Origin of the sequence: Rhodococcus sp. IC4_135 (genome assembly GCF_011602025.1) — a bacterium.
Taxonomy (GTDB): Bacteria; Actinomycetota; Actinomycetes; order Mycobacteriales; family Mycobacteriaceae; genus Rhodococcus_F; species Rhodococcus_F baikonurensis.
Window position 1 is genome coordinate 172,226 of the sequence record NZ_JAAOLG010000009.1, and the last position, 55,785, is coordinate 228,010.

Annotated in this window: 58 protein-coding genes (2 of these 58 only partly in view); 27 read left to right on the forward strand and 31 right to left on the reverse strand. The window is 63.2% G+C overall.

The genetic code is table 11. The features are described from left to right. The 5 genes in view from G8767_RS18235 to yhjD are tightly spaced (at most 51 nt apart) and all read left to right on the forward strand, a layout consistent with a single transcriptional unit that may run on beyond the window. A protein-coding gene (locus G8767_RS18235; protein WP_346843009.1) for an exodeoxyribonuclease III crosses the window boundary here: on the forward strand, positions 1 to 574 show its 3' portion. Its footprint begins 272 nt before the window's first position; the window shows 574 of its 846 coding nt (coding positions 273–846); the start codon falls outside the window, past its left edge; the stop codon is at positions 572 to 574. A gap of 26 nt (positions 575 to 600) precedes the next feature. Continuing rightward, on the forward strand, positions 601 to 1,134 hold the full coding sequence (locus tag G8767_RS18240; protein WP_095969267.1) for a ribonuclease domain-containing protein: 534 nt from the start codon (positions 601 to 603) through the stop codon (positions 1,132 to 1,134). After that, positions 1,134 to 1,628: a barstar family protein gene (locus G8767_RS18245; protein ID WP_124566483.1), complete on the forward strand. Its 495-nt coding sequence runs from the start codon at positions 1,134 to 1,136 to the stop codon at positions 1,626 to 1,628. The genes G8767_RS18240 and G8767_RS18245 overlap by 1 nt, the downstream gene beginning before the upstream one ends. A 26-nt stretch (positions 1,629 to 1,654) precedes the next feature. Next, entirely contained in the window at positions 1,655 to 2,689 is a 1,035-nt protein-coding gene (trpS, locus tag G8767_RS18250; protein ID WP_166810988.1) for a tryptophan--tRNA ligase, read from the forward strand. A 51-nt stretch (positions 2,690 to 2,740) separates the two neighbouring features. Continuing rightward, positions 2,741 to 3,775: an inner membrane protein YhjD gene (yhjD, locus tag G8767_RS18255; protein WP_166810992.1), complete on the forward strand. Its 1,035-nt coding sequence runs from the start codon at positions 2,741 to 2,743 to the stop codon at positions 3,773 to 3,775. Here the strand turns inward: yhjD and G8767_RS18260 are convergent. After that, on the reverse strand, positions 3,772 to 5,082 hold the full coding sequence (locus G8767_RS18260; RefSeq protein ID WP_206029479.1) for a D-alanyl-D-alanine carboxypeptidase family protein: 1,311 nt from the start codon (positions 5,080 to 5,082) through the stop codon (positions 3,772 to 3,774). The genes yhjD and G8767_RS18260 overlap by 4 nt on opposite strands. Positions 5,083 to 5,185: 103 nt before the next feature. On the opposite strand from G8767_RS18260, the gene G8767_RS18265 reads away from it, so the two are divergent. Beyond that, a complete protein-coding gene (locus G8767_RS18265; RefSeq protein WP_166810996.1) occupies positions 5,186 to 5,584 on the forward strand; it encodes a hypothetical protein in 399 nt (132 codons plus the stop codon). Between the two features lie 119 nt (positions 5,585 to 5,703). Next, on the forward strand, positions 5,704 to 6,276 hold the full coding sequence (locus G8767_RS18270) for a dihydrofolate reductase family protein (RefSeq protein ID WP_124566481.1): 573 nt from the start codon (positions 5,704 to 5,706) through the stop codon (positions 6,274 to 6,276). A gap of 62 nt (positions 6,277 to 6,338) precedes the next feature. Here G8767_RS18270 and G8767_RS18275 read toward each other — a convergent pair whose 3' ends face one another. The 8 genes from G8767_RS18275 to iolC are packed head-to-tail and all read right to left on the reverse strand — an operon-like array spanning position 6,339 to position 15,526. Continuing rightward, positions 6,339 to 7,844, reverse strand: a complete 1,506-nt coding sequence (locus tag G8767_RS18275) for a CoA-acylating methylmalonate-semialdehyde dehydrogenase (RefSeq protein ID WP_166811000.1) — start codon at positions 7,842 to 7,844, stop codon at positions 6,339 to 6,341. A 24-nt stretch (positions 7,845 to 7,868) separates the two neighbouring features. After that, positions 7,869 to 8,753 (reverse strand): sugar phosphate isomerase/epimerase, encoded by an 885-nt coding sequence (locus G8767_RS18280; protein ID WP_166811003.1) that lies wholly within the window; start codon positions 8,751 to 8,753, stop codon positions 7,869 to 7,871. Between the two features lie 2 nt (positions 8,754 to 8,755). Beyond that, the gene (locus G8767_RS18285; RefSeq protein WP_166811006.1) at positions 8,756 to 9,796 is read right to left on the reverse strand and encodes a Gfo/Idh/MocA family oxidoreductase; all 1,041 of its coding nucleotides are present in this window, start codon (positions 9,794 to 9,796) and stop codon (positions 8,756 to 8,758) included. A 26-nt stretch (positions 9,797 to 9,822) separates the two neighbouring features. After that, entirely contained in the window at positions 9,823 to 10,728 is a 906-nt protein-coding gene (locus G8767_RS18290; RefSeq protein WP_166811008.1) for a sugar phosphate isomerase/epimerase, read from the reverse strand. Between the two features lie 37 nt (positions 10,729 to 10,765). Then, positions 10,766 to 12,721 carry a 3D-(3,5/4)-trihydroxycyclohexane-1,2-dione acylhydrolase (decyclizing) gene (iolD, locus tag G8767_RS18295; protein ID WP_166811010.1) on the reverse strand — a complete coding sequence of 652 codons (1,956 nt, stop codon included), beginning with the start codon at positions 12,719 to 12,721 and terminating at the stop codon, positions 10,766 to 10,768. 14 nt (positions 12,722 to 12,735) lie between these two features. Further along, the gene (gene iolB / locus G8767_RS18300; protein WP_166811012.1) at positions 12,736 to 13,608 is read right to left on the reverse strand and encodes a 5-deoxy-glucuronate isomerase; all 873 of its coding nucleotides are present in this window, start codon (positions 13,606 to 13,608) and stop codon (positions 12,736 to 12,738) included. A 21-nt stretch (positions 13,609 to 13,629) separates the two neighbouring features. Further along, entirely contained in the window at positions 13,630 to 14,529 is a 900-nt protein-coding gene (locus tag G8767_RS18305; RefSeq protein WP_020969139.1) for a hypothetical protein, read from the reverse strand. Then, on the reverse strand, positions 14,522 to 15,526 hold the full coding sequence (gene iolC / locus G8767_RS18310) for a 5-dehydro-2-deoxygluconokinase (protein ID WP_206029480.1): 1,005 nt from the start codon (positions 15,524 to 15,526) through the stop codon (positions 14,522 to 14,524). Before iolC ends, G8767_RS18305 begins: the two co-directional genes overlap by 8 nt. Before the next feature lie 199 nt (positions 15,527 to 15,725). On the opposite strand from iolC, the gene G8767_RS18315 reads away from it, so the two are divergent. The 5 genes from G8767_RS18315 (at position 15,726) to G8767_RS18335 (ending at position 21,176) form a co-directional block, all read left to right on the forward strand. Beyond that, the gene (locus G8767_RS18315; protein ID WP_166811014.1) at positions 15,726 to 16,463 is read left to right on the forward strand and encodes a GntR family transcriptional regulator; all 738 of its coding nucleotides are present in this window, start codon (positions 15,726 to 15,728) and stop codon (positions 16,461 to 16,463) included. Positions 16,464 to 16,569: 106 nt separating this feature from the next. After that, positions 16,570 to 17,718 carry a Gfo/Idh/MocA family oxidoreductase gene (locus G8767_RS18320; RefSeq protein ID WP_166811016.1) on the forward strand — a complete coding sequence of 383 codons (1,149 nt, stop codon included), beginning with the start codon at positions 16,570 to 16,572 and terminating at the stop codon, positions 17,716 to 17,718. 30 nt (positions 17,719 to 17,748) lie between these two features. After that, positions 17,749 to 19,134, forward strand: coding sequence for an MFS transporter (locus G8767_RS18325; protein ID WP_166811018.1), 1,386 nt, complete (start codon positions 17,749 to 17,751; stop codon positions 19,132 to 19,134). Between the two features lie 120 nt (positions 19,135 to 19,254). Beyond that, the gene (gene iri, locus G8767_RS18330) at positions 19,255 to 20,745 is read left to right on the forward strand and encodes a rifampin monooxygenase Iri (RefSeq protein ID WP_166811020.1); all 1,491 of its coding nucleotides are present in this window, start codon (positions 19,255 to 19,257) and stop codon (positions 20,743 to 20,745) included. Positions 20,746 to 20,750: 5 nt separating this feature from the next. Then, positions 20,751 to 21,176, forward strand: coding sequence for a hypothetical protein (locus G8767_RS18335; RefSeq protein WP_240952392.1), 426 nt, complete (start codon positions 20,751 to 20,753; stop codon positions 21,174 to 21,176). A gap of 39 nt (positions 21,177 to 21,215) precedes the next feature. Here the strand turns inward: G8767_RS18335 and G8767_RS18340 are convergent, their stop codons facing one another. The 4 genes from G8767_RS18340 to G8767_RS18355 all read right to left on the reverse strand — a co-directional run bounded on the left by G8767_RS18340 (position 21,216) and on the right by G8767_RS18355 (position 24,750). After that, positions 21,216 to 21,533 (reverse strand): hypothetical protein, encoded by a 318-nt coding sequence (locus G8767_RS18340; protein ID WP_240952394.1) that lies wholly within the window; start codon positions 21,531 to 21,533, stop codon positions 21,216 to 21,218. Between the two features lie 61 nt (positions 21,534 to 21,594). Further along, positions 21,595 to 22,779 (reverse strand): phytanoyl-CoA dioxygenase family protein, encoded by a 1,185-nt coding sequence (locus G8767_RS18345; protein WP_166811024.1) that lies wholly within the window; start codon positions 22,777 to 22,779, stop codon positions 21,595 to 21,597. 172 nt (positions 22,780 to 22,951) lie between these two features. Beyond that, entirely contained in the window at positions 22,952 to 23,728 is a 777-nt protein-coding gene (locus tag G8767_RS18350; protein WP_166811026.1) for a TIM barrel protein, read from the reverse strand. After that, positions 23,725 to 24,750, reverse strand: a complete 1,026-nt coding sequence (locus G8767_RS18355; RefSeq protein ID WP_166811029.1) for a Gfo/Idh/MocA family oxidoreductase — start codon at positions 24,748 to 24,750, stop codon at positions 23,725 to 23,727. The genes G8767_RS18350 and G8767_RS18355 overlap by 4 nt, the downstream gene beginning before the upstream one ends. Positions 24,751 to 24,865: 115 nt before the next feature. Between G8767_RS18355 and G8767_RS18360 the strand changes: the two genes are divergently transcribed. The 4 genes from G8767_RS18360 to G8767_RS18375 all read left to right on the forward strand — a co-directional run bounded on the left by G8767_RS18360 (position 24,866) and on the right by G8767_RS18375 (position 28,968). Further along, positions 24,866 to 25,867 carry a LacI family DNA-binding transcriptional regulator gene (locus tag G8767_RS18360; protein ID WP_166811031.1) on the forward strand — a complete coding sequence of 334 codons (1,002 nt, stop codon included), beginning with the start codon at positions 24,866 to 24,868 and terminating at the stop codon, positions 25,865 to 25,867. Positions 25,868 to 26,027: 160 nt separating this feature from the next. After that, on the forward strand, positions 26,028 to 27,029 hold the full coding sequence (locus G8767_RS18365; RefSeq protein ID WP_007727338.1) for a substrate-binding domain-containing protein: 1,002 nt from the start codon (positions 26,028 to 26,030) through the stop codon (positions 27,027 to 27,029). 64 nt (positions 27,030 to 27,093) lie between these two features. After that, positions 27,094 to 28,152, forward strand: coding sequence for an ABC transporter permease (locus G8767_RS18370; RefSeq protein WP_003940759.1), 1,059 nt, complete (start codon positions 27,094 to 27,096; stop codon positions 28,150 to 28,152). 3 nt (positions 28,153 to 28,155) lie between these two features. Next, positions 28,156 to 28,968, forward strand: coding sequence for an ATP-binding cassette domain-containing protein (locus G8767_RS18375; protein ID WP_007727336.1), 813 nt, complete (start codon positions 28,156 to 28,158; stop codon positions 28,966 to 28,968). A gap of 58 nt (positions 28,969 to 29,026) precedes the next feature. Here G8767_RS18375 and G8767_RS18380 read toward each other — a convergent pair whose 3' ends face one another. From G8767_RS18380 to G8767_RS18395, 4 genes are read right to left on the reverse strand one after another with little or no spacing between them, the layout of a single operon-like run. Then, the gene (locus tag G8767_RS18380; protein WP_166811033.1) at positions 29,027 to 30,028 is read right to left on the reverse strand and encodes a Gfo/Idh/MocA family oxidoreductase; all 1,002 of its coding nucleotides are present in this window, start codon (positions 30,026 to 30,028) and stop codon (positions 29,027 to 29,029) included. Continuing rightward, positions 30,025 to 30,891, reverse strand: coding sequence for a TIM barrel protein (locus G8767_RS18385; protein WP_166811035.1), 867 nt, complete (start codon positions 30,889 to 30,891; stop codon positions 30,025 to 30,027). The genes G8767_RS18380 and G8767_RS18385 overlap by 4 nt, the downstream gene beginning before the upstream one ends. Beyond that, positions 30,888 to 31,928: a Gfo/Idh/MocA family oxidoreductase gene (locus tag G8767_RS18390; protein ID WP_166811037.1), complete on the reverse strand. Its 1,041-nt coding sequence runs from the start codon at positions 31,926 to 31,928 to the stop codon at positions 30,888 to 30,890. The genes G8767_RS18385 and G8767_RS18390 overlap by 4 nt, the downstream gene beginning before the upstream one ends. After that, positions 31,928 to 32,719: an SDR family oxidoreductase gene (locus tag G8767_RS18395; protein WP_095969013.1), complete on the reverse strand. Its 792-nt coding sequence runs from the start codon at positions 32,717 to 32,719 to the stop codon at positions 31,928 to 31,930. The genes G8767_RS18390 and G8767_RS18395 overlap by 1 nt, the downstream gene beginning before the upstream one ends. Before the next feature lie 75 nt (positions 32,720 to 32,794). On the opposite strand from G8767_RS18395, the gene G8767_RS18400 reads away from it, so the two are divergent. Continuing rightward, positions 32,795 to 33,817, forward strand: a complete 1,023-nt coding sequence (locus G8767_RS18400) for a LacI family DNA-binding transcriptional regulator (RefSeq protein ID WP_124566465.1) — start codon at positions 32,795 to 32,797, stop codon at positions 33,815 to 33,817. Between the two features lie 58 nt (positions 33,818 to 33,875). On the opposite strand, the gene G8767_RS18405 is transcribed toward G8767_RS18400, so the two are convergent. The 4 genes from G8767_RS18405 to sdhC are packed head-to-tail and all read right to left on the reverse strand — an operon-like array spanning position 33,876 to position 37,271. Beyond that, a complete protein-coding gene (locus tag G8767_RS18405; RefSeq protein ID WP_003940925.1) occupies positions 33,876 to 34,643 on the reverse strand; it encodes a succinate dehydrogenase iron-sulfur subunit in 768 nt (255 codons plus the stop codon). Next, on the reverse strand, positions 34,643 to 36,394 hold the full coding sequence (gene sdhA, locus G8767_RS18410; protein ID WP_003941011.1) for a succinate dehydrogenase flavoprotein subunit: 1,752 nt from the start codon (positions 36,392 to 36,394) through the stop codon (positions 34,643 to 34,645). Before sdhA ends, G8767_RS18405 begins: the two co-directional genes overlap by 1 nt. 15 nt (positions 36,395 to 36,409) lie before the next feature. Continuing rightward, positions 36,410 to 36,865, reverse strand: a complete 456-nt coding sequence (locus G8767_RS18415) for a succinate dehydrogenase hydrophobic membrane anchor subunit (RefSeq protein ID WP_003940699.1) — start codon at positions 36,863 to 36,865, stop codon at positions 36,410 to 36,412. A gap of 1 nt (position 36,866) precedes the next feature. After that, positions 36,867 to 37,271 (reverse strand): succinate dehydrogenase, cytochrome b556 subunit, encoded by a 405-nt coding sequence (gene sdhC / locus G8767_RS18420; RefSeq protein ID WP_185564407.1) that lies wholly within the window; start codon positions 37,269 to 37,271, stop codon positions 36,867 to 36,869. A 253-nt stretch (positions 37,272 to 37,524) separates the two neighbouring features. Here sdhC and G8767_RS18425 point away from each other — a divergent pair, with 253 nt between their 5' ends. From G8767_RS18425 to G8767_RS18435, 3 genes are read left to right on the forward strand one after another with little or no spacing between them, the layout of a single operon-like run. Next, on the forward strand, positions 37,525 to 37,929 hold the full coding sequence (locus G8767_RS18425) for a cytidine deaminase (RefSeq protein ID WP_095969016.1): 405 nt from the start codon (positions 37,525 to 37,527) through the stop codon (positions 37,927 to 37,929). After that, positions 37,922 to 39,217: a thymidine phosphorylase gene (locus tag G8767_RS18430; RefSeq protein WP_095969017.1), complete on the forward strand. Its 1,296-nt coding sequence runs from the start codon at positions 37,922 to 37,924 to the stop codon at positions 39,215 to 39,217. The genes G8767_RS18425 and G8767_RS18430 overlap by 8 nt, the downstream gene beginning before the upstream one ends. A 9-nt stretch (positions 39,218 to 39,226) precedes the next feature. Next, positions 39,227 to 40,309 (forward strand): adenosine deaminase, encoded by a 1,083-nt coding sequence (locus G8767_RS18435; protein ID WP_166811039.1) that lies wholly within the window; start codon positions 39,227 to 39,229, stop codon positions 40,307 to 40,309. Between the two features lie 15 nt (positions 40,310 to 40,324). Here the strand turns inward: G8767_RS18435 and G8767_RS18440 are convergent, their stop codons facing one another. From G8767_RS18440 to G8767_RS18460, 5 genes are read right to left on the reverse strand one after another with little or no spacing between them, the layout of a single operon-like run. Beyond that, on the reverse strand, positions 40,325 to 41,563 hold the full coding sequence (locus G8767_RS18440) for a primosomal protein (protein WP_095969019.1): 1,239 nt from the start codon (positions 41,561 to 41,563) through the stop codon (positions 40,325 to 40,327). A gap of 47 nt (positions 41,564 to 41,610) precedes the next feature. Then, a complete protein-coding gene (locus G8767_RS18445) occupies positions 41,611 to 41,889 on the reverse strand; it encodes a YbaB/EbfC family nucleoid-associated protein (RefSeq protein WP_206029481.1) in 279 nt (92 codons plus the stop codon). A 17-nt stretch (positions 41,890 to 41,906) separates the two neighbouring features. Next, complete coding sequence (locus G8767_RS18450) at positions 41,907 to 42,248, reverse strand: hypothetical protein (protein WP_124566584.1); 342 nt, start codon at positions 42,246 to 42,248, stop codon at positions 41,907 to 41,909. An 8-nt stretch (positions 42,249 to 42,256) separates the two neighbouring features. Further along, a complete protein-coding gene (locus G8767_RS18455) occupies positions 42,257 to 43,249 on the reverse strand; it encodes a C40 family peptidase (RefSeq protein ID WP_166811043.1) in 993 nt (330 codons plus the stop codon). After that, the gene (locus tag G8767_RS18460; protein ID WP_124566460.1) at positions 43,246 to 43,560 is read right to left on the reverse strand and encodes a type VII secretion target; all 315 of its coding nucleotides are present in this window, start codon (positions 43,558 to 43,560) and stop codon (positions 43,246 to 43,248) included. The genes G8767_RS18455 and G8767_RS18460 overlap by 4 nt, the downstream gene beginning before the upstream one ends. An 81-nt stretch (positions 43,561 to 43,641) precedes the next feature. On the opposite strand from G8767_RS18460, the gene upp reads away from it, so the two are divergent. Beyond that, complete coding sequence (gene upp, locus G8767_RS18465; RefSeq protein WP_007727319.1) at positions 43,642 to 44,265, forward strand: uracil phosphoribosyltransferase; 624 nt, start codon at positions 43,642 to 43,644, stop codon at positions 44,263 to 44,265. On the opposite strand, the gene G8767_RS18470 is transcribed toward upp, so the two are convergent. Then, on the reverse strand, positions 44,262 to 45,854 hold the full coding sequence (locus tag G8767_RS18470) for a phospho-sugar mutase (protein ID WP_166811045.1): 1,593 nt from the start codon (positions 45,852 to 45,854) through the stop codon (positions 44,262 to 44,264). The genes upp and G8767_RS18470 overlap by 4 nt on opposite strands. Next, on the reverse strand, positions 45,851 to 46,648 hold the full coding sequence (locus tag G8767_RS18475; protein WP_095969024.1) for a purine-nucleoside phosphorylase: 798 nt from the start codon (positions 46,646 to 46,648) through the stop codon (positions 45,851 to 45,853). Before G8767_RS18475 ends, G8767_RS18470 begins: the two co-directional genes overlap by 4 nt. A 67-nt stretch (positions 46,649 to 46,715) precedes the next feature. Between G8767_RS18475 and G8767_RS18480 the strand changes: the two genes are divergently transcribed. The 4 genes from G8767_RS18480 to G8767_RS18495 are packed head-to-tail and all read left to right on the forward strand — an operon-like array spanning position 46,716 to position 50,864. Further along, positions 46,716 to 47,414, forward strand: coding sequence for an enoyl-CoA hydratase-related protein (locus G8767_RS18480; protein ID WP_095969025.1), 699 nt, complete (start codon positions 46,716 to 46,718; stop codon positions 47,412 to 47,414). A 12-nt stretch (positions 47,415 to 47,426) separates the two neighbouring features. Continuing rightward, a complete protein-coding gene (locus G8767_RS18485) occupies positions 47,427 to 48,587 on the forward strand; it encodes a M20 family metallopeptidase (protein ID WP_124566457.1) in 1,161 nt (386 codons plus the stop codon). Further along, positions 48,584 to 49,732 carry a M20 family metallopeptidase gene (locus G8767_RS18490; RefSeq protein WP_124566456.1) on the forward strand — a complete coding sequence of 383 codons (1,149 nt, stop codon included), beginning with the start codon at positions 48,584 to 48,586 and terminating at the stop codon, positions 49,730 to 49,732. The genes G8767_RS18485 and G8767_RS18490 overlap by 4 nt, the downstream gene beginning before the upstream one ends. Before the next feature lie 55 nt (positions 49,733 to 49,787). Then, a complete protein-coding gene (locus tag G8767_RS18495) occupies positions 49,788 to 50,864 on the forward strand; it encodes a hypothetical protein (protein ID WP_206029482.1) in 1,077 nt (358 codons plus the stop codon). Between the two features lie 13 nt (positions 50,865 to 50,877). On the opposite strand, the gene G8767_RS18500 is transcribed toward G8767_RS18495, so the two are convergent. Beyond that, positions 50,878 to 51,348 (reverse strand): gamma-glutamylcyclotransferase, encoded by a 471-nt coding sequence (locus tag G8767_RS18500; RefSeq protein WP_003940753.1) that lies wholly within the window; start codon positions 51,346 to 51,348, stop codon positions 50,878 to 50,880. Positions 51,349 to 51,502: 154 nt separating this feature from the next. On the opposite strand from G8767_RS18500, the gene G8767_RS18505 reads away from it, so the two are divergent. Both G8767_RS18505 and G8767_RS18510 read left to right on the forward strand, forming a co-directional pair. Next, positions 51,503 to 52,906: an NAD(P)H-quinone dehydrogenase gene (locus G8767_RS18505; RefSeq protein ID WP_003940987.1), complete on the forward strand. Its 1,404-nt coding sequence runs from the start codon at positions 51,503 to 51,505 to the stop codon at positions 52,904 to 52,906. A gap of 182 nt (positions 52,907 to 53,088) precedes the next feature. Continuing rightward, on the forward strand, positions 53,089 to 54,270 hold the full coding sequence (locus tag G8767_RS18510; RefSeq protein WP_166811047.1) for a PLP-dependent aminotransferase family protein: 1,182 nt from the start codon (positions 53,089 to 53,091) through the stop codon (positions 54,268 to 54,270). Here G8767_RS18510 and G8767_RS18515 read toward each other — a convergent pair. Together G8767_RS18515 and G8767_RS18520 are read right to left on the reverse strand one after the other, a co-directional pair. Next, positions 54,251 to 55,036: a CoA-transferase gene (locus G8767_RS18515; protein WP_166811049.1), complete on the reverse strand. Its 786-nt coding sequence runs from the start codon at positions 55,034 to 55,036 to the stop codon at positions 54,251 to 54,253. The two genes, G8767_RS18510 and G8767_RS18515, sit on opposite strands and share 20 nt — an antisense overlap. Then, a protein-coding gene (locus tag G8767_RS18520) for a CoA-transferase (protein ID WP_124566453.1) crosses the window boundary here: on the reverse strand, positions 55,033 to 55,785 show its 3' portion. It continues 162 nt past the right edge of the window; 753 of the gene's 915 nt are visible here — the last part of the coding sequence; its start codon lies beyond the right edge, outside the window; it ends in the stop codon at positions 55,033 to 55,035. The genes G8767_RS18515 and G8767_RS18520 overlap by 4 nt, the downstream gene beginning before the upstream one ends.

Here is a 55,785-nt window from a genome sequence, read left to right on the forward strand (position 1 = left end):
CGAGCCTGACGCGGTGCGGATCGGCCACGGGGACGACGAGTTTCTCGACGCCGGCCGATACATCGAAGCCGACTTCGCGGATCTGACCGTCGCGAGCCTGTACCTGCCGTCCGGTGAGGCGCTCACGCCGAAGCAGGAGGAGAAGGAGCGGTTCATGGCGTCCTTCGCAGTTCACCTCGCTACCACCGCTGCGGCGGCCGAGGCTGCCGATCGTCACGTGGTGGTCAGTGGCGATTGGAACATCGCGCACACCGAACTCGACCTCAAGAACTGGAAGACCAACAAGAAGTCTTCGGGATTCCTTCCCGAGGAGCGCGCCTGGATGGATCTGCTGTTCGCCGAAGATTCCGCGTGGGTCGATGTCTTCCGCACCCTCCATCCGGGTGTCGACGGTCCGTACTCGTGGTGGTCGTACCGCGGCAAGGCCTTCGACAACGATTCGGGTTGGCGTATCGACTACCAGGTTGCCACCCGCGGATACGCCGAGCGGGCCAAGGTCGCGGTCGTCGAACGCGCTGAGTCCTACGACCTCCGATGGTCGGATCACGCACCTGTCACCGTCTCGTACCGGTAGGGACGCGCATGCCTGAAGGTCTGAAAATGCCGAGCGCAAAGACGCGCAACGCCATCATCACGGTTGTTGTGGCGGTGGTGGCACTCGTGCTGGCGGTCACCCTGTCTTCGCGGGATTCCGACAGTTCGGCATCTTCGGCGTCATCGTCGTCGGTTACGAAGTCCGCGAGTGTCCAGCCTTCGAGTGCTCGAGCCAAACCGGGTGCAACTACCAAGGCTGCGCCGTCGAGTTCCGAGCCGTCGAGTTCCGCTGCAAAGACAACGCAGCAGGCAAGCACTGATGCGCCGGCGCGGGTTCTCGCCACGCTGGTGGAGATCGACGCCGGGCGGTGGCCGGATTCCGCCAATGCGCCGGGCACGAAGGGCGGCATCACCTTCCGCAACAGCGAAGGGCGTCTACCCGCGGTCGGTGCCGGTGGCGGACGTGTCGTCTACCAGGAATGGGACGTCAACGCGAAGAAGAACGGCCAAGGTCGCGATGCCGAGCGGATCGTCACCGGCAACGACGGTTCGGCGTGGTACACCCTCGATCACTACGACACGTTTGTGAGGATTCGCTGATGTCCGACTCGTCCACGGTCAGCGTGGTGCAGTGGCTGGATCCGTCTTCGGATGTGGCTTCGGTGGCGCTGCAGGGCGACCCGGCCGTTGCGGATGATCTTGCACGGGAACTCCGTGGCGAGAATTTTGTCGTTCGGGTGGTTCGCGGAGAGAACATGCGAACAACGGCGCAGCTCTTCGACGAGTTCGCGGCGGCCTTCCAGTTTCCGTCCCACTTCGGGCGCAACAAAGACGCTTTCGACGATGTCATGCGCGATCTCGACGACGTACTCGGACTCGGCGCCGGATATGTAGTTGTGGTCCGCGGTGCGGGTTCTCTACTGTCCGAGCAACAGGATCAGTTGGAGTGGTTCCGCGAAACGATGGACTTCTACGCCGAAGAATGGGAACCCGTCGTTTTCCGGACCGTCTACCAATTCGGCGCGGACGACCTCACTGCCCGCGGTGACGACCTCGTCGAACTCACCTACCCGGGCACCACGCCACTGCACTGATTTCCACTCGTGAAAAGATCGGAACCATGTCGACCCCTGCAGAACAGAAGCCCACCGCAAAGCCTCGCGTGCTTTCCGGAATCCAGCCGACGTCGGATTCTTTCCACCTCGGCAACTACCTGGGCGCGCTGCAGCAGTGGGTTCCGTTGCAGGACGATTTCGACGCTTTCTACTTCATTCCGGATCTTCACGCCATCACGGTGACGCAGGACCCGAAGGAACTGCGTCGTCGCACCAAGGTGGCGATCGCTCAGTTGCTTGCAGTGGGTATCGATCCCGATCGGGCGACGCTGTTCGTGCAGAGTCAGGTTCCCGAGCATGCGCAGTTGGCGTGGGTCCTGAACTGCATCACCGGTTTCGGTGAAGCCAGCCGTATGACGCAGTTCAAGGACAAGTCCGCCAAACAAGGCAGCGACAACGCCAGTGTCGGTTTGTTCACGTATCCGGTTCTGATGGCCGCGGACATTCTTCTGTACCGCCCGCAGCGAGTTCCGGTCGGTGAGGATCAGCGTCAGCACCTCGAACTCGCACGCGATCTGGCCGGCCGGTTCAATACGCGCTACGGCAAGGCGTTCGTTGTTCCCGAACCGCAGATCATCAAGGGCACGGCAAAGATCTACGACCTGCAGGATCCGACCGCGAAGATGAGCAAGTCCGCTGCCAGTGCAGCCGGACTGATCAATCTGCTCGACGATCCCAAGGTGTCGGCGAAGAAGATCAAGTCGGCGGTCACCGACAACGAGCGCGAGATTCGCTTCGATCCGCAGGCCAAACCGGGCGTGAGCAACCTGCTCACCATTCAGTCGGCTCTCTCGGGAGTACCGATCGAGACTCTGGTGGCCGGCTACGAGGGCAAGGGGTACGGCGACCTCAAGACCGATACCGCTGATGTGCTGACCGAGTTCGTCACCCCGCTCAAGGCGAAGGTCGACGGTTACCTTGCCGACGAGGCGGAGCTGGATCGCATCATCGCGGCCGGAGCGCACCGCGCCCGTGAGGTGTCTTCACGCACTCTCGCTGCTGTCTATGACAAGGTCGGATTCCTGGCACCGAAGGGCTGACCGACGCGAATTCGGACTCACGACGCCTGACCGAACATGAGGGGGACGGCAATGGCTGACACGGACGACGACGCACCGAGCTTTCTCGAGAAGCAACGGGCAGCGCGACCATGGCTCGATCATCTGGTTCGCGCGGCTGGACGGTTCCAAGAGCAAAAAGGCGATTACTACGCTGCAGGAATCACGTACTTCAGTGTTCTCGCACTGATTCCGATCATGATGGTCGCGTTTGCCGTGGCCGGCTTCGTATTGGCCGGGCATCCCGAGTACTTGGAGTCGATTCAGGAGCAGATCACCAAGAGCATTCCGGGCAGCTTGGGTGACACCATCAACACGCTGATCGATTCGGCCATCGACTCGCGCGCGAGCGTCGGAATCTTCGGTCTCCTGGGTGCCGCGTACGCGGGTCTCGGTTGGATGGCCAATGTTCGTGACGCACTGACGGCGATGTGGGAGAGCAAGCGCGAGCCGAAGGGTTTCCTGCGTACCAAGCTCGGTGACGCTGGTGCCCTGATCGGTCTGGCTCTCGCCATGGTCGTCTCGCTGGGCATGTCGGCCTTGAGTAGCGGGCCGGTTGCGACTCAGATCCTCAAATGGCTCAACCTCGAGAACATCACCGGTGTCGGAGTCGGGCTCAGAGTCGTTTCACTGGTGCTCTCACTCCTGGCGACGTGGGCGGTGTTCCTGTGGGTGATTGCCCGGCTACCGCGCGAGCCTGTCACGCTGCGTAGCGCCGCGCAGGCAGCGCTTATCGCCGCGGTCGTGTTCGAGATCTTCAAGCAGGTAGGTGCGATCTACCTCGCGGCCGTCACCAGCGGCCCGGCGGGCGTGGCATTCGGCCCGATCATCGGTTTGCTCGTGTTCGTCTTCACGGCGTCGAGGATGCTGCTGTTCTGCACGGCGTGGGCGGCGACGACCAAGGAAAGCATGGCTCTGGCGTTCGTTCCACCGCCGGACCCGGCCGTGATCTCGCCCCGAATCGTTGTCAGTGACGGGGCTTCACCATCGCGCGTGGCTGCGTTGATCGCCACGGGTGCGGTTGCAGGTCTGGGACTTTCGGGCTTCATGCGTCGTCGGCCGCGCTAGCGCCTTCGACGGTTGAGAGCAACTGCTCCCGCCACCAACGCGATCACCACTACTGCGCCGACAGCACCGACGAGGATGCGGTCAGTGGTGTCCGACTCGGCGTCGGTAGCGGTGGGTGCTGCCGAGATCGATCCTGGTGCGGCGGCAGACGGTGTGCGAGTGACGTCGGGCGTGGCGTCGTCGGTGGATCGGTCCGTCAACGAGCCGACGGTTGTGCTCGCGGGGAGCGCATAGCCGTAATCGAGAAGACGGGCAGCCTGTTCCCACGGACGGATCGGCTTGGCTTCGCCGCCCATCAATGTCACCAGTAGTTTCCGGCCGTTGCGCTCCGCAGCACCCACGTACGTGTGGCGGGCGTCGTCGGTGAAGCCGGTCTTGCCGCCCAAAGCGCCGTCGTAGTTGTAGAGCAACTGGTTGTCGTTCGCCAGTGTGAATCCAGGGCGGTCCTGATCGTCAGGAATCGTCGGATCCTTGGGGAAGCCGGGAAACTCGACGGTTTCGGTATGGATCAGACCGGCAAACGTCGGATTCTGCAGGGCGGTATGGAAGATCACGGCCAGGTCGTACGGCGAGCTGCTCATGCCCGGGCCGTCGAGTCCGGATGGAGTTGCCGTGCGGGTGTCGAGGGCGCCGAGGTCGGCGGCGAGGGCGTTCATCTTCGACACGGCCGCAGCGTCACCGCCGAGTTGGCGGGCAAGAGCATGTGCGGCATCGTTTCCCGACGCCATGACCAGACCCTGCATCAGTTGCCGGTTGGTGTACTTGCCGCCCTTGCCGATGCCGACAGCGCTACCTTCAGCGTCCGCGTCTTCGGCGGTTGCGGTGATTTCGGTGTCGAGATCGAGTTCGTCGAGTGCGACGAGAGCCAACAGCATCTTGATGGTGCTGGCCGGTCGGTAGCGACCGTGCGGATCTTTGGCGGCGAGGACTTCACCGGTCTCGGCATCCGCGAGTACCCATCCGGATGCCGCGATATCGGCCGGGAGCGGGGGAGCGCCGTCTGGAAGTACGACGCCGCACTCGCCGAGTTTGTCTCCACCGACGGGGCTTTCCGGAATCGGGACAGCGGTGGGTGCCGTGGATCCGGGCGCGGGTGCTTCGGAGAGATCGATCGCCGGCGCCGGGAGACTGGTGAACGGGCAGCTGTCGGTGTTGGGTGTGGTGAACGGAGCCTCGGTGGTGGTGGGCGGCGGCGGGGCCGGTTGGGCGCCGGCGATTCCCGAGGTCCCTACGACACCGGTGAACGCAATGCTTCCTGAGAGCACTGTTCCGGCAACTGCCACTGCACACTTTCGACGCCACATCATCGATATACGAGGGTATGCGAACCGGAGGGAACGTCCGAATCGCCACGCTAGCGCGGAGATCGAAAACAGACGATTCGGTTTGTAGATCGGGCATAGTGGACGGATGAACCTCGCAGGTATACGCGGACGCCGGACGCTCGCGGCAATGACAGTCCTCGGAGCGTTGGCCGCTGCGGTGGGGTGCTCCGGCGAGTCGGAGCCGTCGGCCGAGAGTCAAATTTCGGCAGTCGTCGGTAAGAGTTTCGAATTCATGGCGGCAAGGGACTGGGAGGCAGTGGACAGCACTCAGTGCAGTTCGATGCGCAGTGAGAGTCCGCGGGTCGACGAGTCGCCATTCGACGACACACTTGCCAGTCTGAGGCTGGACGGTGTGGAGAACATCGTGGTGAACGGGGATTCGGCGACGGCTGACACTCGCCACTACAGCACCGAGGATCCGTCCCGGATGATGCGCGAGGACATCACGTTGATCAAAGAGAACGGCGCCTGGGTTGTGTGCTGACTCTTCGGGTGCTGACGCTGCCGATTGCCGTCGATGAGTTCCCCGACCAACCAGAGTCTGTAACAGTGGGGTAGTCGACTACTCGCACGGTGCAGGAACACTGACGACAGGGGATCGGTATGGGCAAGATCGTGGTGACGGAATTCGTGTCTCTGGACATGGTCATGGAAGCGCCCGGTGGTGAACCGGGCTATGCGCATTCTGGATGGGTCTTTCCATACCAGGAGGGCGATCAGATGAAGTTCAAACTCGACGAAACCCTCGCCGCGGACGTGCTTCTACTCGGTCGGCGGACCTACGAGAGCTTTGCCGGTGCCTGGCCTGACCGCGAGGACGACCAAGGCTTCGCGGACAAGATGAACGAGATGCCCAAGTACGTCGTCACGAGTTCGACGGAGCCGCTCGAATGGAACAACTCGACCGCCCTCGACGGTCCCATCGAGGAATCCGTTCCGAAGCTGAAGGAGCAGATCGACGGCGAAATCCTGGTCGCGGGAAGTCGGACGCTCGTCCACGCGTTGTTGCTGGCCGGTCTGGTCGACGAGCTGCGCCTGATGGTCTTTCCGGTCATTCTCGGGTCCGGCGGGAGAGTGTTCCCCGAATCGGCCGACAAGATCGTCCTCGAGTTGAAGGACGATCGTCGGTACGAATCCGGAGTTCAGGTACTGACGTACCACCCCACGGTCGTGTAGACCTCTCGAAAACATCTGTGGCCGAGCCTCTTCGAGACTCTCGGCCACAGATGTCTTGCCGATTAGCTGTTCTCGGGGAAGCCGAGGTTGATACCGCCGTGGCTGGGGTCGAGCCAGCGACTGGTGACGGCTTTACCTCGCGTGAAGAAATGAACACCTTCGGTCCCGTGAGCGTGGGTGTCACCGAAGAGGCTGTTCTTCCAGCCGCCGAAGCTGTAGTAGGCCATGGGAACCGGGATGGGGACATTGATGCCGATCATGCCGACCTCCACCTCGTTCTGGAAGCGTCTGGCAGCGCCACCGTCGTTGGTGAAGATGGCGGTGCCGTTGCCGTACGGGTTGTCGTTGATCAGTTCGAGGGCTTGGTCGTAGGTATCGACGCGCACGACGGAGAGGACAGGTCCGAAGATTTCGTCGGTGTAGATCGACATGTCGGTAGTGACATTGTCGATGAGGGTGGGCCCCAGCCAGAAGCCGTCCGGTCCACCATCGGCCTGGACTGTGCGTCCGTCGACCACGATGGTGGCGCCGTCCTTCTCGCCGGCATCGACGTAGGAGGCGACCTTGTCGCGGTGGGCCTTGGTGACGAGCGGACCCATGTCGGAGTTCTTGGTGCCGTCACCGGTGACGAGGGGAGTGGTGCGCTCGACGATCTTGGCGACCAGTTCGTCGGCGATGTCGCCGACTGCGACCAGGGCGGAGATCGCCATGCACCGTTCGCCCGCGGAGCCGAATCCGGCGTTGACCATTGCGTCGGCGGCAAGGTCGAGGTCGGCGTCCGGCAGAACGATGGCGTGATTCTTGGCGCCGCCGAGTGCTTGCACGCGTTTGCCGTTGGCGGTGCCGGTGGCATAGACGTACTGGGCGATGGGGGTGGATCCGACAAACGAAATCGCTTTGACTGCTTTGTTTTCCAGGAGTTCGTCGACGGCGAGCTTGTCACCTTGGAGGACGTTGAAGACGCCGGGAGGCAGACCGGCTTCGGCCCAGAGTTCGGCGAGCCAGACCGCCGCGGTGGGGTCCTTCTCCGAGGGCTTGAGAATCACGGTGTTCCCGGCGGCGATGGCGACCGGGAAGAACCACATGGGGACCATCGCGGGAAAGTTGAAGGGCGAGATGATGCCGACGGGGCCGAGGGGTTGGCGGATGGAGTACACGTCGACCTTGGTCGATGCATTCTCGGTGTATCCGCCCTTGAGGAGATGCGGTATTCCGCAGGCGAATTCGACTACCTCTTGTCCGCGGCTGATTTCGCCGAGAGCGTCGGAGAGGACCTTGCCGTGCTCGGCTGTGATGATCTCGGCGAGTTCGCCTTTGCGAGCGTTGAGGAGTTCGCGGAAGTTGAACAGTATCTGTGTGCGCCGAGCCAGGGAGGTGTCGCGCCAGGCGGGGAAGGCCGCCGCAGCAGCGTCGATGACAGCGCGGGCGTCCTCGAGGTTCGCCAGGGCGAGTCGGCCGGTGATCTGTCCGGTGGCGGGGTTGGTGACGGGGGCGGTGTTCTCGGATGTTCCGGCGAACGACTTGCCGTCCAACCAGTGCGCGATGACACGAGTATCAGTGCTGGTCATGGTATTTCCTAGTGGTCTGGTGGCTCAGGAGTTCGGGGAGGTGTACTTGGCGACATAGTCGTTCATCGTCTCGCGCTGGTACCGGGAAACCTCGTGTGCGTTTTCGTTCTCGGCGAAGACGCTCGACACCATCACGGTGTTGTCACGATCGTAGAAGCCGAGTTTGCCGAGGCCGCCGAAGAATTCGTCCCAGTTGACGTCTCCGTCCCCCATTTTGAGGTGTTGATGCACTCGAACGGCATAGCCTGGCGGATTGGTGATGTAGCGAAGTCCGTGGGAACGGTGATGATCCATGGTGTCTGCCACATGTACGAGACGGACCATGTCGCCGGCGGCCTCCATGATGGCGGGAAGGTCCCCACCCATGTGGAATTGGTGGCACGCCACGATCACCATGCCGAGGTTCTTGGAGTTCACGCCACGGATCGTGCGGATCGCGGCAAGTCCGTCTTCGACGAAATCGTCCGGGTGCGGGTCGATCAGGACGTCGATCCCCTCGCGTTCGATGATCGGAAGCAGTTCCTCCATCGAACGATAGAACGCACGCTCGGACTCTTCGGCCTTCTCGGGGCGGCCGGAGAATTCGGTGTTCATGACGTTGACACCGAGATCGACCGTGATCTGGATGGCCCGCTTCCAGTAACGCACTGCTGCTTCGCGAGCGTCCTCGTCCGGGCCGGACCACCGAAGGACCGGGAGCACCGACGCGATGCCGACTCCCGCACTCGCGCAGGCCTTCCGGAACTCGGCGACGAGCGCGTCGTCGGCTTTCGGGTGATTGAAGAACGGGATCATGTCGACGTGCGGTGTGAGCTGCAGGTACTCGTACCCGAGATCGGCAACAACTCGGGGAAGCTCCAGCAGCGAGTAATCGTGATGGAACGGTGTCGGATCGAGTGCGACCTTCATCGCTACGCTCCGGCCACAGAGTCGCGCGCAACCATGTCCACGACGACGCGTTGACCCGTCTCCAGAGACTTCACGCCAGCGGCGCAGACAGCGGCCGCGGCGTACCCGTCCCAGGCACCTGGTCCGTCGATGTAGTTGCCGGTGCCGGCGCCCGTCTTCACTGCCTTGATCCACCGGGCGAACTCGGTGTCGTATGCCTGCCCGAAGCGTTCGCGGAATCCTGGGGTGATCTGCCCACCCCAGTTTCCGGGCTTGGTCTTTCGGATCAGTCCCACGTCGAGTCCGATCATCGCGCTTCCGAGTTCGCCGACAACTTCGGTGCGCACCTCGTAGGCAACTCCGGTGGTGACAAACACCTCGGCGTCGACGTGTCTACCGGACTCGGTCTCGAATATCGCGATCTGTGGGTCTTGAATGCCCTCGGGAGCAAGCGAATTCGCAGACGGCCGAATTATCTGCACCGAGGTGATCTCTTCGTCGAGCAGGAATCGCGTCACGTCGACCTCGTGGACGAGTGAGTCCTTGACGATCATCGCGCTGTCGAAGCCGTTCGGAACCGCAGGATTGCGGTGCGCGCAGTGCACAACGAGAGGGCGACCGAGATCGCCGCTGTCGATCAAATCCTTGAGCTGGGTGTATTCGTGGTCGAACCGGCGCATGAAACCAACCTGGATCAGTCTCTTTCCCAGCGCTGCTTCGGCTTTGACGATCGCCAGCGAACTGTCCGCGTCGGTGGTCAGCGGCTTCTCGCAGAGAACCGGCTTGCCTGCTTCGAGGCAGGCAAGTACCTGCTTCTCATGGGTCGGGCCCGGGGTTGCGAGCACAACGGCGTCGACGTCGTCGGCTGCGATGGCATCGAACGGATCGACGACGACGCGTGACCCCGGCGTCAATGCTGCGATTTCCTCGGCGCGGGCAAGAGAGTAGTCGTTGACGACAGTGACTCGGGCACCGCCGATTTTGTTGGTGATGCGGTCGACGTGATCGGCCCCCATGATGCCGACGCCGAGCACTGCGATCCGGAGATCCTGGTTGTCAGACATGCGGTGGTACTCCTCGATTGTGTTGCTCAGCTGAAACGGACGGCGGGGACGCCACAGGTGGACAGGTATTTCTGAGTGCGCTGTGCGATGGGCAGCGGTGTGTCGGGATGGCAGGGATACATGTCCTGCTCGACGATCGCGAACACGTCGATGCCGAGCTTCTCGATGGCCTCCAGAAGCGGCGGCATGTCCGGGATTCCACGCGGTGGTTCGATCATCGCGCCGAGTTTGACGGCTTCGCCGAACGGCAGGTCCTCCGCCTCCACCTTGGCGACGATCGCCGCATCCACCTGCTTGAGGTGCAGGTACCCGATGCGCTCCGGATGCTTGTTGATGATGGCGAGATTGTCGCCGCCGCAGTAGCTGATGTGGCCGGTATCGAGGCACAGGTTCACGAAACGCCCGTCTGTACCTTCGAGGAACTTGTAGACGTTGTCCTCGATATCGACATGGCTGTCGGCATGAGGGTGGTACTGCGCCATGACGCCGTACTCCTCGAGCATCGCCTTGCCGAGAGCGTTCATGCCGTCGGTCTTCTTGCGCCACTGCTCGGGAGTCAGATTTCGATCCTCGAGTACCACTCCGGTGGAAGGATCGCGCCACATCTCGGGTATGACCACTACGTGCTTGCCGCCGACGGCTGCGGTCAACTTGGCGACGTCCTTGATCTGATTCCAGACGGCATCCCAGGAATCGTCCTGGTGCAGGTGTTCGAAAACGGTACCGGCCGAAAGCTTGAGGCCGCGTGCTCCGAGTTCGTCAGTCAGCTTGGCTGGATCGGTCGGAAGGTATCCGAACGGACCGAGTTCGATCCATTCATATCCCGACGCGGACACCTCGTCGAGGAATCGCGTGTACGGGGTCTGCTGAGGGTCGTCCGGAAACCACACGCCCCAGGAGTCGGGGGCTGATCCGACGCGAATCGCGCTCATGTCTAGATTCCTTTCGCGGGCAAAGTCTGGGGTGTGGTCAGTCGGATGGACGTAGATACGGTCGCTGGATCTTCTTCCAGGACTCGTAGGTTGTCCGAGCGTTCTTGGTCGATTCCAGTTCGGAGGTGGCCGATACCGGTACATCCCACCAGGATTCGCTGTCGGGGGCGCCGATCAGCGGATCGGTTTCGACGTGGATGACAGTGCTGGTTTCACTGGCTTTCGCGACCTTGATCGCATCGGCGAACTCGGCAGCGGTGTTGGCGCGGATGACGTCGACGCCGAGGCTGGCGGCGTTTGCGGCCAGATCGACCGGGAGCACCCCTCCGTCGAGCCGTCCGTCATTCGAGCGGTAGCGATACTGCGTGCCGAAGCGCTGGGAACCGAGCGACTCGGACAGTGAACCGATGGAGGCGAATCCGTGATTCTGCACCAGGACGACGATGACCTTGAGGCGTTCCTGCACGGCGGTGACCAATTCGGTGGCCATCATCAGATAGGAACCGTCGCCGACCATGACGAACACGTCGCGATCGGGACAAGCCATCCGGACGCCCAGACCGCCGGCAACTTCGTATCCCATGCAGGAGTATCCGTATTCGACGTGATATCCCTTCGAATCGCGAGTACGCCACAGCTTGTGGAGGTCACCCGGCATGGACCCGGCAGCGCACACCACGACGTCACGTGCATCGGACAACGTGTTGACCAGGCCGATGACCTGATTCTGATTCAGTGAGCCGTCAGCCGCGGGTTCGGCTGGGTTGTAGACGGATTCGACGATCGCATCCCAATTGCGGGCGAGTTCACCGATCCTGGCCGCGTACTCGTCCTCCACCCGGTAGTCGTTCAGTGCGATCGCCAGAGCGTCGAGTGCCTCACGAGCGTCGGCGACAACACTGACACCGCCCTGCTTCACCGAGTCGAGAGACGCAACGTTGATGTTGACGAAGCGAACGTCGGGATTGGTGAAGGCGGTGCGGGACGCGCTCGTGAAATCGCTGTACCGCGTGCCGATTCCGATGACGACGTCCGCCTCGGTGGCCAACGCGTTTGCAGCCGTGGTGCCGGTGGACCCTACCGCCCCGACGGATTGTGGATGGTCGTAGACCAACGAACCCTTGCCGGCCTGGCTCTGCCCCACGGGGATTCCGGTCTGCGCGCAGAACGCTGCCAGTGAGGCCGTGGCCTGGCTGTAGATCACGCCGCCGCCGGCGACGATCAGCGGCTTGCGAGCCGAACGGATGATCGCGGCGGCGCGTTCGATCACCGATCGCTCGGGGAGCGGGCGGGCCACGTGCCAGACTCGTTCGGCGAAGAACGACTCGGGCCAGTCGAAAGCCTCGGCCTGTACGTCCTGCGGGATGGCGATGGTGACTGCGCCGGTTTCGACGGGGTCGGTGAGAACGCGCATCCCGGCCAGTAGAGCGCTCGGCAACTGTTCCGGGCGCCATACTCGATCGAAGTATCGTGAGACCGGTTTGAAAGCGTCGTTGACTGTGACGTCACCGCTCGACGGGAGTTCGAGTTCCTGCAAGACCGGGGCACTGGCTCGGGTCGCGAAAGTGTCTGCGGGCAGAAGTAATACAGGGAGACGATTGATGGTGGCCAGGGCAGCGCCGGTGATCATGTTGGTGGCGCCCGGGCCGACGCTGGACGAGACCGCCCACGTCTGCAGGCGGTCCTTCATGCGGGCGTGGGCGACCGCCGAGTGCACCATCGCCTGTTCGTTGCGGCCGAGCACGTAGGGGAGCGTCGGCTCACGGCCGGCGTCGAGATCTTGGATCTCGGCCTGCAGAAGTGCCTGCCCCAACCCGGCGACGTTGCCGTGCCCGAAGATCCCGAAGCATCCGGCAAACAGTTTGGTGCGCTGGCCGTCGCGTTCGGTGTACTGGTTGGCAAGGAAGCGTACGACAGCTTGAGAAACGGTGAGGTGTACGGTCGGCTCGTCGCGAGGTAGACGATTGCCGGTTGCGTTGTCGGTGGGTGCCACAGCTTTCACTTCCGTCAGTTGTGGGACTGCAACGGCAGTCGAGGGTCGATGTCCTGGTGATCCCAGCTTCCACGCAGCCAGGTGTGTTGCGGATCGTCACAGATGTTCCACGCCCGGATCTCGCCCGAACCTGCCATGACGTTGAGGTAGTACATGTGGTGGCCCGGCGCTGCGATGGACGGGCCGTGATAGCCGTGCGGTACGAGGACGACGTCGCCGGAGCGAACTTCCTCGAGCACCTCGATTGGTCGCTCGGCGGTTCCGTACACGCGGTGGTAGCCGAACCCTTCGGTGCCGGTGGGGCTTCGGTCGATCTCGAAGTAGTAGATCTCTTCCAGAGCCGATTCGACATCGCTGTTCTCGTCGTGCTTGTGGCTGGGATAGGACGACCAGTTCCCGCCGGGGGTGATGACCTCACACGCGATGATGGAGTCTGCCTCGAAAGTGTCTGCGGTGGCGAAGTTGTGGACCTGTCGGCTGCAGTTTCCGGCGCCGCGAAGTTCGACCGCGACTCCGGACGCGGGACCGTATCGATGGGGAAGCTTGGCGCGGGCGCGCGCTCCGCACAGGGCGAAGCGGCCTCCGCCCGTGCTGCTGACCGAGTAGTCGGCGTCGCGTCCTATGTACGCGAAATCGCTGGGACCGTCGAAAACCGATGCGCGGCCAGTCAGGGGAATCTCCGTCCCCTCGGCAACAACCACGGCTGAACCCGCCAGTGGAACGACGATTATCTCGTTCTCACCGGACTGCAGGTGGACGTCAGTGCCAGGGGCGAGTTCGAGTGTCCACAAGCTGGATTCGGTCCACCCGGCGGACTCCGGTGTGACCACTGTCGTGAAATCACCGTCGGCGGAAGAGCCGGCGGGGACGTAGTACTTGCTGAACATCTTGCTCCTGCCAGGTCGGTTCTAGTGGACGAGCTTGACGGCGGTGTCGACGGCAGCCGTCACGTCGCCGTCGGGTGGGTAGAGCAGCGCGCGCCCGACTATCAATCCGCGCACGGACGGCAGCTGAAGGGCAGCGTCCCACTTCGCATACGTCTCTTCCGGCGCGATCTGCGGATCGCCGCCCAAGAGGAGCGTCGGCAGGGTGGTCGCATCCATGACCCGTTCCATCTCGTCGACTACCGGCAGTTTCATCCACGTGTACGCCGAGGTGGAGCCGAGACCTTGGGAGATGTGGATTGATTTGATGACGGCGTCGGGGCTGAGATCGTTGACGACCTTGCCGTTGACGCGGCTGGAGAGGAACGGCTCGAGCATCGCGATCAGTCCGGCTGCGGCCAGTTCGTCCACGGCTTCGGCACATGCCGTCATCGTGGGCAGGGTGCCTGCGTCGTCGAGGGCGATGCGCAGCAGCATCTTTCCGCCGTTCATGCCGAACTTTGCGGTGCCGGCCGCGGTGTATCCGGTCATGCGGTCGTCGAGTTCGAAGCTCGCGCCCGCCAGGCCGCCGCGATTCATCGACGAGAAGACGACCTTGTCCTCGAGGGCGCCGAGGAGGAGCAGATCGTCGAGAATATCCGCGGTACCGAGAACGCCGTCGACTCCGGGATTGTCGAGAGCAGTGCGCAAGCGGTCCAGCAGATCGGTACGACTGTTCATCGCTGTCGGCTTGCCGCCGACAGACAGTGCCCCACGCGCCGGATGATCGGCAGCGACGATCATGAGCCGGCCGTTGCCTCGAACAGTGGCGCGAGGAGTTCGTGCTGCCCAGGCCTTTTCGATGATCTGCGGATCGCTCGCACGCAGTTCCGTCACGTCGGCGTAGGTGGTGGCGAGGGGGCGGGCGGCGAGCTTGTCAGACATTGACTGCCTCCGTGGCTGTGGCTTCGGCGAGATCGTGGACTTCTTCAGCGGTCGGCATCGCCGTGGAGCATTCGAGCCGAGACGCGACTATCGCACCGGCCGCGTTGGCGTAGCGCAGTATCTTCTCCAGCGGCCATCCGGCCAACAGTCCGTGGCAGAGTGATCCGCCGAAGCTGTCGCCCGCGCCCAGCCCGTTGACCACGTCGACGGCGTTGGGCGGCACGGTGATCGACTGCTTTCGCGTTTTGCCGAGTACACCCTTGGGGCCCTGCTTCACGATGGCGAGTTCGACTCCGAGGTCGAGAAGCGCATCGGCGGCCTTGTTGGGGTTGGTCTCACCGACCGCGATCTCGCACTCTTCACGGTTTCCCACGGCTACCGTCACGTGTGCGAGGGCTCGCTGCACCTGAGCGGTCGCTTCCTGGGGCGTCGACCAGAACATCGGGCGGTAGTCGAGATCGAGAACCGTCAGCGGGCGGCGTTCACGAGCTTCCCAGGCGGCGAAGTGTGCGCTGCGGCTCGGTTCTTCGGACAGCCCAGTCACCGTCGACCAGTACAGCGATGCTGTTCGAACGGCGTCGAGGTCGATGTCTTGCGGGGTGATCCGAAGGTCGGGCGCATGCGGCTTGCGGTAGAAGTACAGCGGGAAGTCGTCAGGGGGGAAGATCTCGCAGAACGTCACGGGTGTCGGGTACTCGGAATTGGTGACGACAAACCTGTTGTCGACGCCCAGACGTGCCAACTCGCGTGTGACGAACCTTCCGAAGGGATCGTTTCCGACCCCGGAGATCAACGCTGCTCGTCGTCCGAGGCGGGCGGCCGCTACCGAGACATTGGCTGCGCTGCCGCCGAGGAATTTGCCGAACGTCTCGACGTCTTCGAGTCCGACACCGGTCTGAAGTGGGTAGATGTCCACCCCCGATCGGCCGATGGCAAGCACGTCGAATGGTGCGTCAGGGATGTGTGACCCGCTCTGGTGAGTGTTGATGCTTGTCAAGACTGACTCCCGAGAGTTCGTGGTGGGTTGCCCACGCAGGGCACCGATGTATGACTGAAACTGTGCGCCGCGACACAGCGATTGTCAATAGTTTGTCTGGACATTATGACTTGCGGTCAAGTGAATGTTAGTGTTCGCATACACTGCCGAGAGAAGTAGCGTCGATGCGGCGCCTTCCCAAGACAGATCGGAGTTGACCGTGGTCGCAGCACTCGCCGTCGAGTTGGACCGCTCGAGCCCGGTACCGCTGTATTTTCAGCTGGCCCAGGCAATCGAGGGAGCTATTCTCGGTGGCGACCTTGCCCCAGGTGATCGCTTCGAGAACGAACTGGCGTTGGCCAAACGGCTCAATCTCTCGCGTCCGACCACGCGACGCGCGATCCAGGAACTGGTGGACAAGGGCCTACTAGTTCGTAAGCGGGGAGTCGGAACTCAGGTGGTGCAGAGTCCGGTGCACCGCCCGGTCGAGCTCACCAGCCTGTTCGACGACCTCGCGAGGGCAGGCCAGGCGCCGACGACCAAGCTGCTCGAGTTCACGGTGGGAGTTCCCGCCGAGGACGTTGCCGCGGAACTCAACCTCGAACCCGACGCCGAAGTGGCCACCATCAGGCGTCTGCGCAGCACCAACGGCGAACCGCTTGCAGTGATGACCAATTACATTCCGGTGGACATCGCACCCGATCCCGAGGAGTTGGAGACGCAGGGGCTCTACCAAACCTTGCGAACTCGCGGCGTTCACATCCGAGTGGCACGGCAGCGAATCGGCGCTCGGGCGGCGACTCGCGAAGAAGCAGGATTGCTCGACGAGAAAGTGGGTGCTGCCCTCTTGACCATGAGCCGCACTGCATTTGACGATTCAGGTAGTGCCGTCGAGTACGGCAGCCACTGCTACCGAGCGTCGCGTTACTACTTCGACACCACCGTGGTCGACCGCTAGATCTCGATCCCGGTGACACGAGTACCCGCCTGACCGAGTCAGTGGGGGTGATTTGTGGTCCCGACATTTCTGCGATCCTTCGATCATTTGACCCGAACGGAGCCTCATGACAGGCATTTCAGTAGCAGTTGCCGGATTCGGATGGATGGGCCGCGTCCACACGCAGGCGTATCTGCGTCTGCGGCAGCACTATCCCCAGCTCCCCGTGATCCGCCTGGCCGCCGTCGCCGACGAGGTGCCAGGCCGAGGGCAGGAAGCGGCGGACCAATTCGGTTTCGAGGCTTTCACCCAGGATTGGCGTGACATCGCGGCCGATCCGACCATCGACGCGGTGAGCATCACGGCCCCGAACTTCTTGCACCGTGACATCGGCATCGCAATGGCAGAGGCCGGCAAACACATCTGGATCGAAAAGCCCGTCGGATTGTCGACGGATGATGCGAAAGCTGTTGCAGCAGCTGTCTCGAAGGCCGGTGTGCAGTCGACCGTCGGTTTCAACTATCGAAATGCGCCGGCAGTCGCCCTGGCAAAAACCCTGATCGACTCGGGGGAGTTGGGCACGATCACGCATTCGCGTTTTCGCTTCCTGAGTGACTACGCGGCGCATCCCGAAGGTGCTTTGAGTTGGCGATACGAGCGTGAGCGCGGCGGCGCGGGCGTCCTCGGCGACTTGGCTTCACACGGTATCGATCTGATCAGGCATCTCCTCGGCGACATCGACGCTCTCGTTGCGGATACTGCGATCTTCATTCCGGAGCGCGCGCGTCCGTCCGCCGCTACCAGTGGACATGCCCGGGCCAGCGGCGGGGAGATGGGAGCTGTCGAGAACGAAGACTTCGTCAGCGCACTGCTGCGGCTCGGCTCGGGCGGCCGCTGCACACTCGAAGCGTGCCGCGTCGCCGTGGGAGAGCAGAACAACTACGGATTCGAGATTCACGGTACGAAGGGTGCCGTGTTCTGGGATTACCGCCGGATGGGTGAACTGGGCACCAGCCTCGGCTCGAAGTATCAGGACCAATCCGTCACGACGGTTTTGGTCGGCCCCGAGTCGGGAGAGTTCGGCCGCTTCCAACCCGGCGCGGCCAACGCCATGGGTTATGACGACCTGAAGGTCATCGAGGCTCGCAATTTCGTCTCCTCGATCGTGGACGGAGCGCCGCAGGGCGCGACCATCGCTGATGCTGTCGCGTCGGCGCAGGCTCTGGACGCGATGGTTGCCTCGGTCTCCTCCGGTGGCTGGATTTCTCTCGGCTGATCGAGAATTGCTCCGAAAGGCTCTGGCGCAGTGACATTTCCCCGCGGACTGGCGTTGCTGGTGGCAGCAGCACTGTTCATGGAGATGCTCGATGCGACGATTCTCGCAACCGCACTGCCGTCGATCGCCCAATCCTTCGGAGTTGACGCCGTCGACGTCAATGTCGCCGTTTCTTCGTATCTCCTGGTGTTGGCCGTCCTGATCCCGGCGAGCGGATGGATGGCCGACAGGTTCGGAACGCGACGTGTCTTCATCTCTGCCATAGCCGTTTTCACGGTGGCGTCGGTGGGATGTGCACTGAGCACGTCCCTGCCGATGCTGGTGGGAATGCGCGCACTACAAGGGGTAGGCGGCGCCATGATGGTGCCGGTAGGGCGGCTCGCAGTATTGCGGGTGACGTCGAAGGCGGAACTCGTACGGGCTATCGCTTACTTGACGTGGCCGGCGCTCACAGCGCCGGTTCTTGCGCCCGCTGTGGGTGGAGCCATCGTGTCGATCGCGTCGTGGCGCTGGATCTTTCTGATCAACATCCCGATCGGGATCGTCGGGTTTCTCCTTGCATTGCGCATGGTGCCCGATCTTCGGAAAGTGCAAAAACGAAGCCTCGACTGGCTGGGCCTGGTGGTGATCGGAGCAGGCGTCGCCGTGCTCGTTGTGGCACTCGACAGCGTGCACAGTTCCGGGACCGATTGGATTCGAGTGGGCCTCGGGATCGTTGTGTCTCTGATCTTGTTGACCTTGGCCGTCATTCACCTCCTCCGGTCGGATCACCCGCTCATTGCGCTCGGGGTCCTCCGGCTCCGATCGTTTCGGATCGTCGCGTCGAGCGGCTCGCTGTACCGGCTCGTGATCACGGGTGTGCCGTTTGTGCTGCCACTGTTGTTCCAAGTGGGATTTGGAATGTCGGCGTTCAAGGCCGGTCTGTTGGCGATGGCCCTGTTTGCGGGCAATATCGCGATCAAACCGCTCACCACGCCGCTCATGCGCAGGTTCGGGATCAGACGAGTTCTGGTGGGAAACGGAGTTCTGTCGGTGGTGTGCTTCGGTGCGCTGGCTCTGATTTCTTCGACGACACCGGACGTCGTCATAGCCGTCGCACTGTTTGTCAGTGGCGCGCTGCGATCCATCGGGTTCACCGCGTACAACAGCGTGGCGTTCGCCGAAGTCGACTCGGGGGAACTGACCGATGCCAACACCCTGCATGCAACTCTGCAAGAGTTGGCGTCCGGTCTGGGTATTGCGCTGTCCGCGTTGGTGATCACGCTCTGCACACCGTTGTCGGAGTCGGGCGATGTCGGCGACGGAGCGCCGTTTTCGCTGACTCTGGGTGTCCTCGGAATCTTGCTGGTGCCGACGGTGATCGAAAGTTGGCGGCTCCCACGCGATACAGGTGCTGTGGTGTTGGCGCGCCGATGAGAAGTGCCTCCCGCCACTTTCATCATAACGCGGGACCCGGGGCTTGCGGCAAGGCCCGGGTGATGGTGCACACTCGTCTGCTGCGAGCAAGCAAATGCCTTGCCCGAAGGAGGGGATCGCATGAGTGACGTCATCATTGTCGGTGCTGGACCAACTGGATTGATGTTGGCAGGTGAGCTCCGGCTACAGGGCGTCGATGTCGTCGTCGTGGACAAGGACGAGGAGCCGACTCAGTTCGTCCGTGCCCTCGGTATCCATGTGCGCAGCATCGAAATCATGGAGCAGCGCGGGTTGCTGGATACGTTCCTCGCGCACGGCCGCAAGTACCCGCTCGGTGGATTCTTTGCCGGGATCAGCAAACCAGCACCCGCTCACCTCGATACTGCCCACGGATACGTACTGGGGATACCTCAGCCCGAGATCGACAGGATTCTTGCCGAACACGCCATCGACGTCGGCGCGGACATTCGGCGCGGAAAGCGCGTCGTCGCGATCCGTCAAGACGCCGACAATGTCACAGCGGAATTGTCGGACGGCACAACACTTCATGCGCGTTACCTCGTAGGCTGCGACGGCGGCCGCAGCACTGTACGGAAGCTGATCGACGTCGGGTTTCCCGGCGAGCCGTCGAGCGCCGACACCCTGATCGGCGAAATGGACGTGACCATGCCGGCTGACGAACTGGCAGCAGTTGTCGCCGAAATTCGCGAAACGCACAAACGATTCGGAGTCGGTCCCGCCGGCAATGGTGCTTTTCGCGTCGTGGTGCCCGCGGCCGAAGTTGCCGACGGTCGCGCGGTTCCCACCACCCTCGACGACATCAAGCAACAGCTACTGGCCATCGCGGGCACCGACTTCGGTGTGCACTCGCCGCGGTGGCTCTCGCGCTTCGGTGACGCCACCCGTCTGGCTGAGCACTACCGGCGTGACCGGATCTTTCTCGCCGGCGATGCCGCCCACATCCACCCGCCGATGGGCGGTCAAGGCCTCAATCTCGGTGTCCAGGATGCCTTCAACCTCGGCTGGAAGCTTGCCGCCGAGATCAACGGCTGGGCACCGGATGGTCTGCTCGACACGTACGAATCGGAACGGCGTCCGGTCGCTGCCGACGTACTGGACAACACGCGTGCGCAGGCAGAGTTGATCTCCACCGCGGCCGGTCCGCAAGCAGTCCGTCGCTTGGTCTCCGAGTTGATGGAATTCGAAGACGTCAAGCGCTATCTGACCGAGAAGATCACTGCGATCTCGATTCGCTACGACTTCGGCGCAGGCGACGACCTACTCGGTCGGAGGCTGAGGGACATCGCGTTGACGCGCGGCAACCTGTACGACCTGATGCGCTCCGGCCGTGGACTTCTGCTCGACCAGGGCGGCAAACTGTCGGTCGATGGTTGGAACGACCGCGTCGATCACGTCATCGACACCAGCGCTGAACTGGACGCTCCGGCTGTCCTGCTTCGACCGGATGGTCATGTGGTGTGGCTGGGGGATACGCAGGCGGAGTTGGACACTCAGCTGTCCACGTGGTTCGGTCGGCCGGCGAGGGACCGCGCGCGACCCTTCGACTTCGACAACCGAGACCCCGAGACGTCTCGGACGCACTACCGTTGACGACTATGAGGCGAAGGTCAGCACAGGTTGCGGCTGCGGCGGCGGGCTCTGTGGGAGCGCTGATGCTGACAAGCTGCGCAACCAATGTCGATGTGCCGAAAACCTTTGCCGCCACGATAACGGTGACCGGTCAGGCAGAGCAGGCCGAGGCGGGCTCCGGAGAGTGCGTGATCGACATGATCCGTGTTGCTCCGAACGACCAGATTCAGATTTTCGGGGGTAGTGGCGCAGCATCTACAAGGTCGCCAATCGAGGTCGAGGCAATCGATCAACTTCCCGACGGAACGAGCACCTGCTCCTACACCGCACACTTTGATGCCGTCCCCGCAAACCAGAGAAACTACGAGGTGAGCTTGGGGCACTTCTCTCCGGAGTCCTTCAGCTCGGACGAGTTGGAGAACGGTGTCACCTATCAACTGCGCGGGTCCTGACCGAACCAATTCTCCCTCGAGTTGTATCCGGTCCGACTGTCACTCGGCTCGCCTGGCGGTCCCGTCGCCCCCACGCTGTCGAGCCCTACCTGGGTTGATGTGGAGCCGAACACCCTCATAGGCGACTGTGTACGGCACATCGTCGTCGTTGTCCGGATCGCCGGAGTCCGCAGGATCCGGTAGTTCCGCGATCTGTTCGACGACCGTCTGTGCTCGCGCAGCACCGGGATCGAACATCTCCTGAAACGGCCCCACGAACGAGCCACCGAGTCCGCGGCGCTTCGCCCGGACAGCCGCCCACCCGAACATCGCCAACGGGCCGACCATGGCGAACAGCACTAACAAATCCCACCCCATGCTCCGAGCGTACCGACTGACCGGCATTAAGTGGTCCAAGTCTGTTCAGCGCTGCCGTCCCTCAGGCCATTCGTCTCTCGGACTGTGCCTTCAGTAGATTTGCCAGTCGATCAGGTGAGATCCGCTCACGAACCGCCTCCGTCACGAGTTCGGCCTGCGTCTGAGGCGCGAGGCCCTCGATCGGTTGGTCTCGGTCCAGATTGGTCGGGAAGGCGTAGCCCTCGGCAGAGGCGGCGACGGCGCACCGAACTGCGTCGTCGGACCCCGCCTCGCCGAGGGCGAGCAGTGCCGGATAGATCGCGTTGACGAGTGCTTCCCGGTCGATGGTTCCGAGGGCTCGACCGAAGGCCGACGACACCTGGAGAAGATTTGCCATACGCAGAACGTCGGCGGATTTGTTGTGGCCGGCGGCGTGGAACAGTGCAGGGTTGAAGAAGACGGCATCTCCCTTCTTCAAAGGTAATTGGACGTAGTTGGCTTCGAAGAACTCCTTGAACTCGGGACGCTCGAACGCGAGGTATCCGGATTCGAATTGCTGTGAGTACGGCAGATACTTCGTCGGCCCCGTCTCGGCCGGCATGTCCACATGGGCGACGGCACCTTGCAAGGTGAGGGCAGGGGTCAAGCGGTGAACATGCGCCCGAAACTTCGCGGCTACGTCGCTCGACATGAAACCGAGGTGGTAGTCGCGATGTGGGTTCTGCGCGGCGCCACCGGGATTGACGACGTTGACGTCCGACGTCACCTGATACATGGGGCCCAGCCAGGCTTCCGACACCAAATCGACAATGCTGTTCGCGTAGTAGTCCACGTAGGTCCGGGGATCTTCGAGCGCCAACTTCAGTTGTGCACCCCAGATCCTATCGTTGGCGCCAGGCTTGGCGAAGTGATCTCCGGACGCTGCGCCGGATTCGTGTTGGCGCGCAATGAGTTCACGAAAAACCGCGCTGGCGCGATCCAGTATCTCCGCGTCGAACGCGCCTTGAAAGACTGTGATGCCGGGGCCTGTGAGTAACGCCCGGGCGATCTCGTCCTGGATCTCGGCACGGATGTCAGAATTCGCCGATTGCTCGACCAGTGAGTCCGAGCGGTACAGAAGAACGCCGTCGGCCACCGAATCGGCGTACGGGTAATCGGCAAGGTCTGTCTCGTGCGTGACCAGAGCCGCGAAGGCGTCGATGTTGCAATCTTTTCGGTGCAACCTACCCGCGAACGGCACGGTGTGGTCGGTCAGTGGGGGAGTCATTCGGGACCTTTCCTGCGGTGTTCACGATGAGCTGGTCCTCAAAGACTGCCAAGGTGAAGCCATCGAAACTACCCCTGAAATCCATCAAAAAGCCCTCAGCAAGCGGCCCCGTGGACTGGACCGGTGACGGAAGATCCGCGCGCTGCGACGGGATCACGTTCCCGGGTGAGAGCTAGAGAGTGAAGGCCCTCCGGAAAGCATCGAGTGCGGTGTCACTGTCTCCCGATGCCCACCCCTCCAAACCGATTGTGCCGGTGTATCCCTGCTCGGCGAGAACGCGTGCGATAGCGGGGTAGTTGATCTCGCCCGTGCCGGGTTCACAGCGCCCCGGAACGTCTGCCACTTGAATCTCGCCGATGTTGTCACCACAGCGCCGCACGAGTTCGATGAGATTTCCTTCGCCGATCTGAGCGTGGTAGAGGTCGAGCATCATCTTGAGGTTTGGATGTGAGACGGATTCCACCAGTGCCAGAGTGTCTTTGGCGCGGGCCATCGGTACTCCGGGGTGATCGACGATCGTATTGAGGTTTTCGAGACAGAAGACGACTCCGGCGTCTTCGCCCAGTTGCGCGATCTTCTCCAGAGCGCGTTGGGCCGTCAGCCACATCGCTCCCCTAGTTCGATATTGCGGGCGCGCAGCCTGTCCGTCGACCAGCTCGCCGGTATGGAAGTTCAGCCGGGGAACACCGAGTTTCGCTGCTGGAGCGAGGCACAGCTGCGCCGTGCGGACCAGTTCGGCGCTGCCCGCTTCGTCGAACAAATCGCCGTGGAGGTAGCCGGTCATCGAGGAGAACCGAGCCCCGGTGGCGACCAGAGCATCGAGGTCCTTGTCTTGCCAACTCCAGATCTCGACTGCAAATCCCGCCTCCGAGATCCGCTGGACACGCTCGACGAAGGCGAGTTCGGTGAACGTCATCTCGGCGGAGACCGCCAGGTCGAAGGGGCTCATCGCCGCACCGACAGCAGCGAAACGGGCAGTCCGGTCTCCACGGATTCTTTTGCCGCCAGGGCGATTTCCAGCGCATTGCGGGCATCGAGACCGTCGACTGACGGCGCAGCACCGGAGCGGATGCAGTCGGCGAAATGTGCCAACTGGGCGACATATGCGTCATGGAACAGTTCGATGTTCACCCGAGGTGTGTCGGCCAGAATGCCCGGTGAGCTGTAATGGCGCATCGCGGTCCGCGTGACCTCGCCTGCGCTGACCATTCCACCGGAACCGAAAACCTCGCCGCGCACGTCGTAACCGTAGGTGGCCTGGAAGTTGGCCTCGGCCGACGCGAGGGCGCCGTTGTCGAAGCGCAACTGAACCATCGACGTATCGAGGTAACCCTGTTCCTTGTACTGCGGGTGGATGAGAGCATCGGCCTGTGCGAACACCTCGACGACGCGTGCGCCGGGGTTGAGCCAGAGCAGAGCGTCGAAGTCGTGAATCAGTGTCTCGTTGAAGATGGTCCTCGGTTTGACCCGGGCGGCGACGTCGGCAGTGATGCCAGGATCACGCGTCAGGGAACGCAGTAGCTGTGGGGTTCCGATTCCGCCGGAGGTGATCACGTCGTGGGCCGCCGCGAAATCGGCGGCGAAACGGCGATTGAAACCGACTTGCAGCGCGACGTTGTTCGTGGCGCACGCGTCGATTGCTCGATCGGCGTCCGCGAGTGTCAAAGCCATCGGCTTCTCGCAGAAGACATGTTTGCCGGCCTCCGCAGCCGCGACCACGAGATCGGTATGTGTCGGGGCGGGCGTACTGATGAGCACCGCCTCGACGTTCGGATCGGCAATCAACGCGAGGGCATCGGTGTACGCGCGAGCGTCGGGACTGACGCGCTCGATCAATGACGCTGCAGCGCCGGGCACCGGGTCGGCGACGGCGACCAGACGTGTGCCAGGGATGCGCAGTGCGACGGATTCGCCGTGGAAGCGGCCGATCCATCCGGCGCCGATGAGACCGACTGCAACAGGGGCAGACATTGGGGCTCCGTTCGGAGTGAGAGTGAGGAACTAGATCGTTCTAGTGCTGTCAGTAAAGCGCCGGTTGCTCCTCGCGTCAACGTTTCGGTGCATTTTTGCTGGAACGATCTAGTCTGTGGAGGTGAACAGTCGACGTCCCACCTTGCAAGACGTAGCAGACCTGGCCGGTGTGTCACGCGCACTGGTGTCCATCGTCATTCGTGACGCCCCGGGTGCCAGCGATGCGACGCGCGTTCGGGTCAAGGCGGCCGCTGATCAACTCGGCTATCGACCCGATACCGCGGCGCGACTGTTGCGTCAACATCGCAGTCGCTTGATCGGCGTGAGCTACGTTGCAGCGCAGACATTTCACGCGGAGTTGCTCGACGAGATCTACGACGCGGCGGAAAGGTTGCGCTACGACGTCGTCCTCAGTGCCGTCTCGGATCGCAGGCCTGGCTCGCGCGCCGTGCGTACCCTTCTCGACGACCGATGCGAGGCGATCTTGCTGTTGGGTTCACAGGCACCGGAATCGGAGATCGTCGACCTGGCCGCCAAGGTTCCCGTCGTCGTGCTCGCCCGGAAGATGCCCTCAGCACATGTGGACGTTGTCCGCACGGACGACGAGGCGGGCGCCGTGATGGCCGTGAATCATCTCGTCGAACTCGGGCACCGCTCGATCGTCCACGTCGACGGTGGACGCGGTCCCGGCGCTCAGGAGAGGCGTCAGGGCTATCGCAAGGCCATGCGGGCGGCAGGTCTGGAGTCGAGGATTCTTCCGGGTGGTCTCACGGAGGAGTTCGGCGCAGATGCCGCGCAGTCGATGGTCGAGGGGGGACTACCCGGGGCGGTCTTCGCTTTCAACGATCGCTGCGCACTCGGAGTTCTCGACGTCTTTCTGCGAGCCGGAATCTCGGTGCCGGGCGAGGTGTCCGTGATCGGATTCGACAACAGCGCATTGGCCGGTTTGGCGCACATCGATCTGACCAGCGTCGGGCAGGACACGGCGTTTCTGGGTGGCGCTGCGGTCGAGCGGATCTCCGAACGTCTCGACGGCGGAAGTGGGCCATTGGGAAAGGACATTGTCGTGCAGCCGCAACTTGTGGTTCGAGGTTCAACTGGACCCGCGGGGCGTTGACCAGCTGTTTCGACTCCAACCAGTTTGTCCGGTCTTTGATAAGCAGTCCTAATGTCAGAACAAACTATTGACATTCGACTGTGACGGGTATTACATCTTTCACATACAACCGAGCACCATCCGTTCGCGGGCCGTTGGTTGATGTCGAGAGGGAGTTCACATGTCGTTTCTCACGGGACGCAAGAGCGTTGCCGTACTGGCCGGAGCCTCAGTCGTGGTCTTGGGTCTGGCCGCCTGTTCGAGTACCGGTGGAAAGCCGGATTCCTCAGGATCCGGAATGGGTGCGGGTACGGCGGACACGCCCCGCGCCACCATCGCGATGATCACCCACGAAGTTCCCGGTGACACATTCTGGGATCTGGTGCGCAAGGGCGCCGAAACCGCAGCGGCGAAGGACAACATCGAACTTCGGTACTCTGCCGATCCCGAGGCGCCGAACCAGGCGAACCTGGTTCAGAGCGCGATCGACAGCAAGGTCGACGGGATCGCCGTCACCCTCGCGAAGCCTGACGCCATGGTTGCCGCGGTCCAAAGTGCGACTGCCGCAGGCATTCCGGTGGTCGCCCTCAATTCGGGCCTCGAAACCTGGAAGGACATGGGCGTCAAGGAGTACTTCGGTCAGGACGAGTCGATTGCCGGTGAAGCTGCCGGCGAACGACTCAACACCGAAGGCGCCACCAAGGTGCTGTGCGTCATTCAGGAGCAGGGCAACGTGAGCCTCGAATCACGTTGTGCCGGTGTGAAGAAGTCGTTCAAGGGAACGACGGAGATTCTCAACGTCAACGGCAAGGACATGCCGTCGGTGGAGTCGACGATCACCGCGAAACTTCAACAGGACCCGGCAATCGATCGAGTTCTCGCGCTCGGTGCGCCGTTTGCCTTGACGTCCGTGACGTCGGTCGGCAATGCGGGCAGCAAGGCGAAGGTCGTCACCTTCGACACCAACGCGGCGCTCGTCGACGCCATCAAATCGGGTGACGTGCAGTGGGCAGTGGACCAGCAACCCTTCCTGCAGGGCTATCTCGCCATCGATTCGCTGTGGCTTTACCTCAACAACGGCAACGTGATCGGTGGCGGCTTGCCGACCCTGACCGGACCCGCGTTCATCGACAACACCAACATCGACTCGGTCGCCGAGTACGCCAAGAACGGAACTCGCTGATCCGGGCGCACGGAGGGCTGAGACACCACCCCTCCGTGCGCCTGTCCAGCACGGAAGGGAAATCATGTCCACTCAGGCAGATCTCGACCTTGCCGCCCACAAGGTCGTCACCGATGAACGGGTGAAGGAGCAGAAGCGCATTCAGCGTCTGTTGCTCCGCCCGGAGATGGGTTCACTTGTCGGCGCCATCGCCATCTTCATCTTCTTCTGTATCGTCGCGGCACCGTTCCGTACGCCGGAAGCGCTTGCGACAGTGCTCTACTCCAGCTCTACGATCGGTATCATGGCTTGTGCCGTCGCCCTGCTCATGATCGGCGGCGAGTTCGACCTCTCCGCCGGCGTCGCAGTCACCACGTCCTCGCTCGCCGCGTCGATGATCGCCTACAACCTGCACCTCAATCTGTGGGTGGGCGCGATTCTGGCGCTGGTCGTCTCGCTCGCGGTCGGATTCTTCAACGGCTACCTCGTCATGAAGACGAAGATTCCCAGCTTCCTCATCACCTTGAGTTCGTTCTTGATGTTGACCGGTATCAACCTGGCCGTTACCAAGCTCGTGAGTGGTCAGGTTGCAACACCCAGCGTCTCCGACATGGCCGGATTCGATTCCGCCAAAAAGGTATTCGCATCGTCGTTCTCGGTTTTCGGGGTGTCGGTCAAGATCACGGTGGTGTGGTGGCTGCTGTTCACCGCCATCGCCACGTTTGTTCTGTTCAAGACCAAGATCGGCAACTGGATCTTCGCGGTCGGCGGCAATCAGGACAGCGCACGCGCGATCGGTGTCCCGGTGACCGCAGTCAAGATCGGTCTGTTCATGACCGTCGGTTTTGCCGCCTGGTTCGTCGGCATGCATCTGCTGTTCTCGTTCAACACCGTTCAGTCCGGACAGGGCGTAGGTAACGAGTTCCTGTACATCATTGCCGCAGTCATCGGCGGTTGCTTGCTCACCGGTGGTTACGGAACCGCGATCGGCGCTGCGATCGGCGCATTCATCTTCGGTATGACCAACCAGGGCATCGTCTACGCAGGCTGGAACCCGGACTGGTTCAAGTTCTTCCTCGGCGCCATGCTGCTGTTCGCGGTCATCGCCAACAACGCATTCCGCAACTACGCTGCGAAAAGGTGACACATGAGTACCACAGCTGAAGTTCCCGCTCTCTCGAACTCGGGCGGCAACGTGCCACTGATCGAGCTCAAGGACGTCGGTAAGCAATACGGAAACATCATCGCGCTCAAGGGCATCAACCTGCGCGTCGGCGCGGGTGAAGTGACCGGCGTGCTCGGTGACAACGGTGCCGGCAAGTCCACGCTGATCAAGATCATCGCCGGACTGCACCAGCAGAGCGAAGGTGAACTGCTCGTCGACGGCGAGCCGACCACGTTCCACTCTCCGAAAGAAGCCCTCGGCAAAGGCATTGCGACGGTCTATCAGGATCTTGCCGTCGTCGCGCTGATGCCGGTGTGGCGCAACTTCTTCCTCGGCCAGGAACTTCGTAAGGGCGGCCTCATCAAGTCGCTCGACGCCAACGCCATGCGCGCGACAACGCTCTCGGAACTGTCGAAGATGGGCATCGAACTGCCCGACGTCGACGCACCGATCGGCAGCCTCTCGGGCGGACAGCGTCAGTGCGTTGCCATCGCCCGCGCCATCTTCTTCGGCGCGCGTGTGCTGATTCTCGACGAGCCGACCGCAGCACTCGGCGTCAAGCAGTCAGGAATGGTGTTGCGCTACATCACCGCTGCCAAGGAACAGGGATTCGGCGTCATCTTCATCACGCACAACCCGCACCACGCCTACATGGTCGGAGATCACTTCGTACTCCTCAACCGAGGACGTCAGAAACTCGACGCCAAATACGACGACATCTCGCTCGAAGAACTCACCAAGGAGATGGCGGGCGGTGACGAGCTCGAGACACTGACCCACGAGCTTCGCCGCTAGATCTAAACCTTACGACTGCAGCCTCGGTTCGACTCGAATCGAGGCCGCAGTCGTTTCGTCAGAGGATGGTCGTCGGCCGAGCCCCGAGGCCGGAATGCACGTACGCCTCGTCGATCAACGTCATATTGGCTACGGCGTCGGCCGGCCCGATGGGTAGCGTTGAGACCCCGGACAGATGATCGGCCAACGCCTCGAGTTGGTAGGTGTACGACGACTTCATACCCAGATGCTCGACGCTCGTGCGCCCACTCGCCGTGACAGAGACACGGTCGTCGACGTCCGGCTGGAGGAAGTTGTGCACCAGGACGTCTCCGTTGGTTCCGAAGACCCGGAAGGTGAAGTGGTACTGCTCGTCCAACATCGTTGTCACAACGGATGCCGTGGCGCCGCCGGGATACTCGAGTTCGATGTCGAACCACGAATCGACCCCCGGGGCATATTCCTCGTGCCGAGTCTCGGTGACACTCGGCGCACCGCCGCAGGCGTCACCCAGCGTCCGGGACGCATGTAATCCGTAGCAGCCCAAGTCCATCAGTGACCCACCTGCCAAAGCGAGTTGCCACCGCGGGTCGTTCTCGGATGGCCTGGGCATCCGCAGTACGGTTTCCACCCGAGTGACCGCGCCGACTGTGCCGCTCCGAACCACATCCAACAGGCGCCGGTTCACCGGATGAAAGAGGTAGTGGAATCCCTCGAGCAGCGTCACTCCGCTCACGCATGCTGCGTCGGCTACAGCACGCGCTTCCGCCGCGTTGCTCGAAAACGGTTTCTCCGTCAGCACGTGCTTGCCGGCCTGAATGGCGGCGAGATTCCACGGCCCGTGCAGGCTGTTGGGCAGCGCGTTGTAGACGACGTCCACCTCCGGATCCGAGATCAGCTCGGCGTACGAACCGACAACCCGTTCGATTCCATGTTGTTCCGCATAGGCTTCGGCCCGCTCGGGGCTGCGTGCGGCAACGGCCACCAGGCGGTGCCCAGTGGCCGTTGCAGGTTTGATCATCGCGTTCTCGGCGATGCGTGACGCTCCCAGAATGCCGATTCGCAGCGGAGTGACCGTCACAGAACCGACCGCAGATACTCGACGCTGGCTCGCACATCGCGCACCGGTCCCTCGTCGGACGGGGCCTCGGTCAAAATGGTGTCCTGCTCGAGCACGTACCACCCGTCGAAACCGTGGCGCTGCAATATGGCTGTGACGCCGGCGATGTCGACGTCGCCGCCACCGAGCGGGCGGTACATTCCCGCCTTGACTCCGTCGGTGTAGGTGAGCTCACCGCTGCGAACGCGTGATGCGAGGGCATCGTCGACGTCCTTGAGATGTACGTGGGTGACGCGCTCGGGAGCCTGACGTGCCAGGTCGACGGGATCGGTGCCCCCGATCAACAGATGGCCGGTGTCGAGGCACAGTGGGATGGCCGAGCCGTCGAGCACTCGAAGGACCTCGTCGCGTTGCTCGATCATCGTTCCGACGTGAGGGTGGACGACCGCCCGAATGCCACGTTCGGCCGCGGCGTCAGCGAGGCGATCGAGATTGTGCAGCAGGGTTTTCCAACTCTGCTCGTCCAGTTCCGGACGTGAATCGTAGCCGTCGGAGCCCGTCGCGGCGGCCAGGACCAGAACTTCGGCGCCTGAGGCGACAAAACCGTCGAGGATGGGGGAGATGCCGGGCACCGGATCGTGATCGTCATCGTGCAGTAGTACCGGTGCGAACCCGCCGACTGCGCTCAGATCGTGATCCGCGAGCACCTTGGCCATTTCGGCGGGTGCTGTCGGCAGAAAGCCCTCCGGTCCGATTTCCGTTGCCGCCAGACCGACTTCGCGCATTTCGCGGAGAACCTGCGCTGGGTCGAGTTGGTAGCCCCAGCCCGGGACTTCGCACACGCCCCAGGAGATCGGTGCGCCGGCGATGCGGGGAGTGCTCATGTGTGTGCCTCATTCTTGTCGTGAAGGAACAGATCTTTGACTTCGGTGATCGTGACGGGCCGACCCTGGCGCAGAGAATGCGTTGCAGCTTCGGAGATCCAGGCAGACTCGACCGCATCTGCGGGGGTACAGGGCGATTCCCGCCGCCCGGCGATTACGTCGAGGAATGCTTCTAGTTCCGCACGGTAGGCGGAGGTGAAGCGGTCCATGAAGAACGTGTACGGCGACTTCGCGGGGAACGAGATTCCGGGGTCGAGCGAGCGGAGCGGCAAGCGGTCGTCCAGCCCCGCAGCAACCGAATCCACCGAACCGAGCACTTCGAGCCTGCAGTCGTGGCCGCGACCGTTGTAGCGAGTATTCGACACGACCGCGATGGTTCCGCCTTCGAAAGTGAGAACCGTTGCGGCGGTATCGACGTCACCGGTCTCGGCGATCGCCCGGTCGCCCTGATTCGAGCCGGTGGCAAAAACCGTGGTGACTTCGCGGCCGCTGACCCACCGGACGATGTCGAAATCGTGGATCGAGCAGTCGCGGAAGATGCCGCCGGAGTGTTCGATGTACGAGATCGGCGGGGGAGCGGGATCGAGGGTCGTCGATCGGAGAGTGTGTATCCAACCGAGTTCGCCGGATCGAACTGCGTCGTACGCCGCCACGAATGACGGGTCGAACCGGCGCTGAAATCCGATCTGGACCGGTACCGACGTCAGCTCGACGGCTTCGAGTACACGAACAGAAGATTCGATGGAATCGGCGACGGGCTTTTCGCAGAACGTCGGGATTCCCCGGCGGACAGCGGCTTCGATCAGCTCGGCGTGCGAACTCGACGATGCGGCCACCAGGACGCCGTCGACTCCCGAGGCGAAAAGCGCGTCGGGATCGGCAGCGGACTCCACGTCGAGTTCGGTTGCCACGTCCGAGGTTCGACGTGCGTCGACGTCCGTGACAACCAGTGAGTCGACGCCGTCCATCGCGAGCAAGTTTCGGGCGTGGTAGCTGCCGATTCTTCCGAGTCCGACGACTCCGATGCGAGCGCCCATCAGTCCAGCCCTCCGAAGACGTTCTGGTCCCAGTCGATGATCGAACCCGTCACGACTCCGCTGCGATCGGAGAGCAGGAACACGACGAAGTCGGCGATTTCGTCGACCTGTCCGAGCTTGCCCATGGGAAGGGTGCTGCCCGCGCGTTCCTGCCAGTCGTCACCCGCGTCGTGAAAAGCCCTCTGTGTGAGGTCTTCTCCCTCGGTCTGTGTCCACCCGATGTCGAGACCGTTGATCCGGATCCGATCCCAGCGATGCGCATGGGCGGCGTTGCGCGTCAGTCCCGCCAGCCCGGCCTTCGCTGCCACGTACGGAGCGAGATACGGCTGGCCGCCGAGTTCGGACGTGGAGATGATGTTGACGATGGACCCCGCAACCGCACGCTCACGCATGTCCTTGACGGCGGCCTGCATCGTGAAGAACGGACCGCGAAGGTTCACCGCGATGTGCTGGTCGAAGAGTTCCTCGGTGGTGTCGAGCAGAGTTCCGCGGGAGGTGAGCCCGGCGGAATTGACCAGAGCATCCACACGGCCGAAGTGAGAGATCGTCTCGGCCACGCTGGCGAGTGCGGAATCCGTCTGTGCCACATCGGCTTCGATGAAGTGGGTTCCCGGTAGTTCTGCCTCGAGCGCTTTTCCGACGTCCGGGCGTCGGCCGGTGAAAGCCACCTGAGCGCCCTCACGGACTGCGGCGCGCACGACGCCGGCGCCGACGCCTTGGGAGCCGCCACTGACCAGCAGGACGGTGTCGGTCAGGAGTGCGGGCCTGGTTACGCCCGGCGGTGAAGTCATGGGTTTAGTCTGGCTGTGACGAAGACCTCGAGCAACAGCGAAAAACCATCAAATATCCATCATTGTGAGGTAGTTGTGGCGCATCGATTCAAAGTGCGGGAGATTGCCCAGCAGTCTGGCCTGAGTGAGGCCACCGTCGACCGGGTGCTCAACGACCGTCCTGGAGTTCGTGAGGGCACACGATCGGAGGTTCGCCAGGCGATCACGGACCTGGAACGCCAACGCTCGCAATTGAAATTGGTCGGCCGCACGTTCATCGTCGACGTCGTGTTGCAAACTCCCGCACGGTTTTCCGACGCCGTCCGTGACGCGCTCGAGGCCGAACTGCCGACCCTTGCGCCCGCAGTGGTGCGGTCTCGGTTCCACTTTCGTGAAACCGGTTCGGTAGAAGCGATGACGTCGACGCTCGACAAGATTCGCCGGCGCGGCTCCCACGGAGTCATCGTCAAGGCTCCCGACACTCCGGAAGTCGTGGCGGCGATCGACCGGTTGGTGGCGGCAAAGATTCCGGTCGTCACGTTGGTGACCGACGTTGCCGGCAGCAGGCGAGCCGCCTACATCGGCATCGACAACCGGGCCGCCGGAGCCACTGCGGCGTACTTGATAGATCAGTGGCTGGGGGATCGGGACGGCAACGTGCTGGTGAGCATGAGTAGCGGATTCTTCCGCGGGGAGGAAGAACGGGAGATGGGATTCCGCTCCGCCATGCGCGTCTCGGCTCCGCATCGACGGCTGATCGACATTCCGAACAGCGACGGACTGGATCAGACGAGTAGGAAACTGGTGCGAGCGGCACTCGAATCCGATCCACAGATCCGGGCTGTCTATTCGATCGGTGGCGGCAACGTGGCCACGGTCGACGCGTTCGAAGAACTGAACCGGGAGTGCAGTGTCTTCGTCGCCCACGATCTCGACGGAGACAACCGAAAGCTGCTGGGGGAGAGGCGAATATCGGCGGTGCTCCACCACGATCTGCGGGCGGATGTTCGCACTGCCTGTCAGGTGGTCATGAACGAACACGGCGCCATGGGCGCTCACTTCGGCTTTACGACGTCGCCGGTTCAGGTCGTGACACCGCTCAACATGCCCCCGACATAGCTGTGCGCGGTTAAGGAGTCCGGAGACTCCCTAACCGCGCACAGGGCCGAAGGCCCGACTATCGAGCGAAGAGCAGCGCTCGCTTGACTTCCTGAATTGCCTTCGTCACCTGGATGCCGCGGGGGCACGCGTCGGTGCAGTTGAACGTGGTGCGGCAACGCCACACGCCGTCCTTGTCGTTCAGGATGTCGAGACGCTCGGAAGCGGCCTCGTCACGGCTGTCGAAGATGAACCGGTGTGCGTTCACGATGGCAGCGGGACCGAAGTAGCTGCCGTCGCTCCAGTACACGGGGCACGACGTGGTGCAGCATGCGCAGAGGATGCACTTCGTCGTGTCGTCGAAACGAGCACGGTCGTGCTGGCTCTGGATGCGCTCACGAGTGGGCTCGTTGCCACTGGTGATGAGGAACGGCTTCACGGCGCGGAATGCGTCGAAGAAGGGCTCCATGTCGACAACCAGGTCCTTCTCGACGGGCAGGCCCTTGATGGGCTCGACCGTGATGGTGACCGGCTTGCCGTCCTTGGGCAGCATGTCCTTCATCAGCAGCTTGCAGGCCAGACGGTTCACACCGTTGATCCGCATCGCGTCCGATCCACAGACACCGTGTGCGCAGCTGCGACGGAACGTGAGGGTGCCGTCGAGGTAGCCCTTCACGTACAGCAGCAGGTTGAGCAGACGGTCGGTGGGCAGTGCCGGGACCTGGAAACTGTCCCAGTGCTGGCCCTCGCCCGATTCAGGGTTCATCCGCGCGATCTTGAGAGTGACCATGACGGCCCCCTCGGGAACAGCGGGGAGTTTGGGTGCATCTACAGCAGGCGCAGACATCAGTACTTACGCTCCATCGGCTCGTAGCGGGTCTGGATCACCGGCTTGTAGTCCAGACGGATGTCGGAGAGCAGGCCGTCACCCTCCTTGTACGCCATCGTGTGCTTCATGTACTCGGCGTCGTTGCGATCCGGGAAGTCCTCGCGAGCGTGGCCGCCGCGCGATTCCTTGCGGTTGAGGGCGCCGACGACGGTGACCTCTGCCATTTCGAGGAGGAAGCCCAGCTCGATGGCCTCGAGCAGGTCGCTGTTGTAGCGCTTGCCCTTGTCCTGGACCGTGATGTGGTTGTAGCGCTCCTTGAGAGCACGCACATCCTTGAGTGCCTGGGTGAGGCGCTCTTCGGTGCGGAAGACGGAAGCGTTGTTGTCCATCGACTGCTGCAGCTCGGTGCGGATGTCCGCAACGCGCTCGTGGCCGTGATCGGACAGGATGACGCCGACCCAGTCTTCGACCATCGCAGCCGGGGTTTCCGGCATGTCGACGAACTCGGTGGAGTTCGCGTACTCGGCGGCAGCGATGCCGGCGCGACGACCGAACACGTTGATGTCGAGGAGCGAGTTGGTACCGAGACGGTTTGCACCGTGTACGGAGACGCAGGCGCATTCGCCGGCGGCGTACAAGCCCTTGACGATCTCGTCGTTGTTGCGCAGCACCTCACCGTTGATCTTGGTGGGGATACCGCCCATGACGTAGTGGCACGTCGGGTAGACGGGCACGGGCTCCTTGACGGGGTCCACGCCGAGGTAGGTGCGCGAGAACTCCATGATGTCGGGGAGCTTCTCGTCGAGAACTTCCTCGGGGATGTGGGTCACGTCGATGTAGACGTAGTCCTTGTTCGGGCCGGCACCGCGGCCTTCGAGAACCTCGAGGACCATCGAGCGCGCCACGATGTCACGGGGAGCGAGGTCCTTGATGGTGGGGGCGTAACGCTCCATGAAGCGTTCACCGTCGGCATTACGGAGAATGCCACCTTCACCACGGACGGCTTCCGAGATCAGGATGCCGAGGCCGGCGAGTCCTGTCGGGTGGAACTGGTGGAACTCCATGTCCTCGAGCGGCAGGCCCTTGCGGAAGATGATGCCCATGCCGTCACCGGTGAGGGTGTGCGCGTTGGACGTCGTCTTGTACATGCGTCCCGAGCCGCCGGTCGCGAAGACGATCGACTTGGCGTGGAAGATGTGCAGCTCGCCGGTCGAGAGCTCGTAGCAGATGACGCCGGTGGCAACCGGGCCGTCCTCGGTCTCGGTGATGGCGATGTCGAGCGCGTAGAACTCGTTGAAGAACTCGACGTCGTGCTTGACGCAGTTCTGGTAGAGCGTCTGCAGGATCATGTGACCGGTGCGGTCGGCTGCGTAACACGCACGGCGCACGGGTGCCTTGCCGTGGTCACGGGTGTGGCCACCGAATCGACGCTGGTCGATCTTGCCTTCGGGCGTGCGGTTGAACGGCAGGCCCATCTTCTCGAGGTCGAGCACCGCGTCGATGGCCTCTTTGGCCATGATCTCGACGGCGTCCTGGTCGGCGAGGTAGTCGCCGCCCTTGACGGTGTCGAAGGTGTGCCACTCCCAGTTGTCTTCCTCCACGTTCGCCAGTGCGGCACACATGCCGCCCTGGGCCGCGCCGGTGTGGCTGCGGGTGGGGTAGAGCTTGGTCAGTACGGCCGTGCGGGCACGGGGGCCGGCTTCGATCGCCGCACGCATGCCTGCGCCACCGGCGCCGACGATGACCACGTCATAACGATGTTCCTGCATGAAGTCTGTGCTCCCCTAGCTCGCCGAGATATTGGGGTCGAAGGTGAAGATGACGTACGTGCCCAGGCCCATGATCAGGATCATCGAGAGAACGAGGATCGTGGTCAGCCAGAAGCGCGTGGAGTCCTTGCGGGAGTAGTCCGCGATGACCGTGCGCAGACCGTTACCGCCGTGCAGCTGTGCCAGCCACAACATCGTCAGATCCCAGAACTGCCAGAACGGGCTGGACCAGCGACCTGCGACGAATGCGAAGTTCAAACGGTGAACGCCACCGTCGAGCATCAGCATGATGAACATGTGGCCCAGGACCAGAACGATCAGGGCGACGCCGGAGAAGCGCATGAACAGCCATGCGTACAACTCGAAGTTGTTCCGAGCCTTCGCGCGCGGGGACCGCGGGTTGTCCAGGCTTGCGGGACGGTCGTATGAGGTGCCCAAGCTCTTGGCTTCGGGTCCGTGAGTAGTCGCCATGTCAGTGCTCCGCAAACATGTTGATGAGGATGCGTCCGGCGCCCGGGATCATCACCAGGAACCAGATCGTCAGAATGGTCCAGAGCATGACGCGCTGGTACTTCGGGCCCTTCGACCAGAAGTCCACCAACATCACGCGCACGCCGTTGAGGGCGTGGTAGAGGACTACGCCGACGAGGCCGATCTCCATGAGGCCGACGACGGGGTTCTTGTACGTGTCGATGACGGCGTCGTACGTATCGGGATTGACCCGGACGAGTGCCGTATCGAGAACGTGTACGAATAGGAAGAAGAAAGTAGCGACGCCTGTGATCCGGTGTAGAACCCAGGACCACATTCCGGGGTCGCCCCGGTAAAGCGACCTCGTGCGCTCCTTCTGAGGAGCGGCTTCAGTCGTAGTACTCATCGAGTGCTGTGCCTCCAACGTCATTGGTGGACGCGTCGAGCCTGCAGAGAGCTTCGATGTACCTCAGCCCGGGCTCGACGGGATCCTGAACCGACTTGACTCAGACTCTAAACCTATGTGAAACCGGGAACTAATCAGATGCGGGATTCGTACGCGTACCAAACTCTTTGTAAGGTTTGCCTTTCCAATCTCTGCGAGACGGTTACGGCGTGGTTTCTGCATCCATTCAGTCAGCGTGATTGGATAACGAACCATGGGTGACATCGACTGGAAGTTGTTGCGGCACAACGCGCAAGTGGTCATGCGGAGGGCATACGCACCGTACTCGGGGTATGCGGTGGGTGCAGCTGCCCTGGTAGACGATGGCCGAATCGTCTCAGGATGCAATGTGGAAAATGTCTCATACGGTTTGAGCCTGTGCGCCGAGTGTGGACTCGTCGGTAACTTGGCGGCCTCCGGGGGTGGGCGGCTGGTGGCCTTCACGTGCTGCGACGCGAAGGGGTCGATTCTGATGCCCTGCGGCCGGTGTAGACAGCTTCTTCTCGAACATGGCGGGGGTGAGATGCTGGTCGACACGAGCAGTGGTTTCAGGCCGCTGAGCGAACTGTTGCCCGATGCTTTCGGGCCGGAACAAGCAGAAGGGCTCCGCCATGTTTGACGCAGTTTCCATCATCGGCGCCAAGCGTGACGGTCGCGAGCTGTCGGGAACCGAGATCGACTGGATAGTTCAGGCGTTCACGCAGGGGGTCGTCGGCGACGAACAGATGTCGGCGCTCGCGATGGCGATCTATTTCCGCGGAATGTCGCGGGCGGAGACCGGTCGATGGACCGAGGCGATGATCGAATCCGGCGGGAGGATGGACTTTTCGGACTTGCCGCTGCCCACCGTCGACAAGCATTCGACCGGTGGCGTGGGGGACAAGATCACCCTTCCGCTCGCGCCCCTCGTCGCTGCGTGTGGTCTTGCAGTCCCGCAGTTGTCGGGACGCGGACTCGGTCATACCGGTGGAACTCTCGACAAGCTCGAATCCATTCCGGGTTGGCGAGCCGACCTCACGGCGACGGAGATGGTCGACATTCTCGCGGACCCGAAAATCGGCGCCGTGATCTGTGCTGCCGGAGCGAACCTGGCCCCCGCCGACAAGAAGCTCTACGCGCTGCGCGACGTGACGGGAACGGTGGAATCCATTCCGCTGATCGCAAGTTCGATCATGAGCAAGAAGATTGCCGAGGGAACCGGCGCCCTGGTGCTCGACGTCAAAGTCGGTTCCGGAGCGTTCATGAAGGACCTCGGCGACGCGCGAGAGTTGGCACGCACGATGGTCGAGCTGGGCAACGACGCCGGCGTGCGTACCAGTGCTCTCATCACCGGGATGGACACCCCGCTGGGATTGACAGCGGGCAACGCTCTCGAGGTACGTGAATCCGTCGAGGTGCTGGCCGGCGGCGGGCCCTCGGACGTCGTCGAGCTGACCCTGGTCCTGGCTCGGGAGATGCTGTCCGCGGCTGGGATCGACGGGATCGACCCAGCAGACAAACTGGCCGACGGCACGGCCATGGACCGATGGCGCGCGATGATCGCCGCCCAAGGTGGGGACCCGCACGCAGCACTGCCGGTGGCCAGGCACAGCGACGTCGTCACCGCGGACCGAGACGGCGTCCTGACTCGACTCGACGCCATGGCGGTGGGCGTCGCAGCCTGGAAACTGGGAGCCGGACGCGAACGGCAGGGTGAAGCCGTGCAGGCCGGTGCCGGCGTCGAGCTGCACGCAAAGCCTGGCGACGCGGTCCGCGCCGGACAGAAGCTGATGACACTGCATACCGACACACCTGAGAGATTCGACGCTGCGCGTCGAAGCCTCGGCGGTGGCTGGTCGATCGGGACGGAATCCGACACCGTTGCGCGCCCGCTGCTCATCGAGCGAATTGTGGGTGATTCGCGTTAGCGTTGGCGAATGAACGCACCGGAGTTGACCACCATCCGCAGCGCACCCAAAGTTCTACTCCACGACCACCTCGACGGAGGACTCCGGCCCGAGACCGTTCTCGAACTGGCCGAGCAGTGTGGTTACGACGGGCTGCCGGCGAATTCGGCATCCGAACTGGCGCAATGGTTCCGAACTGCCGCCGACAGCGGATCGCTCGAGCTCTACCTCGAGACTTTCGCGCATACCGTCGCCGTGATGCAGACCCCGGAAGGGCTTGCACGGGTAGCGCGTGAATGTGCCGAGGACCTGGCCGACGACAACGTCGTCTACGCCGAAATCCGTTTTGCGCCCGAGCAGCACCTGGAACAGGGCCTGACCTTGGACGAAGTCGTCGAGCACGTGCTCGAAGGTTTCCGAGCCGAATCCGCGGCCAGGGTCGCGGGACGGGAGATCCGAATCGGGTGTCTCCTGACGGCGATGAGGCATGCCGCCCGGTCACGAGAGATCGCCGAACTCGCCGTACGATTCCGGGACCGCGGGGTGGTCGGTTTCGACATCGCCGGTGCCGAGGCCGGAAACCCGCCGAGCCGGCACCTCGACGCATTCGAATACATGCGTGATGCAAACGCTCACTTCACGATCCACGCGGGCGAGGCCTTCGGATTGCCGTCGATCCACGAAGCCATCGCCTTCTGCGGAGCGGACCGGTTGGGCCACGGCGTGCGGATCGTCGACGACATCGACGTGAACGGCCGAGATGGGGCAGAGTTGGGTCGACTCGCGAACTACGTCCGCGACATGCGCATTCCCCTCGAACTGTGCCCGAGTTCGAACGTGCAGACCGGAGCCGTGGCTGCGCTGGCCGACCATCCGTTCGGACTGTTGGCGGACTTGCGCTTCCGCGTGACCGTCAACACCGACAACAGACTGATGAGCGACACCACCATGAGTCGGGAAATGGCAGCGCTGGTCGAGACCTTCGGTTACGGCTGGACCGATCTGGAACGCTTCACCATCAACGCGATGAAGTCGGCCTTCATCCCGTTCGACGAGCGCCTAGCGTTGATCGACGACGTGATCAAGCCGGGCTACGCCGTGCTCATCGGCTAGAGGCCGGTCACCGGTCTACTCGGGCCGCAACCGAGCCTCGAACTCACGCTCGAGTTCGCGCCAGGTCTCGGATTCCTTCGTGAACGGTGCGCTCGGAGCCATCCGCGACGGATCGGGGTTGAGGAGGTACGAGACGTACCAGCCCAGCTCGTTCGATGCGGACAGAATTTCCTCGGTGGAGTCGTCGTCGGCGAAATCAGCTGCATCGGTGAACAATTCGACGGCGAGTTCCAGTTGCTCGGCGTCGACGACGTCGGGGCCCTGGGCGAGGTCGTCGGCGATGCCGGGCAGAACGTAGACGTTCTCGTCCGTGACTTCGATTTCGAGAGAACCGTCGACGGCAGCATTCTGAATTTCGCCGTACGTGCTGACCTGCGAGAGATCGTGTTCGTGGTTGTCGGCGAGGTACCGAGCGAGTGCGCGCTCGCTACGGAAGACGGTGATCAGTCCGTCCTTGCCGAGGAAGATCGCCTGATCACCCATGTAGCAGCGCAGAGTGTAGAACGTCTCGGCCGAGGTGATGATGCGGATCGGGTCGACGCCGACCTCGCCCCAGAAAGTCTCGATTTCGTCTTCGTCCTCGTCGAGGTCGTCTTCGTCGAATTCCTCGTCCTCGCCCTCTTCGGCGACATCGTCTGCATCGACGGTGTTCTCGGCGGCAGCGAGCAGTTCGGCTTCGGCGACCGCCACGGCAGCTGCATCGACCTTCGGGGAGGTGACCACCTTGTCGATGGCGTCGAGCACGGCGTCCCAGTCCTTGACGATCGCAGCGCCGACCTGATCCCACAGCTCGAGGCCTTCGCGGCCTTCGAAGGTGCCGGCTCCGGTGGCAAGTGCCCCGAGTACCGGATGGCCGCTGAAGAAGCGGATGACCGCGTCGAGTTCGCACACCTCACCGATGTTGCGAGCCATGTTCAGGGTGTCTTCGAGTTCCGAGACCACCAGTGCCTCAGGGTCGCCTGCGGCCAGTTCGGGCACGCCCACGAAGTCGAAGGTGAAGTTCTCCTCCGGTTCGAGCTCGGCTGCCGACAGTCCGGAGACGACGGCCCACGCCGGATGCTCGACCAGATCGTTGTCGGAATCCGTTCGGATGAAGGCCGCGAGTTCTGCGACGGAGGAGAACCCGTACAGGTCTTCCTCATGGCCGAGAAACGCTTCCCACTCGTCGTCGCCCTCGCGCCAGCGGGGAGCCCACAAAGTGACGAGGTCTCCGTCGGTGAGTCCGATTTCGATAGGGACGATGTCTCCAGCCATGGGCGGAAGCCTATCCACCGCAGAGCGAAAGGCATAGCGGGGGTTCGTCACGTTTGTTTCAGTGTCACTCGGAGCTCACTGACCAGTCGCTCTCGTTCGTCGCTGGACTGTTGAACTGCCTGGTGAATAGTTGCCACCGTCAATGCGGCCACCGTGCGAGAATTCATCGCGGTGATTGCGTCGGTTACCCGTAGGTCGACCAGAGCGCCCAACCCGTCGACAGTTGCCGTGACTATCCCACCCTCGCTCGAGACGACTACCCGCAGAGCGTTGACCCCGTCGACGGCGTCCTGCAAGAGTCCGGTCCGGTGTTTCGCCAGCTCCATGATTCGATCCATCTCGTTCACAGCGAACGCATCCAGCTCGACGGAAGGCTCTGATCCTCGGCGGCGTCGACATCGGCCAGTTCGTCTCGGGTCGCGAGACCGAGTCGATCGAGAATCGCCGCCGGAACGCCGGTCGCCTCGAGCTCCACACGATGGAGGGCGCCGGCTTCGACGGCCGCTTTCGAGCACAGCGTGAGTATCTGTTGCGCCAACCGTTCCCCGCCGTACCGCAGTTCGTCCTGGCTGATCCGCAGGTCCACGGGAACGGCGTGCTCCGTGGCGCGGACTGCGATGGTTCCAGATCGGTTGACGGCGACGGCTGTGATGATCGGCGGTGATTCACGCATGTTCTCGGACATGTTTCCTGTCATTCCGTCGGACGGTAGAAGCCGTGAAAGCCCATGCCGCTGTTCGTGGTTCGGATGGCGCTGATCTCGACAGGGTCGCCGGCTTCGATCATCTGGCCGCCGCCGATCACCATCGCGACGTGGCCGTCCCAGACCGCGAGGTCGCCCGGCATCAGATTGTTCTGATCGATCTGGTTCCCGATTCCCTGTTCCTGTGCCAACCTCGGAATGTCGACCCCGGCCTGGCCGTACGCCCATTGCGTCAACCCGCTGCAGTCCAGGCCGACTCCGGGTGTCGTACCTCCCCAGGCGTAGGGGACACCCTGTTGAGTGAGTGCGTTGCGTACGGCGGCAGCGGCCTCGGCGTTCGGTGCGGTGGCGGTCGATCCGTCGGGAAGTTCAACCTCTACTCCGCCTGTGGAACCGGAGCCACCTGTGGCACCGGAAACACCTGTGGCACCGGAACCACTCGCAGAACCGGATGCGCCAGGCGCGGGTTCGGGTATCGGGACGGGTGGGATCAGCGCGGACATCTTCTCGGTCGACCCTGCCAGCTCACCGCGTACCCGCTCGATTACCGATACCGCGCGTCCGAGGTGCTCCAACGCGGCCGACAGCAACATCAATTGCCCTGTCGGCGTCATGAGCGTCGGTCCGGCCTTGATCGCGAGGGTCAGAAAGGACTGAAGAATCTCACCGAGTTCGGTCATTCCCGCGGACACGGACGTTGTCGCTTCGTCCACGACGCCGGCGATGTCGTTTCCGCGATCGGCGAGGTTTCGCGTCGACGTCTGCGTCTGCTCGGTTGTGGTCACCGCAGCAGTGAGGGCAGTCGACGAACTCTGCGAGGACGCGAGTTCGCTCAGAGCAGCGCTTCCCAATCGGTATGCGATTTCGAGGACGTCCGAAGCGATTCGGATACCGGCGTCGGGTCCACTTGCGCTGGGGACACCGGACCCGACGGTGTCGACCAAATCGATGATCGGTCGTGCGAGAGCGTCGACGTCGATCATGAGCGTCCAGCCTCAGCGAGAGTCGTTCGTACCGATTCCTCGGAGTCGAGATAGGTGGCGTGGGCGTCGCGGGTGGCCGACTGGACACTGGAAATCACAGCGGACAGTCGATCGATGTCGTCGATGTGCGCTTGTTGTGCCCGGCCCGCGACACCGATGAAGTCGCTGCCGATCAGCCCCAGGACAGCGGCCAGAGCCAGATGATCGCCGCCCGCTGCGTCCTGTCGCGCTTGGGCGACGTTCTCGGCCACAGTGCCCAACCGCGCAGCGAACTCCGCGATGCTTTCGGTGTCCAGATCCAGATTTGTCAACTTGTCTTCCCCCCGTTGCGCTTACTTCTTCTTGGACGCCGCGCGGGGTGCTCCGGTTCCCGAGGAACTATTCTGATGGTCATGCAAACGCACGTAGTCGACCATCCGCTCGCGGCGGCCCTCTTGACCACAATGCGTGACGCACGCAGTGAGAACGCGACTTTTCGTTCCGCACTTCGCAGGCTCACGCACATGCTGGTCTACGAGGCCATGCGTGACGCGGAGGTCGAGGAGTTCCCGGTCGACACCCCGGTAGCTGCGACGACGGGCATCCGGCTCGCGAAGCCGCCGTTGCTCGTCCCCGTGCTGCGGGCCGGTCTGGGGATGGTCGAACAGGCGAGTGCGCTGATTCCGTCGGCCGGCGTCGGCTTCGTCGGAATGGCACGAGACGAAGAGACGCATCAGCCGGTTCCGTACCTCGAATCCTTGCCGGCGGATCTGTCCGGTATCCCCGTGTTCGTGCTCGATCCGATGCTCGCCACCGGAGGTTCGATGGTGCACACCATCGACTTGCTGGTTGCGCGTGGCGCGACCGATGTCACGGCAGTGTGCGTTGTGGCCGCTCCGGCCGGCGTCGACGCGTTGGCAGCGTCCGGCCACCCGGTTCGTCTGGTCATCGCGAGCATCGACGACGGACTCGACGAGAACGCTTTCATCGTCCCCGGTCTCGGTGACGCCGGCGATCGGCAGTTCGGACCCCGCTAGAGCGAAAGGGCGAAGGTTCGGAGTTCGGCCAGCCGGGCCTTCGCCGCCTCGTGGGCGGTCGCGAGGTCGCCGCGGTTCGCGACCGGGACGACAACTTCGAGATAACACTTGAGCTTGGGCTCGGTTCCGGACGGTCGAACGACCACGCGGATCGACGGTCCGTCGAACATCACTGCGTCGGTGCGCATACCGCCGCGAACTTCGGCCAAGTCCTCGATCGTGACCGGCTCGCCCGCGAGTCGGCCAGGCGGATCGGCGCGCAGTCGTTTCATCATGTCCGCGATGTCGCTCGAATCCTCGACGCGGCGGGACACTTGGTCCCCGCGATGCAGTCCGAATTCGACGGCATAGTCGTCCAGCACGTCCAACAGGGTTCGGTTGCTGTCCGTGAGGGTGGCAGCCAAGTCGGCCACCAGTACGGCAGCCGAGATTCCGTCCTTGTCTCGCACCACATCCGGATCGACGCAGTGCCCGATCGCTTCCTCGTAGGCGTAAACCAGTCCGTCGCCGGCGCGCGTGAGCCACTTGAACCCGGTGAGTGTCTGCGCAAACCTCGCTCCGCGAGCTTTCGCCAACTTCGAAAGCAGAGTCGAGGAGACGATCGTCGTCGCCACCAACGAATCTTCGGGCGCCGTGCTCAGCACGTGGTCGGCCAGGAGCACCCCGGTCTCGTCGCCGCGCAACATGCGCCACTGATCACCGTCGCGAACTCCGACGGCGCAGCGGTCGGCATCCGGGTCGAGTGCGATCGCCAGATCAGCGTCGACTCTTCGGGCCAGTGCGAGCAGGCGGTCGGCCGCGCCGGGCTCTTCGGGGTTGGGGAAGTCGACGGTCGGGAACGTGGGGTCGGGATCGAACTGCTCCGCCACGACGTGCAGGTCCTCGAATCCTGCTGCTCGCAGAGCTGATATCGCGGTTTCGCCGCCGACGCCGTGCATCGCCGTGAGCGCAATTCGGGCCGAGCGGGAGCTACCGTGGGGAAGGGTCGCGACGCGGGCGATGTATGCCTCGACCAGCGATTCGTCAGCTGGAATCACCGAGACTCGAGGGACGTCGGCAGCACCACCGACGCGGGCGATCTCGCTCTCGATTTCACGATCGGCGGGGGAGACGAGTTGCGCCCCACCCGACAGGTACACCTTGTAGCCGTTGTCGGCGGCAGGATTGTGGGAGGCGGTGATCTGGATACCTGCCGCTGCCCCGAGCCTGCGCACCGCGAACGCCACAAGGGGCGTCGGCAGTGGGCGGGGGAGCAGGGTCACCTCGAACCCGGCCGCCGCCATGACCTCGGCGGCAGCGAGAGCGAATTCCTCGGAACCGCGCCGGGCGTCGCGGCCGACGACGATGCGGGACCCACCCTGGCAGCGAGCTGTCAGCCAGGCCGCCAGACCGGCCGTGGTTCGGATGACGACCGCGAGGTTCATGCCGTTGGGGCCGCCGCGCACTGGCCCGCGGAGCCCAGCAGTGCCGAACGCCAGTGGTGCGGAAAATCGTTCGGCCAGTTCATGTTCCGAGAGTGCTGCTAGTTCTGCGCGAGTGACGGGGTCCGGATCGGCGTCGATCCACTCGGTGACGTTCTGTGGTGTCACAGCTGTTCGACCAGTTGGCGCAGCAGCACTCCCATCCGGGCCGCCGATGCTTTGCCTGCCGCCAGCACTTCCTGGTGATCGAGCGGGGCGCCCGTGATTCCGGCGGCCAGATTGGTGACCATCGAGATGCCGAGCACCCGGGCGCCGAGCGCGCGGGCCGCGATGGTCTCGTGAACCGTCGACATGCCGACCAGATCGGCGCCGAGCGTACGAAGCATTCGAATCTCGGCCGGAGTCTCGTAGTGCGGTCCGGGAAGGCCGGCGTAGACGCCCTCGGCAAGGCCCGGGTCGATCGAGCGAGCCAGCGCGCGCAGCTCCGGCGAGTAGGCGTCGACCAGGTCGACGAACTCCGCGCCGACGAGGGGGGAGCGGGCCGTCAGATTCAGGTGGTCACTGATCAGCACCGGTTGCCCCACTGCGTAGTCCTCGCGGATACCGCCGGCCGCATTGGTGAGGATGACCGTGTCGGCGCCGGCAGCAATGGCTGTCCGGACCGGGTGGACAACAGTGCCGAGATCGTGGCCCTCGTACGCATGCGCGCGCCCGAGCAGCAGCAGGACTTCTGTGTTTGCGACGCGCACCGAACGAATGGTGCCCGCATGGCCGAGGGCGGACGGTGGGGCGAAGCCAGGCAGATCCGCCATCGAGACTTCAGCTGTCACGTCCGCACCGGCGTCACCGAAGACGTCTGCGGCATCGGTCCACCCCGACCCGAGCACGATGGCGACTGACGGTGACGAAGAGCCAGTCATGGCGGACAGAGCAGCGGCGGCGGCCTCGGCGATCGTTCCCATGTGAGCAACCCTACTGAGGAGTCGGGTCGGTTCGCCGGGTGAGTTGGCGGGCGTTACTCTCCCATCCATGCCTTATCTCGAACGCGACGGCGACGTATTCATCCTGTACCTCGGCAACGAGGGCGAAACGGACAACGAGAACCGCTTCGGTCCCGAGTGGATCGACGCTGTTCACAGCAAGTTGGACGAGGTCGAAGCGCACGAGGGGCCGGCGGCCCTGGTAACGACGGCGACGGGCAAGTTCTACACGAACGGCCTGGACACGACGTGGATCTTCGGCAATCTCGACGGTCTGCCCGGTTACCTCGACAAGGTCCACACCATCTACAGCCGTTTGCTGACCTTCCCGATGGCCACGGTCGCGGCCGTGCAGGGGCACGCATTCGGCGCCGGTGCGATGCTCGCGTCCTCGCACGACTTCCAGATCATGCGCGCGGACCGCGGCTTCTACTGCCTCCCCGAGGTCGGACTGAACATGCCGTTCACAGTCGGGATGTCCGCGCTGTTGAACAGTCGTCTGCCCAAGCAGACGGCAGTCGACGCCATGACGACAGGGCGTCGCTTCGGCGGTGCCGACGCACTCGCTGCCGGCATCGTGCAGGAAACGGTCGACGGCGAGGGAGTGCTCGCCGCAGCAGTGGCCAAGGCGTCCGCACTGACGTCGACTCACGGCAAGAACTTGGCGGGAATCAAGGCAGGCATCCACCGCGATGCTCTTGCGGACCTCGCTCAGGTGACTGACAAGAGCAACTTCTCCTTCGGGTGAGACAATGATCGCGTGAACCAGAATGTCGACAGCGCAGTCAGGTCCGTAGAGGCCGATCTGATTGCGCTGTCGCATTCGATTCACAGCGACCCGGAACTCGCCTTCGAGGAGTTCCGCAGCGCTGCCAAAGTGTCGGACCTGCTGGCGCAGCACGGTTTCGCGGTCACCGACGGGATCGTCGACCTGCCGACGGCCTTCGATGCCACCTACGGCAGCGGAGAACTGGTCATCGCGATCTGCGCCGAGTACGACGCGTTGCCCGAGATCGGTCATGCCTGTGGGCACAACATCATTGCCGCCGCCGCGGTCGGGGCCGGCATCGCGTTGGCTACCGTCGCCGATGAACTGGGGATCACCGTCCGAGTGATCGGTACTCCGGCGGAGGAAACCGGTGGCGGCAAGGTCCTGATGCTCGAGCGTGGTGCATTCGACGGCGTCGGCGCGGCCATGATGGTTCACCCCGGACCGATCGACATCATCGGTGCCACCTCGCTGGCCTTGGCGGACATCGCCGTGAGCTATCACGGTCGCGAGGCGCACGCGTCTGCTGCGCCGGAATTCGGTCGCAATGCCGCCGATGCGGCGACGCTCGCGCAGGTGGCGGTCGGTCTGTTGCGTCAGCACCTGCAGCCAGGTCAGCAGATTCACGGAATCGTCAGTGACGGCGGCACGGCTCCCAACATCGTTCCGGCTCGGTCCGAATTGCTCTACTACCTGCGTGCCGAAACGGCCGCGTCGTTGGCCAATCTGTCCGAGCGTGCCGACGCCTGCTTCGCATCTGGAGCGCTCGGCACCGGGTGCACCCACGAAATCCGCACGGTATCGCCTACTTACACCGAGTTGACCCCCGACCCGTGGCTGGCTGCGGCGTACCGTGAACAGATCGTCGATCTCGGACGGGTGCCACTGGCAGCGGAATGGGAGCGCTCCCGTCCACTGGGTAGTACGGATATGGGTAATGTGACCAATGTGATTCCGGGAATTCACCCGGTCATAGGCTTGGATTCATCGGGGGCAGTGACACATCAGCCGGAGTTCGCGGCTGCGTGTATCACCTCCTCCGCAGATCGAGCGGTAGTCGACGGTGCAATTGCGTTGGCCCGCACTGCTGTCCGGGTAGCGTCCGATCCAGAACAACGCGCCCGTCTGTTGGAAGGGGTAGATCGCCGGTGAACGCGGCAATCGATACGTGGATTCACGCGCACACCGACGACCTCGTCGCGTGGCGTCGACACATCCATGCCAACCCGGAGTTGGCTCGCCGCGAGTACGCGACCACCGAATTCGTCGCCACCCGCCTCACTGCCGCTGGGCTGTCACCGAAGATCCTTCCCGGTGGCACCGGTCTCACGTGCGACATCGGACCGGATGGTCCACGAATCGCACTTCGCGCCGACATGGACGCTCTGCCTATGCAGGAGGCGACCGGAGCGACGTACTCGTCCACGGTCCCCGGTGTGTCCCATGCCTGCGGCCACGACGCCCACACCACCATCCTGCTCGGCGCCGGATTGGCTCTGGCCACGTTGCCCGAACTTCCCGTCGGGGTTCGGCTGATCTTTCAGCCCGCCGAGGAAGTCATGCCGGGCGGCGCACTCGACGTCATCGCCGCGGGTGCGCTCGACGGCGTGTCCAGAATCTTTGCTCTGCACTGCGATCCGCGACTGGAGGCAGGCCAGGTAGGCATGCGTCTGGGCGCGATCACCTCGGCTGCCGACACGATCGAGGTCGTCCTCGATTCTCCGGGTGGGCACACGTCGAGGCCGCACCTGACCACGGATCTCATCTACGCACTCGGCACAGTCGTGACCGGGCTGCCGGGAATGCTCAGCCGCCGTATCGATCCGCGCACCGGCACCGTCATGGTGTGGGGCGCGGTCAGTGCAGGTCAGGCACCCAACGCTATTCCGCAGACCGGCATGATGACGGGCACGGTCCGTACGGGCGATCACGACACGTGGGAGTTGCTCGAACCGCTCGTGGAAGAAATCGTCCACGGACTGCTCGCACCCACCGGAGTTCGCTACCAACTCAACTATCGTCGCGGAGTGCCACCGGTCGTCAACGACGAGGTGTCCACTCGGATGTTCGAGGACGCCATCGCGACCGTCGGACAGGATGCTTTGGCCGACACCCCGCAATCCGGTGGTGGCGAAGACTTTTCGTGGTACCTCGAGACTGTGCCGGGTGCCATGGCGCGGCTCGGTGTGTGGTCTGGTGAAGGCGATCAGCTCGACATCCACCAACCCACTTTCGATCTCGACGAGCGTGCACTCGGCGTCGGTGTGAAGGTTCTGACTAGCCTGGTTCTGGGATAGTTCCGGTTCCCGTCGGGGGTACCGTTTTTCGTGTCGTTCGAGTGAAGGTACGGGCATGTCCATAGGTGTGGGAGTGCGAATCGGCACATTGGTGTCGACGGCTGTCGTTGCGTCGAACGATCCGGGTTCGGCTGATCCGGTGGTATTGGTCAGGGACACGATCCTCAATCAACGCAAGGACGGAACGACGGTGCTCGGCGGCACCGAGCAACTGGGCGCCGGCCGTGAGTTCGCCGAGAGCTGGTCAGGCTTTGTCGGCCGCGTCGGGGACCCGAGCGGCGTCGCTGGAACGGCCGATACTCGTTACCGCGCCGAGGATTTGGTGGCGACCTCGATTCGCTGTCTGTTGCAGGAATGCGAACCGCTGCCCGATCGTGGTGGGCGGAGCGGGGGAGCCCCCGACATCGTCGCCACGTACCCGTCGCGCTGGGACTCGTCCACTGCTGCCCTCATGAAGGACTCCCTGGTCTACGCGGGCCTCGAACGGGTCACACTCGTCTCGGATGCCGAGGCTGTGTCGGCCTGGTTCGAGTCGGAAATCGCAGCGCTCGCCGGCACGCTCATCGGCATTTATCACGTAGACGACACCGGGGCAGCAGTTACGCTGGTGCGTTCTGGTGTCGCGGCCGGCCGCGCGTTCGGCTTTGCGGGCGACGGGAGTTCGCCGAGTTCACGCCTCGCGACGGCACTGGGTGCATTCGGTTGGATGCCGGAGAACCTGGACGCCGTCGTCGTCACCGGTGACGGGGAGCCGGCGACAGACAAAGCAGCCATGATGTCCATAGCTGCCGGTATCGCCGAAAAGCTCGGTGTCCGATGTGAACTCGGTCCAGGACCCGAGCAGTCCGCCGCGCTGGGGGCCGCGATCCTCGCTGCCGGATTCACCTCGACGTCGCACACGATCGTGCCGATCGGATTGCCGCCTTCACACGACGTCACCGAGGTGTTCGACACCCTGGGACGCGAGAAGGTGGCGGCTGAAACCGTAGCCGGGGTGGCAACAGCCGAGCCGGAAACTGCAGTTGTCTCAGGTGAATCGGAGTCGCGCGGTTCGAAGCGTATTCTCGTCGGCCTGACGATTGCGGTCGTACTCGCAGCACTGGCAGTACTCGCGTATTTCCTGCTGCTGTGAGCAGGCGAGCACTCTAGTCGGTCACTCCGTTACCCGGACCGACGTTGCGGCTGTTTCGCGTCCGCAACTCTCGTACATACTCGGCCGGCGCTCCGGCGATTTCGGCCGCGTCGGCCATCACGCCGATGTAGCGGGCCGACGGTAGTCCACCTTCGTACGCGTCCATGACGTAGAGCCACGCAAGTACCGCGTCGCCCGCCGTGTCGACCCGCACTCGGATCTTGCGGTGCAGTCCCAGTTCGGCACCTTCCCAGCGGTCCAGACTCACTTCGTCCTCTTCCGGGACGTCGTAGAGGACCACGAAAACACTGGAGTCGGGGTCTTCGACCACGGTGGCGAGAGCCCCCTCCCAGCCGAGGTCCTCGCCGCTGAAGGTCAGGCGCCAGCCTCGCAGCCACCCTGTCCCGGACATGGGCGAGTGTGGGCAGCGCAACAACATCTGCTCGGGATGCATGTTGGAACCGTAGGCGGCATAAATCGACACGGGCGCAAGCCTAAACCGTGGTCCGAGGGTGTGGCGAAGCGGACCACCGGACGCAAGTAATCTGGTACAAGCACTGCGCGACACGTGGTGCTCGAATAGCGTGACACTGGTCGACGGGAGACCCCTGCCGGCCACGCGAGGACTTGGAGGACACATGACCCGGATCGTGATCATCGGTGGCGGACCCGCCGGCTACGAGGCGGCACTGGTAGCCGCGCAGCACGGGGCCACGGTCACCCTGGTCGATTCGGACGGCGTCGGCGGTGCGTGTGTGCTGTTCGACTGTGTTCCGTCGAAGACATTCATCGCGTCCACCGGAATCCGCACCGACATGCGTCGTGCATCCGACCTCGGCATCACTCTGGACCCGGAGCAGGCTTCGGTGTCACTGCCGAAGATCCACTCCCGAGTCAAGAGTCTCGCGTTGTCCCAGTCCTCGGACATTCGCGCACGGTTGCAGACGGTGGGCGTCGAGGTTCTCTCCGGCACCGCCGAACTGACCGATCCGCTCCTCGGCATGGCAGCACACCAGGTTCGCGCGACACTCGGAAGCGGCGAGCAGAAGACCATCGACGCAGACGTCGTGTTGATCGCCACCGGCGCCAGCCCCCGCATCATCCCGGGAGCCGAGCCCGACGGTGAGCGAATCATGACGTGGCGTCAGCTCTACGACTTGGACGAGCTGCCCGAGCACCTGGTTGTGGTCGGTTCCGGTGTCACCGGTGCCGAGTTCGTCTCCGCGTACACCGAGATGGGCGTCAAGGTCACGCTCGTGTCCAGCCGTGACCGTGTTCTGCCCGGCGAGGATGCCGATGCGGCGCTCGTGCTCGAGGACGCCCTCGCCGAGCGCGGTGTCACTCTCGTCAAGCACGCCCGTGCAGACGCCGTCGAGCGCACCGAGAAGGGCATCGTCGTCAAGCTCTCGGACGGCCGCACGGTCGAAGGAAGCCACGCCTTGATGACCGTCGGTTCCGTCCCCAACACCAACGGTCTCGGCCTGGAGCGGGTCGGCATCGAGTTGGACAAGGGTGGTTACCTGCGTGTCGACAGGGTCTCGCGCACCACGGTTTCAGGTATCTACGCCGCCGGCGACTGCACCGGACTGCTCCCGCTCGCGTCGGTGGCTGCGATGCAGGGACGCATCGCGATGTACCACGCACTCGGTGAAGGCGTCAGCCCGATCAAGTTGAAGACCGTCGCGTCGGCCGTCTTCACGCGCCCGGAAATTGCAACGGTGGGTGTTTCGCAGGCAGCGATCGACAACGGAGAGGTGCCCGCTCGCACCGTCATGTTGCCGCTCAACACCAACCCGCGCGCCAAGATGTCCGGTCTGCGCCGCGGTTTCGTGAAGATCTTCTGCCGCCCGGCTACCGGCGTGGTCATCGGCGGTGTCGTGGTCGCACCCACCGCTTCGGAACTGATCTTGCCGATCGCGATCGCCGTACAGAACAACCTGACGGTCAACGACCTGGCTCAGACGTTCTCGGTGTACCCGTCGCTGACCGGATCGATCACCGAGGCTGCTCGTCAGCTCATGCGGCACGACGACCTGGACTGAGAACAGACCAGAGTCTTCTTACAATGTGAGACCTTCGTTTCACATACTGAAGCATTGGTGAGATAGTCGAGATGCCGACCGAATCAAGGGTCGGTATCTCGGCGCTCTCCCGCCCCGTTGACCCAGGACGGCTCAGGGTGTTTTTCCTCTGACCCTTCATTCTGCGTGCCTGGGAGCTTCACATGACACACGCCGCGCTGTCCGCTCGTATGGACGGACTCCGTAGTTCTGCAATTCGCGATCTGCTCACCCTGACTGCCCGGTCCGACGTCATCAGCTTGGCCGGCGGACTGCCCGACGCCGATTTCATTCCGCGGGAACGAATCTCGAAGGCAGCCCACGACGCACTCGGTGACCCGTCGTCCGTTCAATACGGCGAGACGTCCGGCCTGCGGCGCCTCCGTGAGGTGATCGCCGAGCGCGAATCCTCCAAGATCGGGCGGGCACTCGACGTGTCCGAAGTTGTGATCACCCACGGTTCTCAGCAAGGTTTGAGCTTGCTCGCGCAGGTCCTCCTCGACGCCGGTGACGTCGTGGTCGTGGAGGAGCCGGCATATACCGGTGCGCTGCAGGTTTTTCGAACGGCGCAGGCTCGTCTCGTTCCGGTCCAGCTGGACGAGGACGGGATGGACACCGCCGCACTCGAAGCGAAACTCGACGCCGGTCTTCGACCCAAAGTTGTTCACACCGTCAGTAATTTCCACAATCCGCGGGGCGCGGTGCTCTCGGCGCAGCGCCGAACGCACCTGGCTGCCCTGGCCGACCGATATGGATTTTGGGTTCTCGAGGACGACCCGTACGGCGAACTGTACTTCGGCGAGCAACCGCCCGCGCCGCTGGCGGCGCTGTCGGACAGGGTGATTCGGCTGTCCAGTGCCTCCAAGGTATTGGCGCCGGCGCTGCGAGTCGGCTGGCTGCACGGTGACCGGAAGGTCTGCGAAGCGGTCGAACTGATCAAGCAAGGCGCTGACCTGTGCGGTTCTTCCCTCACTCAGCAGATCACCGCAGATCTCTTCTCGGACCTCGAGTGGTTCGAAACGCACCTCGACATGCTCCGCGAGGGATACGGCGCCAGAGCCAAGGCCTTGGTTGCCGCTGCCGAGGCAGAATTGGGTGGCCTGGCACGCTTTTCCGAGGTCCGCGGCGGCATGTTCTGCTGGATGGATTTCCTCGGCGACGTCGACACCACCGAACTCCTGGGGGTCGCGCTGGAGCACGGCGTGGCATTTGTCCCGGGCACGGCCTTCGCGGTCGAGGCGGACCTCCGTCGAAGCGCTCGATTGTGTTTCGCGACGTATCCCGAGGCCGTGCTGATCGATGCAGTCGGCAGGCTCCGGGACAGTGTCACCTCAGGTACAGCCTGACCTTGTCGATAGTGTTGCGGAGCAGATCGATTTCCGCGCCGGACGGCGGGGTGGTGACAGTGACGTGGTCGGCGACGGCCAGATCCCATCCCGTCGACTCTCGCACCCGATCGACCGAGACGCCTTCGTGGACACTGGTCAGCTCCAACTCGCCGCCGGGGCCCTGGTGTGTCAGGACACCGAGGTTGGTGAACACCTTGGTCACTCCTGCACCTGCCGGCATGATGCCCTTTTCGCTGGCGAAGGCGCGAGCGGGGCTTGGTGAGGTGCAGAAGTCGAGCTCGGCGGGGAAGGAACTGAGGTCGTGGCGGCGCATCACGACGAAGATCTCGGCGGCGTTCGCGATGATCTCGACTGCCCCTCCCGCTCCGGGCAGTCTGACCGTCGGGTTCTTCCAGTCACCGATGAAGCTTGTGTTCAGACTTCCCGTTCGATCGATTTGAGCGGCCCCGAGAAATCCGACGTCGACGTTGCCGCCTTGTAGGACATAACCGAAGAGCGCGGCCATACTGAGCACGGATTCGGCACCGGAGACCACGACGGAGTCGGCGATACCTTCGGCCATGGCCGAAGGATGCGCGCCGCACACTCCGGATTCGTAGATCAGTTCGACGTCCGGATTCGACGTGTGCCGCGCGAGATCGACTGCGAGCGTGGGGAGTCCGACTCCGGCGAAAACCCGGCGCTTACCCGCCAACTCGCGTGCCGCGACGGCGACGATCGTTTCGGTCGAGGTGGTGTTACTGCTGACAATCGTGGTGGTCATAGTCTGCTCCCGTAGTCGACAGGTGTGGAGAGTTTTGATCCGACCTCGAGATCCGACCAGTAGTCTGCTCCGAGCTTGGCGAGATATTCATCGTGATCGCCAAGTGCGTACACCCATTCGTCGAGCCAATTTCTCAGCAGCGAAGGATCTTTGGAAATCTCGGTCCAGCGTCGGTAGAAGCCGCAGTCGCGGTCGTAGTATCCCTGTGCGTACGACGGGTGCGCGCCGCGCGGGCAGACCACAACTGCGTCGACTGCGTGCGAGGGAATCAGAGTTCGGCTCGGGTCTGACCTGATGACCTCGTCGTCGACCAGTTCTTCGACAACGACGATCGCCTTCTTCGCGGCGTACACGGCTTCCTGCTGCACCCCGGCGATGCCCCAGATCTGCGCGTTCCCGGACGAGTCCGCTCGCTGTGCGCCGATGATCGTCACATCCGGATTCAGCGGCGGCACAACGTAGACGCTCCCGCCGCCGTACGGATCCTCGACGAGTCGCAGTTGTGGGTTGAGCGCGGGTAGATCGCTACCGGCGTACGACCGCAGCGGGAAGAAGGGGAGCCTGGCGGCTCCCGCCTGATAACGGCACACCATGCCGTAGTGGCTGTATTCCTCGACTGCGAGGGGGAGCGGGTCCTGGTTCTCGATGCGTCTGCGTAACTCGTACAGGGAACCTGCGGAGCCGCTGGCGAAGAACGAGGCAACCAGCTTTCGGACGCAGCCGGCGGCGACGAGTTGATCGGAAACGAT

Coding starts and splice junctions, on each gene's coding strand:
- G8767_RS18240 (WP_095969267.1), top strand. CDS start 601: ATGCCGAGCGCAAAGACGCGCAACGCCATCATCACGGTTGTTGTGGCG.
- G8767_RS18245 (WP_124566483.1), top strand. CDS start 1,134: ATGTCCGACTCGTCCACGGTCAGCGTGGTGCAGTGGCTGGATCCGTCT.
- trpS (WP_166810988.1), top strand. CDS start 1,655: ATGTCGACCCCTGCAGAACAGAAGCCCACCGCAAAGCCTCGCGTGCTT.
- yhjD (WP_166810992.1), top strand. CDS start 2,741: ATGGCTGACACGGACGACGACGCACCGAGCTTTCTCGAGAAGCAACGG.
- G8767_RS18260 (WP_206029479.1), bottom strand. CDS start 5,082: ATGATGTGGCGTCGAAAGTGTGCAGTGGCAGTTGCCGGAACAGTGCTC.
- G8767_RS18265 (WP_166810996.1), top strand. CDS start 5,186: ATGAACCTCGCAGGTATACGCGGACGCCGGACGCTCGCGGCAATGACA.
- G8767_RS18270 (WP_124566481.1), top strand. CDS start 5,704: ATGGGCAAGATCGTGGTGACGGAATTCGTGTCTCTGGACATGGTCATG.
- G8767_RS18275 (WP_166811000.1), bottom strand. CDS start 7,844: ATGACCAGCACTGATACTCGTGTCATCGCGCACTGGTTGGACGGCAAG.
- G8767_RS18280 (WP_166811003.1), bottom strand. CDS start 8,753: ATGAAGGTCGCACTCGATCCGACACCGTTCCATCACGATTACTCGCTG.
- G8767_RS18285 (WP_166811006.1), bottom strand. CDS start 9,796: ATGTCTGACAACCAGGATCTCCGGATCGCAGTGCTCGGCGTCGGCATC.
- G8767_RS18290 (WP_166811008.1), bottom strand. CDS start 10,728: ATGAGCGCGATTCGCGTCGGATCAGCCCCCGACTCCTGGGGCGTGTGG.
- iolB (WP_166811012.1), bottom strand. CDS start 13,608: ATGTTCAGCAAGTACTACGTCCCCGCCGGCTCTTCCGCCGACGGTGAT.
- G8767_RS18305 (WP_020969139.1), bottom strand. CDS start 14,529: ATGTCTGACAAGCTCGCCGCCCGCCCCCTCGCCACCACCTACGCCGAC.
- G8767_RS18320 (WP_166811016.1), top strand. CDS start 16,570: ATGACAGGCATTTCAGTAGCAGTTGCCGGATTCGGATGGATGGGCCGC.
- iri (WP_166811020.1), top strand. CDS start 19,255: ATGAGTGACGTCATCATTGTCGGTGCTGGACCAACTGGATTGATGTTG.
- G8767_RS18335 (WP_240952392.1), top strand. CDS start 20,751: ATGAGGCGAAGGTCAGCACAGGTTGCGGCTGCGGCGGCGGGCTCTGTG.
- G8767_RS18340 (WP_240952394.1), bottom strand. CDS start 21,533: ATGGGGTGGGATTTGTTAGTGCTGTTCGCCATGGTCGGCCCGTTGGCG.
- G8767_RS18345 (WP_166811024.1), bottom strand. CDS start 22,779: ATGACTCCCCCACTGACCGACCACACCGTGCCGTTCGCGGGTAGGTTG.
- G8767_RS18350 (WP_166811026.1), bottom strand. CDS start 23,728: ATGAGCCCCTTCGACCTGGCGGTCTCCGCCGAGATGACGTTCACCGAA.
- G8767_RS18355 (WP_166811029.1), bottom strand. CDS start 24,750: ATGTCTGCCCCTGTTGCAGTCGGTCTCATCGGCGCCGGATGGATCGGC.
- G8767_RS18365 (WP_007727338.1), top strand. CDS start 26,028: ATGTCGTTTCTCACGGGACGCAAGAGCGTTGCCGTACTGGCCGGAGCC.
- G8767_RS18370 (WP_003940759.1), top strand. CDS start 27,094: ATGTCCACTCAGGCAGATCTCGACCTTGCCGCCCACAAGGTCGTCACC.
- G8767_RS18375 (WP_007727336.1), top strand. CDS start 28,156: ATGAGTACCACAGCTGAAGTTCCCGCTCTCTCGAACTCGGGCGGCAAC.
- G8767_RS18385 (WP_166811035.1), bottom strand. CDS start 30,891: ATGAGCACTCCCCGCATCGCCGGCGCACCGATCTCCTGGGGCGTGTGC.
- G8767_RS18390 (WP_166811037.1), bottom strand. CDS start 31,928: ATGGGCGCTCGCATCGGAGTCGTCGGACTCGGAAGAATCGGCAGCTAC.
- G8767_RS18395 (WP_095969013.1), bottom strand. CDS start 32,719: ATGACTTCACCGCCGGGCGTAACCAGGCCCGCACTCCTGACCGACACC.
- G8767_RS18405 (WP_003940925.1), bottom strand. CDS start 34,643: ATGTCTGCGCCTGCTGTAGATGCACCCAAACTCCCCGCTGTTCCCGAG.
- sdhA (WP_003941011.1), bottom strand. CDS start 36,394: ATGCAGGAACATCGTTATGACGTGGTCATCGTCGGCGCCGGTGGCGCA.
- G8767_RS18415 (WP_003940699.1), bottom strand. CDS start 36,865: ATGGCGACTACTCACGGACCCGAAGCCAAGAGCTTGGGCACCTCATAC.
- sdhC (WP_185564407.1), bottom strand. CDS start 37,271: ATGAGTACTACGACTGAAGCCGCTCCTCAGAAGGAGCGCACGAGGTCG.
- G8767_RS18425 (WP_095969016.1), top strand. CDS start 37,525: ATGGGTGACATCGACTGGAAGTTGTTGCGGCACAACGCGCAAGTGGTC.
- G8767_RS18430 (WP_095969017.1), top strand. CDS start 37,922: ATGTTTGACGCAGTTTCCATCATCGGCGCCAAGCGTGACGGTCGCGAG.
- G8767_RS18435 (WP_166811039.1), top strand. CDS start 39,227: ATGAACGCACCGGAGTTGACCACCATCCGCAGCGCACCCAAAGTTCTA.
- G8767_RS18440 (WP_095969019.1), bottom strand. CDS start 41,563: ATGGCTGGAGACATCGTCCCTATCGAAATCGGACTCACCGACGGAGAC.
- G8767_RS18445 (WP_206029481.1), bottom strand. CDS start 41,889: ATGGAGCTGGCGAAACACCGGACCGGACTCTTGCAGGACGCCGTCGAC.
- G8767_RS18450 (WP_124566584.1), bottom strand. CDS start 42,248: ATGTCCGAGAACATGCGTGAATCACCGCCGATCATCACAGCCGTCGCC.
- G8767_RS18455 (WP_166811043.1), bottom strand. CDS start 43,249: ATGATCGACGTCGACGCTCTCGCACGACCGATCATCGATTTGGTCGAC.
- upp (WP_007727319.1), top strand. CDS start 43,642: ATGCAAACGCACGTAGTCGACCATCCGCTCGCGGCGGCCCTCTTGACC.
- G8767_RS18475 (WP_095969024.1), bottom strand. CDS start 46,648: ATGGGAACGATCGCCGAGGCCGCCGCCGCTGCTCTGTCCGCCATGACT.
- G8767_RS18480 (WP_095969025.1), top strand. CDS start 46,716: ATGCCTTATCTCGAACGCGACGGCGACGTATTCATCCTGTACCTCGGC.
- G8767_RS18495 (WP_206029482.1), top strand. CDS start 49,788: ATGTCCATAGGTGTGGGAGTGCGAATCGGCACATTGGTGTCGACGGCT.
- G8767_RS18505 (WP_003940987.1), top strand. CDS start 51,503: ATGACCCGGATCGTGATCATCGGTGGCGGACCCGCCGGCTACGAGGCG.
- G8767_RS18510 (WP_166811047.1), top strand. CDS start 53,089: ATGACACACGCCGCGCTGTCCGCTCGTATGGACGGACTCCGTAGTTCT.
- G8767_RS18515 (WP_166811049.1), bottom strand. CDS start 55,036: ATGACCACCACGATTGTCAGCAGTAACACCACCTCGACCGAAACGATC.